Annotated in this window: 39 protein-coding genes, 3 tRNA genes and 1 CRISPR repeat array; of the genes, 19 read left to right on the forward strand and 23 right to left on the reverse strand. The window is 73.5% G+C overall.

All coding sequences use genetic code 11. From position 1 onward, the window contains the following. The first annotated feature begins 72 nt into the window (after positions 1–72). Positions 73–334: direct repeats of the CRISPR family, unit length 23 nt; unit sequence AGGGGCGCGGGGAACTGCGCGAG. 38 nt (positions 335–372) lie between these two features. After that, positions 373–1749 carry a sensor histidine kinase gene (locus ACGF3I_RS33065; protein ID WP_393138627.1) on the reverse strand — a complete coding sequence of 459 codons (1377 nt, stop codon included), beginning with the start codon at positions 1747–1749 and terminating at the stop codon, positions 373–375. Beyond that, entirely contained in the window at positions 1746–2435 is a 690-nt protein-coding gene (locus ACGF3I_RS33070) for a response regulator transcription factor (RefSeq protein WP_393138629.1), read from the reverse strand. The genes ACGF3I_RS33065 and ACGF3I_RS33070 overlap by 4 nt, the downstream gene beginning before the upstream one ends. 99 nt (positions 2436–2534) lie before the next feature. On the opposite strand from ACGF3I_RS33070, the gene ACGF3I_RS33075 reads away from it, so the two are divergent. Continuing rightward, positions 2535–3101 (forward strand): hypothetical protein, encoded by a 567-nt coding sequence (locus tag ACGF3I_RS33075; RefSeq protein ID WP_393138631.1) that lies wholly within the window; start codon positions 2535–2537, stop codon positions 3099–3101. A gap of 15 nt (positions 3102–3116) precedes the next feature. Here the strand turns inward: ACGF3I_RS33075 and ACGF3I_RS33080 are convergent, their stop codons facing one another. Together ACGF3I_RS33080 and ACGF3I_RS33085 are read right to left on the reverse strand one after the other, a co-directional pair. After that, entirely contained in the window at positions 3117–3974 is an 858-nt protein-coding gene (locus ACGF3I_RS33080; protein WP_393138633.1) for a spermidine synthase, read from the reverse strand. A gap of 51 nt (positions 3975–4025) precedes the next feature. Then, the gene (locus tag ACGF3I_RS33085; protein ID WP_393138635.1) at positions 4026–4547 is read right to left on the reverse strand and encodes a hypothetical protein; all 522 of its coding nucleotides are present in this window, start codon (positions 4545–4547) and stop codon (positions 4026–4028) included. Positions 4548–4779: 232 nt separating this feature from the next. Between ACGF3I_RS33085 and ACGF3I_RS33090 the strand changes: the two genes are divergently transcribed. Further along, a complete protein-coding gene (locus ACGF3I_RS33090; protein WP_393138637.1) occupies positions 4780–6288 on the forward strand; it encodes a hypothetical protein in 1509 nt (502 codons plus the stop codon). 627 nt (positions 6289–6915) lie between these two features. Here ACGF3I_RS33090 and ACGF3I_RS33095 read toward each other — a convergent pair. Continuing rightward, positions 6916–7521: a histidine phosphatase family protein gene (locus ACGF3I_RS33095; protein WP_393138639.1), complete on the reverse strand. Its 606-nt coding sequence runs from the start codon at positions 7519–7521 to the stop codon at positions 6916–6918. A gap of 206 nt (positions 7522–7727) precedes the next feature. On the opposite strand from ACGF3I_RS33095, the gene ACGF3I_RS33100 reads away from it, so the two are divergent. The 7 genes from ACGF3I_RS33100 (at position 7728) to ACGF3I_RS33130 (ending at position 14054) form a co-directional block, all read left to right on the forward strand. Beyond that, complete coding sequence (locus ACGF3I_RS33100; protein WP_393138641.1) at positions 7728–8615, forward strand: phosphatase PAP2 family protein; 888 nt, start codon at positions 7728–7730, stop codon at positions 8613–8615. Beyond that, positions 8536–9684 (forward strand): hypothetical protein, encoded by a 1149-nt coding sequence (locus ACGF3I_RS33105; protein ID WP_393138643.1) that lies wholly within the window; start codon positions 8536–8538, stop codon positions 9682–9684. The genes ACGF3I_RS33100 and ACGF3I_RS33105 overlap by 80 nt, the downstream gene beginning before the upstream one ends. Then, a complete protein-coding gene (locus ACGF3I_RS33110) occupies positions 9675–11264 on the forward strand; it encodes a hypothetical protein (protein ID WP_393138645.1) in 1590 nt (529 codons plus the stop codon). Before ACGF3I_RS33105 ends, ACGF3I_RS33110 begins: the two co-directional genes overlap by 10 nt. After that, positions 11261–12592 carry an AAA domain-containing protein gene (locus ACGF3I_RS33115; RefSeq protein ID WP_393138647.1) on the forward strand — a complete coding sequence of 444 codons (1332 nt, stop codon included), beginning with the start codon at positions 11261–11263 and terminating at the stop codon, positions 12590–12592. Before ACGF3I_RS33110 ends, ACGF3I_RS33115 begins: the two co-directional genes overlap by 4 nt. A 145-nt stretch (positions 12593–12737) precedes the next feature. Beyond that, complete coding sequence (locus ACGF3I_RS33120) at positions 12738–13085, forward strand: hypothetical protein (protein WP_393138648.1); 348 nt, start codon at positions 12738–12740, stop codon at positions 13083–13085. A 188-nt stretch (positions 13086–13273) separates the two neighbouring features. Then, complete coding sequence (locus tag ACGF3I_RS33125) at positions 13274–13990, forward strand: bifunctional DNA primase/polymerase (RefSeq protein WP_393138650.1); 717 nt, start codon at positions 13274–13276, stop codon at positions 13988–13990. Further along, a tRNA-Lys gene (locus ACGF3I_RS33130) sits at positions 13981–14054 on the forward strand. The genes ACGF3I_RS33125 and ACGF3I_RS33130 overlap by 10 nt, the downstream gene beginning before the upstream one ends. Before the next feature lie 70 nt (positions 14055–14124). Here the strand turns inward: ACGF3I_RS33130 and ACGF3I_RS33135 are convergent. Next, on the reverse strand, positions 14125–15396 hold the full coding sequence (locus ACGF3I_RS33135; protein WP_393138652.1) for a M6 family metalloprotease domain-containing protein: 1272 nt from the start codon (positions 15394–15396) through the stop codon (positions 14125–14127). A 702-nt stretch (positions 15397–16098) separates the two neighbouring features. Here ACGF3I_RS33135 and ACGF3I_RS33140 point away from each other — a divergent pair. After that, positions 16099–17877: a putative bifunctional diguanylate cyclase/phosphodiesterase gene (locus ACGF3I_RS33140; protein WP_393138696.1), complete on the forward strand. Its 1779-nt coding sequence runs from the start codon at positions 16099–16101 to the stop codon at positions 17875–17877. 85 nt (positions 17878–17962) lie between these two features. On the opposite strand, the gene ACGF3I_RS33145 is transcribed toward ACGF3I_RS33140, so the two are convergent. Next, entirely contained in the window at positions 17963–19663 is a 1701-nt protein-coding gene (locus tag ACGF3I_RS33145) for a glycosyl hydrolase family 18 protein (RefSeq protein ID WP_393138654.1), read from the reverse strand. Positions 19664–19965: 302 nt separating this feature from the next. After that, the gene (locus ACGF3I_RS33150; RefSeq protein WP_393138698.1) at positions 19966–21051 is read right to left on the reverse strand and encodes an LLM class flavin-dependent oxidoreductase; all 1086 of its coding nucleotides are present in this window, start codon (positions 21049–21051) and stop codon (positions 19966–19968) included. A gap of 190 nt (positions 21052–21241) precedes the next feature. Here ACGF3I_RS33150 and ACGF3I_RS33155 point away from each other — a divergent pair, with 190 nt between their 5' ends. The 8 genes from ACGF3I_RS33155 (at position 21242) to ACGF3I_RS33190 (ending at position 28616) form a co-directional block, all read left to right on the forward strand. Beyond that, positions 21242–22642, forward strand: coding sequence for an amidase (locus ACGF3I_RS33155; protein WP_393138656.1), 1401 nt, complete (start codon positions 21242–21244; stop codon positions 22640–22642). Positions 22643–22717: 75 nt separating this feature from the next. Then, complete coding sequence (gene ehuB, locus ACGF3I_RS33160; protein ID WP_393138658.1) at positions 22718–23596, forward strand: ectoine/hydroxyectoine ABC transporter substrate-binding protein EhuB; 879 nt, start codon at positions 22718–22720, stop codon at positions 23594–23596. Then, positions 23593–24252 carry an ectoine/hydroxyectoine ABC transporter permease subunit EhuC gene (ehuC, locus tag ACGF3I_RS33165; protein ID WP_393138660.1) on the forward strand — a complete coding sequence of 220 codons (660 nt, stop codon included), beginning with the start codon at positions 23593–23595 and terminating at the stop codon, positions 24250–24252. The genes ehuB and ehuC overlap by 4 nt, the downstream gene beginning before the upstream one ends. Beyond that, positions 24249–24899 carry an ectoine/hydroxyectoine ABC transporter permease subunit EhuD gene (gene ehuD / locus ACGF3I_RS33170; protein ID WP_393138662.1) on the forward strand — a complete coding sequence of 217 codons (651 nt, stop codon included), beginning with the start codon at positions 24249–24251 and terminating at the stop codon, positions 24897–24899. Before ehuC ends, ehuD begins: the two co-directional genes overlap by 4 nt. Before the next feature lie 13 nt (positions 24900–24912). Beyond that, complete coding sequence (locus tag ACGF3I_RS33175; protein ID WP_393138700.1) at positions 24913–25671, forward strand: amino acid ABC transporter ATP-binding protein; 759 nt, start codon at positions 24913–24915, stop codon at positions 25669–25671. Positions 25672–25898: 227 nt separating this feature from the next. Then, positions 25899–26657 carry an IclR family transcriptional regulator gene (locus ACGF3I_RS33180; protein WP_393138664.1) on the forward strand — a complete coding sequence of 253 codons (759 nt, stop codon included), beginning with the start codon at positions 25899–25901 and terminating at the stop codon, positions 26655–26657. Between the two features lie 75 nt (positions 26658–26732). Next, positions 26733–26806: transfer RNA gene (locus tag ACGF3I_RS33185), tRNA-Lys, on the forward strand. A gap of 226 nt (positions 26807–27032) precedes the next feature. Continuing rightward, positions 27033–28616 carry an MFS transporter gene (locus ACGF3I_RS33190; protein ID WP_393138666.1) on the forward strand — a complete coding sequence of 528 codons (1584 nt, stop codon included), beginning with the start codon at positions 27033–27035 and terminating at the stop codon, positions 28614–28616. Between the two features lie 134 nt (positions 28617–28750). Here ACGF3I_RS33190 and ACGF3I_RS33195 read toward each other — a convergent pair whose 3' ends face one another. From ACGF3I_RS33195 to ACGF3I_RS33215, 5 genes are all read right to left on the reverse strand, one after another. Continuing rightward, complete coding sequence (locus tag ACGF3I_RS33195) at positions 28751–29665, reverse strand: SGNH/GDSL hydrolase family protein (RefSeq protein ID WP_393138668.1); 915 nt, start codon at positions 29663–29665, stop codon at positions 28751–28753. Between the two features lie 82 nt (positions 29666–29747). Continuing rightward, positions 29748–31379, reverse strand: coding sequence for an AMP-binding protein (locus ACGF3I_RS33200; RefSeq protein ID WP_393138670.1), 1632 nt, complete (start codon positions 31377–31379; stop codon positions 29748–29750). A gap of 26 nt (positions 31380–31405) precedes the next feature. Then, on the reverse strand, positions 31406–32005 hold the full coding sequence (locus ACGF3I_RS33205) for a lytic polysaccharide monooxygenase (RefSeq protein ID WP_393138672.1): 600 nt from the start codon (positions 32003–32005) through the stop codon (positions 31406–31408). 147 nt (positions 32006–32152) lie between these two features. Next, entirely contained in the window at positions 32153–33325 is a 1173-nt protein-coding gene (locus tag ACGF3I_RS33210; protein ID WP_393138674.1) for an SPFH domain-containing protein, read from the reverse strand. Between the two features lie 17 nt (positions 33326–33342). Then, the gene (locus ACGF3I_RS33215) at positions 33343–34707 is read right to left on the reverse strand and encodes a peptidoglycan-binding protein (protein ID WP_393138676.1); all 1365 of its coding nucleotides are present in this window, start codon (positions 34705–34707) and stop codon (positions 33343–33345) included. A gap of 195 nt (positions 34708–34902) precedes the next feature. Here ACGF3I_RS33215 and ACGF3I_RS33220 point away from each other — a divergent pair. Continuing rightward, positions 34903–34976: transfer RNA gene (locus tag ACGF3I_RS33220), tRNA-Lys, on the forward strand. A 65-nt stretch (positions 34977–35041) separates the two neighbouring features. Here ACGF3I_RS33220 and ACGF3I_RS33225 read toward each other — a convergent pair. The 10 genes from ACGF3I_RS33225 to ACGF3I_RS33270 all read right to left on the reverse strand — a co-directional run bounded on the left by ACGF3I_RS33225 (position 35042) and on the right by ACGF3I_RS33270 (position 44528). Next, positions 35042–36025 carry a glycoside hydrolase family 6 protein gene (locus ACGF3I_RS33225; RefSeq protein ID WP_393138702.1) on the reverse strand — a complete coding sequence of 328 codons (984 nt, stop codon included), beginning with the start codon at positions 36023–36025 and terminating at the stop codon, positions 35042–35044. Between the two features lie 338 nt (positions 36026–36363). Continuing rightward, positions 36364–37047 (reverse strand): class F sortase, encoded by a 684-nt coding sequence (locus ACGF3I_RS33230; RefSeq protein ID WP_393138678.1) that lies wholly within the window; start codon positions 37045–37047, stop codon positions 36364–36366. A gap of 1 nt (position 37048) precedes the next feature. Continuing rightward, the gene (locus ACGF3I_RS33235) at positions 37049–37624 is read right to left on the reverse strand and encodes a hypothetical protein (protein ID WP_393138680.1); all 576 of its coding nucleotides are present in this window, start codon (positions 37622–37624) and stop codon (positions 37049–37051) included. Between the two features lie 101 nt (positions 37625–37725). Beyond that, on the reverse strand, positions 37726–38505 hold the full coding sequence (locus tag ACGF3I_RS33240) for an HAD-IIA family hydrolase (protein ID WP_393138682.1): 780 nt from the start codon (positions 38503–38505) through the stop codon (positions 37726–37728). 148 nt (positions 38506–38653) lie between these two features. Continuing rightward, positions 38654–39730, reverse strand: a complete 1077-nt coding sequence (locus tag ACGF3I_RS33245; RefSeq protein ID WP_393138684.1) for a 2-aminoethylphosphonate ABC transporter substrate-binding protein — start codon at positions 39728–39730, stop codon at positions 38654–38656. 79 nt (positions 39731–39809) lie between these two features. Next, entirely contained in the window at positions 39810–40607 is a 798-nt protein-coding gene (locus ACGF3I_RS33250; protein ID WP_393138686.1) for an ABC transporter permease, read from the reverse strand. Next, positions 40594–41409, reverse strand: coding sequence for a 2-aminoethylphosphonate ABC transporter permease subunit (locus tag ACGF3I_RS33255; RefSeq protein ID WP_393138688.1), 816 nt, complete (start codon positions 41407–41409; stop codon positions 40594–40596). Before ACGF3I_RS33255 ends, ACGF3I_RS33250 begins: the two co-directional genes overlap by 14 nt. Positions 41410–41611: 202 nt before the next feature. Then, on the reverse strand, positions 41612–42691 hold the full coding sequence (locus ACGF3I_RS33260) for an ABC transporter ATP-binding protein (protein WP_393138690.1): 1080 nt from the start codon (positions 42689–42691) through the stop codon (positions 41612–41614). Beyond that, positions 42688–43383: an HAD family hydrolase gene (locus ACGF3I_RS33265; protein ID WP_393138692.1), complete on the reverse strand. Its 696-nt coding sequence runs from the start codon at positions 43381–43383 to the stop codon at positions 42688–42690. Before ACGF3I_RS33265 ends, ACGF3I_RS33260 begins: the two co-directional genes overlap by 4 nt. Positions 43384–43397: 14 nt before the next feature. Further along, positions 43398–44528, reverse strand: a complete 1131-nt coding sequence (locus tag ACGF3I_RS33270) for a TIGR03364 family FAD-dependent oxidoreductase (RefSeq protein ID WP_393138694.1) — start codon at positions 44526–44528, stop codon at positions 43398–43400. Positions 44529–44968 lie beyond the last annotated feature (440 nt).

The following is a 44968-nucleotide window of genomic DNA, read 5'->3' on the forward strand; positions in this document are numbered from 1 at the left end:
GCCTGAACGGCGCTCGTCCTCAAACGCCGGACGGGCTGAGGTGGCCTGGTGCTGCCCAGCACCAGGCAGTTAAGGGGCGCGGGGAACTGCGCGAGGCAGGCTGGGCCACGCGTGCGGGCCAGCACCGGCCCTGCCAAGGGGCGCGGGGAACTGCGCGAGAAGCGACCACGACCCGCACACGACAGGGGGTTGAGGGGCGCGGGGAACTGCGCGAGGCAGGCCGCACACGCCATGCGGGCCCGCACCAGTCCTGCCAGGGGCGCGGGGAACTGCGCGAGGAGCGAGCACGGCCCGCAGACGGCCGAGGGGTTGGGGGCGCGGGGAACTGCGCAAACCCCGGGCACCCCGGGCACCCCGGGCACCCCGGGCACCCTACGCCGGGGCCGGGCGGCGCAGACGGTGGCTTCGGCGGGGTGGGGGGGTGCGGCGGCCCAGGCCGATCCAGAGGCGTACCTCCGTGCCGCCCAGCACGGAGTGCCCGATACGAACGTCCCCGCCCGTCGACTCGGCCACCCGCCGGACGATGTCGAGCCCGAGCCCCGTCGACCCGGCCCGCCCCCCACTGTTCCCCCGCACCATCGCCGCCCGCGGATCGGCGATCCCCGGCCCCGCGTCGGAGACCAGGACGATCACCGCCTCCTCGCCGTTGTGGACGTCCACCGAGAACGCCGTGCCCTCCGGGGTGTGCCGGAACACGTTGCCGAGCAGCGCGTCGAGCGCCGCCACGAGGTCGGCCCGGGCGACCGGGATGCGGACCGGGCGGTCCACCCCGGCGAGGCGCACCTCGCGGCCCTCGTCCTCGGCGAGCGCCGACCAGAACGCCATCCGGTCCAGGATCACCTCGCAGGCGTCACACCCCGCGCCCGGCCCGTCGGGCTGGGTCTTGGGCTTGGCCTCGCGGGCGGTGCGGATGATCGTGTCGACCTCGCGCTCCAGCTGTTCGACCGCGGCCCGGGTCTGGTCGGCCGCGGGGCCCTCTCCGAGGGAGGCGGCGTTCAGGCGCAGGACGGTGAGCGGGGTGCGCAGGCGGTGGGAGAGGTCGGCCGCCAACTCCCGCTCGTTGGCGAGGAGTTGGACTACCTGGTCGGCCATGGAGTTGAACGCCACGGCGGCCTGGCGCAGTTCGGTGGGGCCTTCCTCGGGGACCCGCGCCCCGAGCTTGCCCTCGCCGAGGTCCTGCGCCGCGCCCGCGAGCCGCTGGGCCGGGCGGACCATGCGGACGCCCAGCCGGTCGGCGACCGCGACGGAGCCGATGATCAGGCCGATGCCCACGCCCGCGAGGACCAGCCAGGCCGTCGCGACCCCGTTGGTCACCTCGGCCTCCGGCACGAAGACCTCGACGATCGCGATCTGGCCGGAGCTCAGCGCGGTCGGCTGGAGGAGGACGGAGCCGCCCGACACGTCGGTGGTCGAGGCCTTGATGACCTTGCGGGTGGTCGCCAGGTCCTCGTCGGGGGCGCGCTGTCGGCCGATCTCGACGGGGGCGCTGCCCGTGACCGCCGGGTCCGCGGGGACGTGTACGGCCATCCGGTTCTCGGCGCCCGACTGCGTGGAGGCGACGGCCCGTTCCAGGGCGTCGCGGTCGGTGGTGATGGACAGCGTCGGGCCGATCGCCGCGGCCTGGCGCTCGGCGTTGGAGAACGCCCGGTCGCGGGCCATCTCCTTGATGACCATGCCGAGCGGCACCGCGAAGGCGACCACGACCATGACCGTGACGGCCAGACAGACCTTGACCAGTGCCCACCTCATCGCGGCGGCTCCAGCTTCACGCCGACGCCGCGCAGGGTGTGCAGATAGCGGGGCCGGGCCGCGGTCTCGCCCAGCTTCCGGCGCAGCCACGACAGATGGACGTCGATGGTCTGGTCGTCACCGTAGGACTGCTGCCACACCTCGGCGAGCAGCTCCTTGCGGGCCACGACCACTCCGGGCCGCCCGGCGAGGAAGGCGAGCAGGTCGAACTCCCGCCGGGTCAGGTCGAGTTGGACGCCGTCGAGTTCGGCCTGGCGGCGCAGCGGATCGATGCTGAGGCCGCCGACGGTGAGCACCCGCGAGGGCGGTTCGGCCCCGGTGGCGGCGCGCGCCCGGCGCAGTACGGCGGCCATCCGCGCGGAGAGGTGCTCCACGGAGAACGGCTTGGTCAGATAGTCGTCGGCGCCGTCGTTGAGCAGCCGTACGATCTCGCTCTCGTCGTCCCGCGCGGTCGCGATGATCACCGGCACGTCGGTGATGCCGCGCAGCATCTTCAGCGCCTCCGACCCGTCCAGGTCGGGCAGGCCGAGGTCGAGGATGACCACGTCGAAGCGGAAATGGGCGACTTCGCGCAGCGCCTCAAGTGCCGTGCCGACGCTCCGTACCGTGTGGGAGGCCTCGGTGAGGTGGCGGATGAGGGCGGAGCGGACAAACTGGTCGTCCTCGACCACGAGCACACTTGCCATGGCCCGCACCGTACGCCATCCGTGGGGACCCGGTCCCCCGCGGGAGTGGACTCGGCGGTGGGGGGACACGGGTGGGGCGCGTGGTGCAGTATGGCCCGGATGCACAGAGGACTCGTACACGGTTTGGCCTGGTCGCTCGCCACCGGAGCGGCCGTGACGCTCTCCTGGTGGGGCGTCCACACGGTGATGGCCGGCACGGCGTACGACCCGCCCCTCGCGCTGCCGATCAGCGGCGACGCGCACCTCGGCCCGGGCTCTTCGCCGGACACGTCATCGACCCGGCGCCCCGGAGGGACGCCCGCCGCGCCGTCCGCCCCGGCCTCGCCGACGCCGTCGAAGGACGCCGGGAGCCCCAGGCCGTCGGGCAGCAGGACGCCCGCCGCGGGCCAGGGGGGCGCCAAGTCGGCCCCGCCGTCCGGGAGTTCGGACAATGCGGCCAACTCGGGCGCCGTACAGGGGTACAACGTCTCGGGCGGCCGGGTCGTCTTCGACCTCGGGGACACCTCCGCCCAGCTGGTCTCGGCGACGCCCGCCTCGGGCTGGCGGATGGAGCGCTGGATCCAGACGCAGTGGATACGGGTCACCTTCACCCGGGGCAGCGAGACCGTGTCGGTGTTCTGCACCTGGAACGGCCATCCGCCCGCCGTGGAGATCAACAACACCTGAGGCCCGGACGGCCCTTCAGTGAAAGGCCCCGGCCGGTGGCGCCGGGGACGGTTTGGCGCTCGCGTCGCTCACCGCGAGGGCCCCGCCCGTGAAGTCGGCCAGCTCCCGCCCGTGCTGGACGCGTCCGGGGTGCGGGTCGCCCGCGATCCGCCGGGTCAGCTCGGCGACCGGCAGCGCCACCGCGGAGCAGACCAGGACCGCGTTGCCGAACCGCTTGCCGCGCAGCACCGTCGGGTCGGCGGCCAGCGCGAGTTCGGGGAAGACGGCGGCGGCCGTGGCGATCTGGCCCCGCAGATGCGCGAGCGGCGGCCCGTCGGCGAGGTTCGCCGCGTACGTCCCGCCCGGCTTCAGCACCCGGCGTACGTCCGCGAGGAACTCGGTGCTGGTCAGATGGGCCGGGGTGCGGGCGCCGCTGAAGACGTCCGCGATGACGAGGTCGGCCCAGGCGTCGGGCAGCTTGGCGAGCCCGGCCCGGGCGTCTCCGCCGCGCACCCGGATCCGGGCCCCCGGGTCGAGGGGCAGTTCGCGCCGGACAAGCTGGACGAGGGCGGCGTCGAGTTCGACGATCTGCTGGGTCGAGCGGGTGCGGGTGGCCGCGATGTAGCGGGCCAGGGTGAAGGCGCCGCCGCCCAGGTGCAGGACGTTCAGGGCCTGGCCGGGCGGGGCCGTGAGGTCGATGACGTGGCCGAGGCGGCGCTGGTACTCGAAGGTCAGCCGGTCCGGGGCGCCCGGATCCACATGGGACTGGGGCGCGCCGTCGAGCAGCAGCGTCCACCCGCCGGATCCGTCGCGGTCGGGTATGAGTTCGGCGAGGCCGCCGTCCACCGTCTGGACGACGGGTTCGGGCCCGCGCCGCCTGCTGCTCTTCGCCATCCCGCCATTATCGTTCGGCCGGACGGGTGCCGCCTTCCCGGCCGGGGCCGCTCAGCGCCCCTCGGCCCCGCCGGCCGCCAGGAACCCGTGGGCGGCCTCGCTGATGCCGTCGGCGGCCTCGATCATCCGGGCCGCCTCGCCGAGGGCCTCGCGCAGCAGGGCCGGATCGGTGACCTCGGTGGTGTTGGGCGGGAGCAGCCAGCCCGAGCCGGTGACGGGGGGTGCGACGGGCAGCCCCTCGATGCGCAGCCCGCGCCCGTTGGTCTCCGTACAGGCGCTGCCCGGCACGTCCCAGGCGGCGGCGGTGCCGGGGGGCACGAGGAAGCCGAGGGTGTCGCAGGCCCCGTCGTGCAGGACGGGGCCGACGGCGGTCGGGGCGGCGGCGCGGCGGATGATGTCGACGGCCTCCAGGCCCTGCCGGGCCGGCACGGTCACCAGGTCGCACGGCTCCTCGGCGCGGCACCCCTGCGGGGCCGGCGGGGCGCTCGCCTGTGGTGAGTGCGGATGGCGGACTGTCGTCGTCCGCGTACCGGAGACGGTGAGGTCCAGGTCGGTGTCGGTGTCGGTGTTCACGCGGTCCTCCAACAAGGCAAGCCCTCCACAGTCCCTGCGGTGTCTGGCGCTCTCCGCATGGTTCAACGCCCGTGCGCGTCAAGGGGAACGGCGGCACGCCGCCGCAAAGGATGGCAGTTCATGGCGGATCGCGGGTGAGATATCCCTTTTGTAGGTAAACGCAGCGTGAACGAGCCGTCACAGCAGGTACGTTCTTGCCCCGCATCACCCCGCCGGAGAGAGCTGTCCAGCCATGGCGCCGTCACCAGATCCCCAGCCGGAGCACCGGGTGAACGCGCCGACGCCGCGGGCGCCGGACCGGTCCGCCCGCGAACCCAACGCGGCCTTCCGGCAGTTGAGGGGCGCCCGCTCGCCCGGCGAGTTCGCGGCCGCGGTCCGCCGGGCCGCCCGCGAGATCGGCGAACAGGTCGCGTGCGACGCCCGCTACATCGGACGCGTGGAGAACGGCGAGATCCGCTGCCCCAACTACGCCTACGAAAGGGTCTTCCGGCACATGTTCCCGGGTTTGGACCTGGCCGATATGGGGTTCTCGGCACGGGAGACGGTACGGGGCCGGGCGGCCCGCCCCCGGCCCCCCGCCCCTCCGCTCCAGCTCACGCCCCGCCCCCCTGCCCCCGCTCCCGGCGCACCACCGGCCGCGCAGGACCGCACCCGCCCCGACCCGCCCGACCGCGACCGGCCCGCCGCCGGCCACGGCTCCCCCCACCACGATCACCATCACGATCACCACCAGAACGACGAGGAGAGCGACGTGCTGCGTCGCGCATTCATGACCGGCTCCACCGCCGCGGTGGCGGCCGTATCGCTGGGCCTCGGCCCGGCAGCCGCCCAGGCCGTCCAGCGCGTCGGCGAGGCCGAGGTGAGCGCCGTCGAGGAGGCGGTGCGCAGAATCCGGCTCCTGGACGACCGGCACGGCGCGGACGGCCTCTACCGGCGGGCCGCGCAGCCGCTGCGCACCGCCTACGCCCTGCTCGACGCGAGCGCGACACGGCGCTCCACACAGCAGCGGCTGCACATCGGCGCGGGCGAACTGGCCATCTCCGTAGGCTGGTTGGCGCACGACTCGGGCCGCTTCGGCGAGGCCAGGTCGCACTACGCGGAGGCCCTCGCGACGGCGCGGCTCGCGGGCGACCCCGGCCTTGAGGCGCACGCCTTCTGCAACATGTCCTTCCTGGCCCGGGACATGGGCCGGCCCCGCGAGGCGATGCGAGCGGCGCAGGCGGGCGAGCGCGCGGCCCGTCCGCTCGGCTCGCCCCGGCTGCTGTCCCTGCTCGCGCTGCGCGAGGCGGGCGGCTGGGCGGGGCTTGGCGACCGCTCGGCCTGCGAGGACTCACTGACCCGGGCCCACGCCCTGTTCGCCCGGGGCCCCTCGGACGCCGACCCCGAGTGGATGACCTTCTTCGTCGAGGCCGAACGGGAGATGCTCCAGGCGCAGTGCTGGTCGGCGCTCGGGGACTGGGGGCGGGCGGCGCGGCACGCACGGCGGGCGGCGACCGTGCAGGACCCGCACTTCACCCGCAACCTCGCGCTGTACCGGGCGGAACTCGCGGACGACCTGGCCCGGGCGGGGGCGCCGGGGGAGTCCGCGGCGGCGGGGCAGCAGGTTCTGGACCTGTTGCCGCAGGTCCAGTCGGCCCGGATCCAGGCGATGCTGGCGGACACGTCGCGCCTGTTGGCGCCGCATCGGGGGGCGCCGGAGGTGGGGGCGTTCTTGGAACGCCAAGCAGGGGTGGCGGTGTAACCCCCTCCCCCCAACCCCCTGGCCCCGCACGGCCCGACCCCGCTCACCCCGGCCCCGCGCGGCCCGGTCCCCGCTCGCTTGCGCAGTTCCCCGCGCCTCTGGCGGGACTGGGCGTGCCGGGGGTTTGCGCAGTTCCCCGCGCCCCTGAACCCCTCGGCCGCCTGCGGACCGTGCCCGCTTGCTCGCGCAGTTCCCCGCGCCCCTGGCAGGGCTGGTGCCGGTCCGCATGCGTATCCCAGCCTGCCTCGCGCAGTTCCCCGCGCCCCCAACCCGTCGGTCGTGTGCGGGTCGTGGTCGCTTCTCGCGCAGTTCCCCGCGCCCCTTAGCGGCATGGTGCGGGCCGGCACCGGCATCCTCAGCCCGTCCGGCGTTTGAGGACGAGCGCCGTTCAGGCGCGATGGGGGGGGTGCAGGGGGCGGAGCCCCCGCCGGGGTTCGAGGGGCGGAGCCCTTCAGCGGGTCTGGGGCGCAGCCCCAGGGGCCGAACCCTTCAACCCGCTGCACGGGCGGGCGGGTGGGCGAACCCCTCGGGGTCTGGGGCGGAGCCCCAGGGGCCGGGCCCATCCGACCCGCTGCACGGGCGGGCGGGTGGGCAAACCCCCCAGGGGGGCAACCAGCACCCCCCGGATCACCGCTCCAGATGCCCCGTATCGTTCCACCGCTCCAGGGCCGGCGCCCCATACGCCCACCCCAGCACCGACAACGACGTCGGATCGAGCCGGACCCGGGCCGCGAAGGACACGTCCTCCCCCAGCCACCGCGCAGCGATCACCCGCAGGATGTGCCCGTGCGCGAACACCAGCACATCGCGCCCGGCCGACCGCGCCCACCCCACCACCTCGTCCGCCCGCGCCGCGACCTGCGCCAGGGCCTCCCCGTCCGGCACCCCGTCCCGCCAGATGAACCAGCCCGGCCGCACCGCCTGGATCTCGGCCGGCGTCATCCCCTCGTACGCGCCGTAGTCGTACTCCATGAGCGCGTCCCACGGCTCGGCCCGCTCCGCGAAGCCCGCGAGTTCGCAGGTCTCGGCGGCCCGTACCAGCGGGCTGGTGCGGACCTCGACGCCGGGCAGCCCGCCCCACGGCCCCCGGTGCAGCCGCTCGCCGAGGAGCTTGGCCCCGCGCCGCCCCTCCTCCAGGAGGGGGATGTCGGTGCGGCCGGTGTGCTTGCCCGCGAGCGACCACTCGGTCTGCCCGTGCCGGGCCAGCAGGATGCGCGGTGCGGCGGCTGCCATGGGTGTTCTCTCCCGATCCGTACGACTTGTTCCGTTCCCATCATCGCGCAGGCCCCCGGAGCAACCGGAAGCCCCGACCTGGGCGTCTGACCCCAATACCGGGGTGCTGCGCGAAAGGGATCACTTACACCGTACGGTTGAACGCACGTCGAAAACCCGGAGGCCCCCCGAGGGCAGCCCGAGTACCAGTTGGGGGAACCTGCCGGATGCAGCCGCCGCAGCACGCCACGCGACCGCGCTGGTGGACCGAACTTCCGCTGATCGCGCTCGTGTACGGGGCCTACACGGCAGGACGTCTGATCGTACGGGGCGACGAGTCGCGCGCCGTCGACCACGGCCTGTCCCTCCTGCGCATCGAGAAGGCGCTGCACCTGAACGCCGAGCACCCGCTGAACCGGCTGTTCACGCACACCCCGGCGCTCGGCATACCCGCCGACTTCCTCTACGCCTCGCTCCACTACCTCATAACCCCGGCCGTCCTGATCTGGCTCTTCCACCGCCGCCCGACCCACTACCGGGCCGCCCGCGGCTGGCTGATGACCTCCACCCTGCTCGGCCTGATCGGCTTCACGTTCCTGCCGACCTGCCCGCCCCGGCTGCTCGCCCCGGTGTACGGCTTCACCGACACGATGGCCCAGTACAGCTCGTACGGCTGGTGGGGCGGCGAGGCCAGCGCGCCCCGTGGCATGGGCGGCATGACGAACCAGTTCGCCGCGATGCCCAGCCTGCACGTCGGGTGGGCCCTGTGGTGCGGGGTGATGCTGTGGCGCCTCGGCGGCAGCCGCCTCACGAAGACCGCCGCCGTCGCGTACCCGCTGACCATCACGTTCGTGGTGATGGGCACCGCCAACCACTACCTCCTGGACGCCGTCGCGGGCGCCGCGGTGATGGGTCTCGGCCTGCTGCTCTCCAAGCCCGTACTGCGCCTCGCGCAGCGCGTGCGCTCCCGCTTCGCACCCGCCTCCTCGGCCACCGGCGCCCCGATTGTCAGTCCCGGATGCGAGACTTCGGCGGGTGAGCGCATCCCTGGGCAGCGGACCTCCTCCGGCACCCGAGCAGAAGCCGACGACAGCGCTGCGTCGACGGCTCGCTGAACTGCGCGGCCCGGCCGTCCCGGCCCGGCCGCTGGACGCACGGGCGCTCGCGGCCCTCGCCGCGAACCCGGGCTGCCGCAGACGCGCCCTGCTCGACGGCGCGGGGGTGGACAAGGGCGCCCTCGCCGAGGCGATCGGTTCGCCGTCGGCCGCCTTCGGCCAGTCCCAGTTCGCGTTCATGCGCGGCAACGCCTTCGAGGCGAAGGTGAAGGGCGACGGCGGCACCGAACTGCTGCGCCTGGTGCACGAGCGGATGGCCGCCGGCGCCGAGCCGCCCGGCGACGCCCTGACCCCCGACCTCGCGGCGGCCGGCCCCGAGGGCCGCGCGGCCCGCACCGCGCTCGCCCTGCGCGAGGCCACGGCGGCCGGCGCCTGGGCCCTGCTCGACCATCCGATGCTGGCCCTGGAGGTCGCGGGCTCCCCCGCCTACCTGGAGCCGGACGCGGTGGTGGTGCACCCCGACGGGCGGTGGACGGTCGTCGAGATCAAGTCCTTCCCCATGATCGACGCGGCGGCCGACCCGTCGAAGGTGGGCGCCGCCGCCCGCCAGTCCGCGGTGTACGTGCTGGCCCTCGAACGGGTCGCGGAGCGCACCGCGGGCGCGTCAGTGGACCACTCGGTCCTGCTCGTCTGCCCCAAGGACTTCTCCAACCTGCCGACCGCGTCCGTGGTCGACGTGCGCAAGCAACTGTCCGTCACCCGGCGGCAGTTGACGCGCCTGGCCCGGATCGAGGACATCGCGGACGAACTGCCCCCGGACACCACCTTCGACCTGGACGGCCAGTCCGGCGCGTCCCTGGCCGAGGCGGTCGAGGCGGTCCCCGCGGTGTACGCGCCGGAGTGCCTCGCCGCCTGCGAGCTGGCCTTCCACTGCCGGGGCCGGGCCCGCGACGAGGGCGCGGTCGGCGCGCTGGGCCGCTCCCTGCGGGGCGAGCTCGGCTCACTGGCGACGGTCGGCGAGGTCCTGGCGGCGGCGCGCGGCGAGGCGGGCGACCCGGCGGATCCGACGGTGGCGGCGGTGCGCCGCGCGGCCGCCCTGCGCGCGCAGGCGGTGACCCCGTGTCGCTGATCTCCACCCTGGCCCGTCTGGAGGCCGTCGAGTCGGGCCGCGCCCAGCCGCTGGCCACCGTCCGCCACCGCCATCTGAGCGAGCGGCCCCTGGTGTTCGTGCCGCTCACCACGGCGGGCGAGGCGGGCGCCCCGCTCGGCGCCCTGGTCGGCACCGAGCGGGACGCGCCGACCCTGCTCGTGGTCCCCCAGCCCCGCGACCGCGACCTGCGCTTCGCCTTCCTCGCGGACCTCGCCGAGGCCGTGCTGCCCCACCTCGACGCGTACGCGGCCGACATCGAACCGGCCGAACGCTCCGAGACGGATCCGGAGACGGGCAAGAAGGTCAAGGTCGAGGTCGAACTGTGCGCCGACGCACCGCAGTTGATCGTCCCCGGCCGGGCCGGCATCGACTTCGTCCGGCTGCTCGGCCGCTCCATGCGCTTTCGCCGCACCGCCGAGCAGGACCCCGACGCGCCGCATCCGGCGCCGCCCCGCGTCCCGCTGCTCGGCCGCTGGTTCACGCACTACGCCGAGCGCGCCCGCACACCGGGAGCGGCCCTGCTGCTCGCCGCGACGGACCTCCTGAACCGGCACTGGGCGACCGGCCAGTCCAGCCTGGAGGACCAGCACCTGGGCGCCCTGCTCGCCTGGATCGATCCGCCCGCCGGGGAGTCCGGGGCCGAGGCGGCGCTGCGCGCCGAGCTGGCGCGCGGGGCGGACGGCCAGCTCCTGTGCCCGCCGGCCGGCCCCGCCACCGACCCGGCGTTCGACAACCGGCTGCTCGCGCCCGCCGTTGAGCGCTACGACCGGGCCCGCCAGGCGCTGCACTCCGCCGAGGACGGCCCGATGGCGGACGAGCGGCTGGGGCAGCTGACCGCGGCGGAGCGGGAGATCAGGCGGCTGCTCGCGGCCCAGCTCATGCCCACCTGGTCGGCGGTGTGGCGCGCCCTCGACCTGCTGCGCGAGCTCCCCGAGGGCGAGCGCGCCGCCGCGCGCTGGACGAGCGACCGCTGGTCGTTCACCGGCCACCGGGACCGTGTCACGGCGGGTGAGCCGCCCCAGCCCCGCCGGGACGACGCGGTGACGGCCGCCACCAAGCTGCTGCGCCGCGAGCGCGCCCAGGCCGAGCTCGAAGCGGGCGAGGCGCTGGACGACCCGCTGGTGATGGCGGCCCGCAGGCTGTCGGGCGAGGCGTTCGCCGGCGAGGTCGTCGAGGTCACCCCGGCGTGGACGGAGACCAAGCGCCCGAGCCCGCGCCCGCTGCTCACCCTGCGCACGGACGACGCACCGCACCTGGCCGAGGGCGCGAAGGTCTTCCGCTCGCTCGACGGCAAGCCGCAGAAGGCCGAGTTCGTGGCGTACGAGCCCGGCGGGGCGCTCGTGCTGCGCGTCCTGGACAAGATGGGCCGCGCCAAGGACCCGGCACCGGGCTCGGTCCCGGAGAAGGGCGACCGGATCTGCTGGACGCTCTTCGAGCACGAGCAGCGCGGCGCCCCCAAGCTGCCCGACCCGGAGGCCACGCCCTGGACGCACGGCGGCCCGCCCGGCGCGGCCACCGCGGAACAGCCCGATCCGCCGACCCCCGAGGATCTCCTGTGACCGTCTTCGACCCCGGGGCGGCGGCCACCGCCGCGACCGACGCGATCCTGGCCGACACGCTGCACGGCACCTCGCGCGGTGTCGTGGTGGACTCGCCGCCGGGCGCCGGCAAGTCCACGCTCGTGGTGCGCGCGGCGCTCGAACTGGCCGCCGCGGGGCGCCCGTTGATGGTGGTCGCGCAGACCAACGCGCAGGTCGACGACCTCGTCGTACGCCTCGCCGAGAAGGCGCCCGACCTGCCGGTGGGCCGGCTGCACAGCAGCGACAGCGACCCGTACGACAAGGTGCTCGACTCGCTGGAGAACGTCCGCAAGTCCGCGAAGGCGGGCGACCTCGCGGGGCTCGACGTGGTGATCTCCACGGCCGCGAAGTGGGCGCATGTGAAGGACGTCGAGCCCTGGGGGCACGCGATCGTCGACGAGGCGTACCAGATGCGCTCCGACGCGCTCCTCGCGGTGGCCGGGCTCTTCGACCGGGCGCTGTTCGTGGGCGACCCGGGCCAGCTCGACCCGTTCGCCATCGCCGACGCCGACCAGTGGGCGGGGCTCTCCTACGACCCGTCGGCCAGCGCGGTCTCCACGCTGCTCGCGCACAACCCGCAGCTGCCGCAGCACCGGCTGCCCGTGTCGTGGCGGCTCCCGGCGTCGGCGGCGCCGCTGGTGTCGGACGCGTTCTACCCGTTCACCCCCTTCCGCAGCGGCACCGGCCACGGCGACCGGCGGCTCGCGTTCGGGGTGCCGTCCAACGGCTCGGCGCCGGACCGGGCGCTCGACGAGGCGGCCGAGTCGGGCTGGGCCCTGCTCGAACTGCCGGCCCGGCACACTCCGCGCACCGACCCGGAGGCGGTCCACGCGGTGGCCACCGTGGTCCGCCGCCTCCTGGACCGGGGCGGGGCCGCCACCAGCGAGCGCTCGCCCGATCCGGCCCCGCTCACCGCGGACCGGATCGCGGTCGGCACCGCGCACCGCGACCAGGCGGCGGCGGTCCGCGCGGCCCTGGCCGAGCTGGGCGTGAGCGGCGTCGCGGTGGACACCGCGAACCGGCTCCAGGGCCGCGAGTTCGACGTGACCGTCGTCCTGCACCCGCTGTCCGGCCGCCCGGACGCGACGGCCTTCCACCTGGAGACGGGCCGCCTGTGCGTCCTGGCCTCGCGCCACCGGCACGCGTGCGTCGTGGTGTGCCGCGCGGGCGTGAGCGACCTCCTGGACGACCACCCCTCGACGGAGCCGGTCCAGCTGGGCGTGACGGTGAAGTTCCCCGACGGGTGGGAGGCGATGATGGCGACCTGGGACCACCTCTCGCACCACCGGGTGCCCTGGACGCCGTGACGCCGCGAGCGGCACCTTGACGCCCCTTTGCCCCGACGCCGTCCCGGGCGCGGCCCCTCGGACGCCCCCTTGCGCCGGGGCGGGACAATGGACGGTGGCCGGGGCGCCCCGGGCCCGAGCGTCGACCTGCCCTGGGAGGACAGACATGCCGGAGCACGAGCGGAAAGAGGAGCGGCGGCGGTTGCGGCCGGCGCCGCTGCTCTTCGAGCCCTCCGAGGCCACCGCCGACCCGGAGCACTTCTTCGACCTGGAGTCCATCGACGACCCCCGCGCGCTCCTGAGCCGTTCGACGGAACTGGCCCTCGCCTTCCGCGCCGCCGCGGACCGGGCGGTGGAGTTCCAGGCCGTCGCGGCCGCCCAGCTCGCCGACCCCCGCCGCTTCGACCGGCTGACCCCCGCCGACGTGGCGGAGCGGGCCCAGTGGACCGAGGACTACGCGAAGAAGATGATCGAGTTCGGCCGCGACCTGCTGCGCGGCAGCGACGTGCCCTAGCCCCCGCCCCGGACCGGCGGGCCAGGACGCCGGGCGCACGCTCAGCGGCTCACCGACAGCCCTGCCAGGCGCCCGGACCACGCGCCCCGGGCATATGCCGGGGCGCAAGATACGCCCTGCCACCCGGCTCTGTCCCGGTTTCCGCCAAGCCGCCGGAGGCGATGGTGGCCGCCCGGTAGACGTAGAGCATGAGCAGTGACAACGGCAGGGGAATCGGCGTCCGGGACACGAGGACGCCCGGCGGTCCGCGTACGGCGTCCGGCGAGCGCGGCGGGCCGGCCGACGGCCGGGGCGACCTCGACATCTTCCGCTTCCTGCGGGACGAGGGCGAGCACCGGGTCGGGGAGGTGACCGCGGCGGGCGCCGCCTGGCTGTCGTCCGCGGCCACGCATCCGCGCAGCACCCTCGCCCTCTGGGAGGGCCGCCCCACCGCCCCCGGCGTGCTGCCCTGCGGCACGGTGTTCGACGTGGTGAACGTCCCGTCGATGTTCGGCCGCCGCATGCTGGACCGGCTGTGGGCCGAGGGGCCCGGCTCGGGCCCGGTCGCGATCCACCGCGGGCGCATGTTCCTGTTCGCCGCGCCCGGCACCGCCCAGCGCCTGCCCTCGCTCCTGGAGTGGGAGGAGTGGCACGGCGCCGGCGGCACGACCCCGCCGCTGCTGTGCCACGGCGCGGGCGACGCCGTGACCGTCCCGGCACTCGTCCGCCCGGACCGCGAGAACCCGGGCGCCGCCCGCTGGCTGGTGGCGCCCGACACCCGCCGCCCGTGGCTGCCGGGCCCCGACGTCCTGCTCTGGGCCTGCGTACGGGCCGCCAGGAACGAGGGCACCCGGACCCCGCGGATTTCGATTTTTCCTCGCGCGGATCAGGATGCTAATGTCTACGACGTCAGCAGGCGCCGCTAGCTCAGTTGGTTAGAGCAGCTGACTCTTAATCAGCGGGTCCGGGGTTCGAGTCCCTGGCGGCGCACAGACGGAAGAAGCCCCTCGCGCGAGCGGGGGGCTTCTTCGTGTCCCGGTGCGGGCGGCCGGGGCCGGACTCAGTGCGAGACCTTGACCGTCCAGGCACCCGACTTGGAGCGGGACTCGGCCTCGATCCGGATGCCCTCGCCGGGCACCGTGAACGTCTCGCCGAGCCCGATCGGCGCGTCCGCGAGTGCCGGGTAGACCGACTTCTCCCAGCAGCCCTCGGTGTCCGGGTGCGCGTCGAGCACCTCGATGGGACCGCCGCCGGAGGCGGATCCGCTGCGGACCTTGTAGACGAGCAGGCCCTGCTCGCAGCTGGCCCGGTCCAGCCCCTGCGAGTCCCGCACCTCGATCGCGACGGCCCGGTCCTCGCCGGTGCGCAGCACCGCAAGACGCCTGGCGGCGAGGCCGGCCCTGGCGGGGGACGCGGACAGCGGCTCCAGGGTGAAGCGGCTGGTTCCGTCGCCCGTCACGCAGGTGACCTCCTGCCGGTCGAGCCAGCCGAGCTTCCACTTCTGCCAGCCGAACAGGTCCGGTGCCGTACCGAACTGACTGCCCATCACGTCCCAGTCGCCGACATAGGTGTCCCAGTCGCCGTTCTTGCCGTCCTGCGGCCGGTGGTAGAGATCGGGCAGGTCGAAGACGTGACCGGTCTCGTGGGCCAGCACGTTGCGGTCCGGCGGATGGTGCTCGAAGACGGTCACGGCCCGGTTGATGTCCCGCCCGTCGGCGCGCACCGGCCGGTCGAAGTTGACGACCTTCGTCGCGTCGGAGTCGACGCCGGGCGCGTCGGGGTCGGCGACCAGATAGACGATGTCGTACTTCGAGAAGTCCGTGGTGGGATCCGCCGCGCGGATGGCGTCCTTCAGATAGCGGCCGCGCTGGGCGGGGTCCCAGTCGCGCTGTATGCGGTAGGAGGTCGACGCGGCCGGCATGCGCACCCAGCGCCGCTGCGGCTCGGCGTTCAGGCGGAACTTGCCGTACGAGGCCTGCTCGAAGAAGCGACTGGTGGCGGGAAAGTAGTCCGCGGCCAGATCCTCGGGGGCGGTGGCGGGCTTCGAGTCCGGGAAGGACAGGAAGACCATGACCGCGCTGAGGGTGCGTACGGGCCGGGGGTAGGCCGGGTTCCAGGTGTCGACGCCGAGCGAGTGGTGGGCGTCGGTCCTGGGCAGGGCGCACGGCACCGCGGAGTTCGCCGCCACGGCGGGCCCGGACACCAGGGAGATGGCGGCGAGCGCCGTGAGGGAGGTGAGCGCCGCCACGGCACTGCGCAGCCGGACACGCTCCACTCCCCCGGGTGTCTGCTGACGCTGCACGTCGACCTCCGGGAGCGGGATGCGGGACATCCCACCCACTCTGTGCACATTTATGGCAATATGCCCCGTTTGACTGCCCCGGACGAGTGAGGGGGCCGACACCCCGGTGACTTACGCAAAGTCACGACCGATCACCGAGGGGACGAGCCCGGCCACACCCGCGCAGAAACGATCGGTCAACGATCGGCACGGAACGCCGGGTGCTCTTGATCACGAGGGGGAAGCTGGATCGCGCTGCGCGCCAGCCTCTATGATCGGCACACTTTCCAGCGTGGATCCGGCCTCTTGGGGCCGTCGTCCACTCCGGCCGAAGACCCCGAACCACTCCGTCCTACCTCTGCAAACTTCGATGCACTGCGGGAGCCAGCGGTGAGCGGAACCTCCGAAGGACCGGGTCAGGCACCCGGGACCATCCGGCCGCCCGTCACAGAGCGTCATACGGACCGCATCGCGGGCGCCCTGGCGGAACGCCCGGCGGCACGCACCACAAGCACCTCGTCCCAGCACCCCCCGCCGGAGCGCCCCTCCTCCGAGCACGCCTCCCCCGAGCGCCCCGCGTTCGAGCGCCCCGCCGACCAGCGCGCCCTCACAGCCGACACCTCCGCGCCGGACGCCCCCGCGCCTGGCACCTCCGCGCCGGACGCCCCCGCGCCCCACGCCTGTGAGCACGACGGCGCCGCCCCGCGGCACACCGGATCGCTCGCCGCCCGGGCCGCCGAACTCCTCGCCGCGCTGCGGGCCGAGCGGGCCGGCCCCGCCCCGCGGCACGGCGTCGGACGGCCGGCCTCCGAACTGCGCGACTACCGGGCCGCGTTCAACGCCGCCCACCTCGCGATGGCGATCGTCGACCGCGAGGGCGCCGTCGTCGTCGCCAACGACGCGTTCGCCGACCTCCTCGGCACCGACCCGGCCGCGCTGCACGAACAGGACGCCGCCGACCTCGTCGACCTCGCCGCCGACCACCGCACCTGGCACGCCTACCGCGAAGTGCTGCGCGGCGCCCGCAGCCGGTTCCGCTGCACCCGCCGCCTCAAGCACCCCGACGGGCACTCGCTCTGGGCCGAGGTCACCGTCGCGCCCGTACCCGACAGCGCCGGCGTGCTGCTCTCGATCGCGGACATCAGCGACCGGCGCGAACTCCAGGCCCGGCTGCGCCACCTCCAGATGCACGATCCGGTGACCCGCCTGCCCAACCGCACCCTCTTCTTCGAGCGCCTCAACTCGGCGCTGGAGGCGTCCCTCTACGACGACGGCGGCACCGGGCGCATCGGCATCTGCTACCTGGACCTCGACGGGTTCAAGGCCGTCAACGACACCCTGGGCCACCGGGTCGGCGACCGGCTGCTCAGCGCGGTGGCGAGCCGGCTCAGCGAGTGCGCCGACCAGTGCGGCTACGCCCGCGGCGGCGGGCACCTGGTGGCGCGGCTCGGCGGCGACGAGTTCGCGGTCCTGGTCGAGGACTCCACCGGCACCGAGCAGCTGGCCGACCTCGCCCGCTCGGTCCTGCACGCCCTCCAGCGGCCCTTCGACCTCGCGGGCCAGCGCCTGTCGGTGTCGGCCTCGATCGGGGTGGTGGAGCGGGCCAGCGCCGGGACCACCGCCACCGGTCTGATGCAGGCCGCCGACACCACGCTGTACTGGGCCAAGGCCGACGGCAAGGCGCGCTGGACGCTCTTCGACCCGGAGCGCAACGCCCACCGCATGACCCGGCAGGCGCTGTCCTCCACGCTGCGCCCGGCGGTCGAGCGCGACGAGTTCACGCTGGAGTACCAGCCGCTGGTGGGCATGGCCGACGGGGTCGTGCACGGCGTCGAGGCGCTGGTCCGCTGGAACCACCCGCAATTCGGGACGCTACCGCCGAATCGGTTCATCGGAATTGCCGAAGAGGACGGCTCGGTCGTGCAGTTGGGGCGCTGGGTCCTGCGCACCGCGTGCCACCAGGCCCGCCGCTGGCAGATCGAGCACCCCGACGTCCCGCCGCTGTTCGTCAGCGTCAACGTCGCCGTGCGCCAGGTGTGGGACTCCGATCTGGTGGCGGACGTGGCGGAGATCCTCGCGGAGACCGAACTCGCCCCGCATCTGCTCCAGTTGGAGCTGACGGAGTCCGCGGTGATGGGCTCGGCCGGCCGCCCGCTCCAGGCCCTCCAGGCCCTGTCCGACATGGGCGTGCACATCGCGATCGACGACTTCGGCACGGGCTACTCCAACCTCGCCTACCTCAGCCGGCTGCCGGTCTCCGTCCTCAAGCTGGACGGCTCGTTCGTGCGCGGCTTCCAGTACGACGAGGGCGGCGCCCACCCCAACCCGGCGGACGAGACCATCGTCGAGGCGATGGTGCAGCTCGCCCACCGGCTCGGGCTCACCGTCACCGCCGAATGCGTGGAGAGTTCCGAACAGGCCGCCCGGCTCGCCCGGATCGGCTGTGACACCGGTCAGGGCTGGCTGTACTCGCGTGCGGTCGCCCCCGACCGCATCGCCGAGATGATCGCGCACAGCCCGCAGAAGGTCTGAGGCGGCCCGCACGACGGCCGCCCCGCTCCTCCACGGGGGAAGGAGCGGGGCGGCCGTCGGTGCGCAGGGGTACGGGATCGGGTGGTCAGCAGGCGCCGAGGTCCACCCAGACGCCCCACTGGCCGGTGGTGCCGGGCTGCTCGCCCTTCGTCCACCACTGGGCCTTCCAGGTGTGGCCGCCGTAGGAGACCTGGTTGCCGCCGGTGTAGGTGGCGGCGCTGTCCCACGCGGCGGCGGTGCAGCCACCGGGGGTCGGGGACGGGCTGTTGGTGGCGGTCGGCGTCGGCGACGGGGAGTTGGTGGCCGTCGGCGTCGGGTCCGGGGTCGAGGAGGGCGAGGAGCCGACCGCGTCCGCGATCTGGTTGAGCAGGGTGGTCTTGTCGTCGAGGCCGAGCAGGCTGTACATCATGGCGCCGGCGAGACCGCGCTGGTGGGCGTAGTCGGCGCGGGCCTGGATGGACTGCTTGTCGAGGCCGGTGAAGAACTCGCCGTCCTTGTAGAAGTACGAGGCCTTGGCGTCGGCGTCCCAGAACGTGGTCGCCGGGTTGTCGACGATCCCGCCGAGCTCCTTGTAGAGCGCGGTGCCCGCGACCTGGCTGGTGGGCCGGGCGCCCGAGGGGCCGGTCGCACTCTGGCCGAGCCCGTTGTTGGTCGCCGGAACGCCCTTCCAGCCGCGGTAGTAGAACTCGTACCCGAGCGTGATCTTGTTGGCGGGGAAGCCGCCCGCGATGCCGTAGGCCGCGTTGCCGTCGATCCAGGAGTCGATCGCGTTGGAGATCGAGTACTTCTGGGTGCCGGGCTTGATCACGTCGGTGGGGTCGTTGGCGGGCGAGACCAGCGGGGACTGGTGGTAGGCCGGTCCCGTCGCGTTCCAGGCGCCGTGCATGTCGTACGTCATGATGTTCGCGTAGTCGAGGTACGCGCCGATCTTGTCCGTCTCGATGTTCTTGATCTTGTCCTGGCCGGCCGGCATCGCCGCCGTCAGGAGGTAGTGCTTGCCGCCGTGCGCGCTGCCGTACGCGTCGAGCTGCTTGCGGAACTCGGCCAGCAGGGCGGTGTAGTTGGCCTTGTCCTCGGCGCCGTAGTGGTTGCCGAGGTGGCCGTCGGGCGAGCCCGGGTACTCCCAGTCGATGTCGACGCCGTCGAAGATCCCGGCCGCCGCGCCCGCCCCGCCGTACCCGCCCTCGACCGGCAGGTTGCCGGCGATGTACTGGTCGATGCAGGAGGACACGAACTTCTTGCGGCTGGCGTCGGTCAGGGCGGCGTCGTGGAAGTACTTCGAGTACGTCCAGCCGCCGATCGAGATGTTGATCTTCAGCTTGGGGTACTTCGCCTTCAGTTCCTTGAACTGGTTGAAGACGCCCACGATCGGCTGGTTCCAGGTGTCGGCCACGCCGCTGACGCTGTCGGCGGCCGAGAACGACTTCTGGTAGTCGGCGAACGAATCGCCCGCGCCGTCACCGGCGTTGGGGTTGTTGTCGTCGCCCGCCGCCTTGTTCGCCTCGAAACAGGTGAGGTCGGTGGGGTGGATGTTGCCGAACGAGTAGTTGATGACGTCCAGCTTGCCCGCTATGCCCCGGGTGTCGAGGTGCTTGGGGTAGAAGGCGTTGCCGTACACGCTCCACTGGTCGTAGTACGCGATCTTCACGCCGCCCGTCGAGGGGGCGGCGGCGCTCGGGGCGGTGGTCGCGGCGGATGCGGTGCCGAGGCCCGCGAAGGCGGCCAGGGCGCCGGCGGCGAGCACGGCGGTGCTCAGGGCTGCGACTAGGGGTCTGCGGCGTTGCAAGACGGCCTCCGGGGGGTGGGGCACGGGGGGTGCGGGGAAGGGCGGTTGAGGAAGTGATAGCGATCCGATCCCGGCCACGTCAATGGTCTGAACCAAATTGAGGACTAGACCAATTCGCGCTCTGCCGCCCTAGTCAGCCCCCTGCCGCCCCCGCGACCCCCGCCCGGAACCAGCCATCCCGCCCCGGGCCGCCCACTGAACCACTGGCCCCGGGGAGCCCACCTTTTACCTCCGGCCCCAACCCTGCCCTGGGCCTCGGGGGCCTCACCCCGCGCCCCTGGCCGGGCCGGGGGCGGAGCCCCCTAGAGGATCGGGAGGCCGTAGGCGTCGGCGATCAGGGCGTAGGAGCGGAGGCGGGCCTGCGGGCTGTGCGCGTTGGCGGTGAGCATCAACTCGTCCGCCCCCGTCCGCTTCTGGAGGTCGTCGAGCCCGACCCGCACTTCCTCCGCCGTCCCGTGGATCACGTTGGCCAGCCAGCTGTCGACGAACTCCCGCTCCATCGCGCTGAACGCGTACGCCTCCGCCTCCTCGGGCGTCGGCACGAGCCCGGGCCGCCCCGTGCGCAGCCGGACCATCGAGAGCGCGTTGGTCAGCGCCTGCCGCCCCGCCTCGCGCGCGTCCTCCGCGGCCAGCGCCGAGACGCCGATCAGGGCGTAGGGCGCGTCGAGCACGGCGGAGGGCCGGAAGGACTCCCGGTACAGGTCGAGCGCCGGGACGGTGTTCGCCGCCGAGAAGTGGTGGGCGAAGGCGAAGGGCAGCCCGAGGGTGCCGGCGAGACGGGCGCTGAAGCCGGAGGAGCCGAGCAGCCAGATCGGCGGGCGGGCGGACGGGCCCTGCACGGGGCCCGGCACCGCGTGGATGCGGGCGTAGGGGTGGCCGTCGGGGAAGTCGTCGTCGAGGAACCGGGTCAGCTCGGCGAGCTGCTGCGGGAAGTCCTCCGCCCCCTCGTTGAGCCTGTCGGAGCGGCGCAGCGCCGCCGCCGTCGCGCCGTCCGTGCCGGGTGCGCGGCCGAGCCCGAGGTCGATGCGGCCCGGCGCCATCGCCTCCAGCGTGCCGAACTGCTCGGCGATCACCAGCGGCGCGTGGTTGGGCAGCATCACGCCGCCCGAGCCGAGCCGGATGCGCGAGGTGTGGGCGGCCAGATGGGCCAGGATCACCGCGGGCGCGGACGAGGCGACGCCCGGCATGGAGTGGTGCTCGGCGACCCAGTGCCGGTGGAAGCCGCGGCTCTCGGCGAGCCGCGCGATCTCCACACTGGTGCGCAGGGCACGGTTCGCGGTGTAGCCGTTGCCCACCGTCACCAGGTCGAGTACCGACAGGGGTACGGGGGCGGTCCCGGCCGCCGTTCCTCGAATCGCGTCCACGTCCACCGCTCCACGCCTCCAGATCGTCCTCGGGCCGCCGTCGTCGGCACGACCCGCGCGCCGTCCGTGCGCGCCCTGTCACCAACAGGAGGCGGTCTCCGTTTTATTCCGAAGCGTCCCGGGCCCGCCCGGGGCGGCTTAGGAAGCCGGTCAGGAACCAGGGCGGAGCCGACGCCCCACGTGACGCGGTACGAAGTTGGGTACGACACCCCCCATGACCGAGCCGAGCGAACTCACGAAACTGACGGCACGTCAATTACTGGCCGGATACCGGGCGGGCACCTTCTCGCCGCTCGACGCGACCCGCGCGGTGCTGGCCCGCATCGAGGAGATCCAGCCCACCCTGAACGCGTTCGTCCGCATCGACACCGAACCGGCCCTCGCCCAGGCCCGGGCCGCCACCAAGCGCTGGCGCACGGGCGAGCCGCAGGGCCTTCTCGACGGGGTGCCGGTGTCCGTCAAGGACACCCTGCTCCAGGCCGGCGGCCCCACCTACAAGGGCTCCAACACCACATCGGACAAGGGGAGTTGGAGCGAGGATGCCCCCGCCGTCGCCCGGCTCCGCGAGCACGGCGCGGTCCTGGTCGGCAAGACGACGACCCCCGAGTTCGGCTGGAAGGGCGTCACCGATTCACCGCGCACCGGCGTCACCCGCAACCCCCACGACCCCGGGCGCACCTCGGGCGGATCGAGCGGTGGCAGCGCGGTGGCGGTCGCGGCCGGGGCGGGGCCCCTCTCGCTCGGCACGGACGGCGGCGGCTCGATCCGCATACCGGCCTCGTTCTGCGGGGTGCTCGGGCTCAAGGCGACGTACGGCCGGGTCCCGCTGTACCCCGCGAGCTCCTTCGGCTCGCTGTCGCACGTCGGCCCCATCGCGCGCGACGCGGCGGACGCGGCCCTGCTCCTCGATGTGATCAGCGGCGCGGACCCGCGCGACCCCACCGCCCTGGAACCCCCCGCCCACGCCTACTCCGCCGCCCTCGCCGAGGACGCGGCGGCCGGCGTCAAGGGTCTGCGCATCGCCTACTCGCCCTCGTTCGGGGGCCAGGTAGCGGTGCGTCCCGAGGTGGCCGCCGCGGTGCGCGGCGCGGTGACCCGGCTCGCGGAGCTCGGCGCGTACGTGGAGGAGGCGGATCCCGACTTCGCCGATCCGATCGGGGTCTTCCACATCCTGTGGAACACGGGAGCGGCCCGCCTGGTCGAGCAACTGGGCGCGGAACAAAGGGAGTTGCTCGACCCGGGGCTGCGGCGCACCGCCGCGCGAGGCGCCCGGCTCTCGGCCATCGACCTGGTGGCCGCCGGGGAGGCCCGGGTCGAGCTCGGCCGCCGGATGGCCCGCTTCCACCAGCGCTACGACCTGCTCGCGACGCCGACCCTGCCGATCACCGCGTTCGAGGCGGGCCGCGAGGCACCGGCGGACTCGGGGCCGCAGCGTTGGGCCGGCTGGACACCGTTCACCTATCCGTTCAACCTGACCCAGCAGCCGGCCGTCACGGTCCCCGTCGGGGCCGACCCGGAGGGGCTGCCGATCGGGCTCCAGCTGATCGCCGCGCGCTACGGCGAGCGGGCCGTACTGCGGGCGGCGGCGGCCTTCCCCGCGTCCGAGCCCCGGTAGGCGCGGCGGACGGGGCCGGGACCGGCTCGGAAAATAAAGGGCATGGGCTGATCGAAGTCGGGTAGCCGCGCCGCCATGGCACGAGCAACCTCAGGCCCCAGACCCTCGATACCCAGGCGAACGCTGCTCACCGGCGCCGCCGCGGTCGCCCTCACCGGCGCGGCCGCCTGCTCCCGCGTACCCGAGGGGGACGCACTGGCCCGGCTCAAGTCCCGGGGGACGGTGCGGCTCGGTATCGCCGGTGAAGTCCCGTACGGGTATGTGAACGACCAGGGGGAATTCACCGGCGAGGCCCCGGAGATCGCCAAGGTCATCTTCAAGCGGCTGGGCATCGGCCGCGTCCAGCCCGTGGCCACCGACTTCTCCTCCCTGATCCCGGGCCTCAACTCCCAGCAGTTCGACGTGGTGTCGGCCGGGATGTACATCAACAAGGAGCGCTGCGCGCAGGTCCTCTTCGCGGATCCCGAGTACCAGATGCTCGACGCGTTCATCGTCCGCAAGGGCAACCCGAAGAACCTGCACACCTACGAGGACGTGGTCCGTGCCAAGGCGCGGTTCTCGACCGGCACCGGCTACGCCCAGATCGGCCACGCCACCGCCGCCGGCCTTCCCGAGAAGAGCGTCGTCATCCTCCAGGACCAGGTGGCGGGCCTGAACGCGGTCGAGTCGGGGCGCGTCGACGTGTTCGCCGGCACCGCGCTCACCGTGCGCGAGGTCGCCAAGAAGAGCGGCCGGGCCGAGGCGGCCCAGGCCTTTTCTCCCGTCGTCGACGGGAAGAAGCAGATCGACGGCGGCGGTTTCGCCTTCCGGCCCACCGACGGCGCCCTGCGCGACGCGTTCAACGCCGAGATCCACCGCATGAAGCAGAGCGGTGAACTCTTCCGGATCATGAAGCCGTTCGGTTTCACCCGGGACGAGATGACCACCCTGACCGCCAAGGAGCTGTGCCGATGACGGCGGGACTGTGGCAGCACTGGGTGCTTCCGGGCATCTGGATCACCATCCAACTGACCCTCTACTGCGCCGCGTTGGCCACCGTCGTCGCCTTCGGAGTCGGCCTGGCCCGCACCCACCGCTCGCGCCTGGTGCGCTTCCTGGCGGCCGCGTACACCGAGGTCTTCCGCGGCACGTCGGCCCTGGTGCTGATGTTCTGGCTGTTCTTCGTGCTGCCGCCGCTGGCCGGCTGGCAGCTGGTGCCGATGTGGGCCGCGGTCCTCGCCCTCGGCCTGTCCTACGGGGCGTACGGCGCGGAGATCGTGCGCGGCGCGCTCAATTCGGTGGCCCCCGCCCAGCGCGAGGCGGGCATCGCGCTCAGCTTCACGCCCTGGCAGCGCGTGCGGCTCGTCCTGCTGCCGCAGGCGGTGCCGGAGATGATCCCGCCGTTCTGCAACCTGCTGGTCGAGCTGCTCAAGGGCACCGCCCTGGTGTCCCTGCTCGGGGTGGGCGACGTGTCGTTCGCGGCGTACCTGGTGCGCCTGGCGACCCAGGACAGCGCGCGGATCTACTCGGTCACGCTCCTCATCTACTTCGTCCTCGCCTTCGCGATCACCCGCGGCATGAAGGCACTCGAACGCCGCACCAAGGCGAACCTCGGGGTGAGCACCAAATGAACTGGGACTGGTCCGCCGTCGGGGACTTCATGCCGCGCTTCTGGGACGGCGTGCTCACCACGCTGGAGATCCTCGCGCTCGGCTCGCTCATCTCCTTCACCCTCGGCCTGGTGTGGGCGCTCGCCTTCCGGGCACCGACGCGCTTCGTGCGCTGGCCGGTCCACCTGGTCACGGAGTTCATCCGCACCACCCCCCTCCTGGTGCAGCTGTTCTTCCTGTTCTTCGTGCTGCCGGAGTGGGGCGTGAAGTTCTCCGCGCTGACCACTGGCATCCTCGCGATCGGCCTGCACTACTCGACATACACCGCCCAGGTCTACCGCGCCGGCATCGACGCCGTGCCGAAGGGCCAGTGGGAGGCGGCCACCGCGCTCAGCCTGCCCGCGCACCGCACCTGGTTCGCGGTGATCCTGCCGCAGGCGGTGCGCCGCATCGTGCCGGCGCTCGGCAACTACGTCATCTCCATGCTGAAGGACACTCCGCTGCTGGCCGGGATCAGCGTCCTGGAGATGCTCCAACAGTCCCGCCTGGCGGGGGCGAGCACCTTCCAGTACACCGAGCCGCTGACCGTCGTCGGCATCGCCTTCATCCTCATCGCCTATCCGGCTTCGCTGTTCGTACGAGCCCTGGAGCGCCGCCTTGTCCGCTGACACCCAGATCGAGATGCCCGTGAAGAAGAAGAGCGGCGCCGAACTGATCCGCTTCGAGAACGTGACCAAGCGCTTCGGCGACAACACCGTCCTCGACGACCTCTGCTTCACCGCCCGCAAGGGCAAGCACGTCACCCTGATCGGCCCGTCGGGTTCGGGAAAGACCACCATCCTGCGCCTGCTCATGACGCTGGAGACGCCGGATTCGGGGACCATCCAGGTCAACGGGAACCGGCTGTTCCCCGCGGACGAGAAGGAACGCAGAGAGGCCCGCAAGAAGATCGGCATGGTCTTCCAGCAGTTCAACCTGTTCCCCAACATGAGCGTCCTGCGCAACATCTCCGAGGCGCCGGTCCGGGTGCTCGGGCTCTCGGCGGACGAGGCCGAGGTGCGGGCCCGCGAACTGCTGGACCTGGTGGGCCTCGACGAGAAGCGCGACGCCAAGCCCTCCCAGCTCTCCGGCGGACAGCAGCAGCGGGTGGCGATCGCCCGGGCGCTGGCGATGCGGCCCGAGGTGCTCCTCCTGGACGAGGTGACCTCCGCGCTCGACCCGGAGCTGGTCGCCGGCGTCCTCGACCTGCTGCGCGACATCGCCCGCAGCACCGACATCACGATGCTCTGCGTCACGCACGAGATGAGCTTCGCCCGGGACATCTCGGACGAGGTGATGATGTTCGACGCCGGCAAGGTCATCGAATCCGGGCCGCCCGAGCAGATCTTCGGCGCTCCCGAACACGAACGCACCCGGGAGTTCCTCGGCGCGATCGCCTGACCACCCACCGTGCACGGCGCTGACCTCCGGCTCCGGCCGCCTCGGCGCCCGCACGATCGTGCCTCTGGCATATGCCACGGTGGCGCGCCCCAGGACAGAGCCCTGGAGCGCGCCACCCATCTCGTCAACAGCCCCACCACGAAAGGGTCTTGGCGGCTATCGTGGAACGGCAGACCTGCCACCTCCGCTCCAGACGAGTTCCGCCGGACAGGCCCTAGGGGGACAATGTGGCGCTGAAACCGGAGCCGACCGCGCCGTTCCATTCGGTGCACTACGTCCTGCGGGTCCTCGAGGCGATCTCGCGGCACGGCGGGGGCGTGACCGACGCCCAGATCGCCCGCGAGGCGGGTCTGCCCGCCGCCCACCTCACCTCCATGCTCCTCATGCTGCGGCGCGAGGGCTATGTCGAGCAGGTGGCCGACGGGGCGTACGCGATCGGCGACTCGATGGTCCTGCTGGGCTCGGGCGCCGCCCGCGAGCAGGCCCTGGAGGCCAAGCTCCAGGACACCCTCATGTCACTGCGCGACTCGGTGGGCGCGGCCGTCTACATCAGCCGCTACATCGACGGCGAGGTCAAGATCACCCAGTACGCGGACGGGCCGCGCGCCCCCAAGGTCAACGAGTGGGTCGACTTCAAGTCCGCGGCGCACGCGAGCGCGGTCGGCAAGTGCCTGCTCACCCAGCTCGACCAGAACGGCCGCCGCGACCACCTCTCCCGCCACAAGATCGCCCGGCTCACCTCGCGGACGATCACCAGCGAGCGCGTCCTGTTCTCCAAGCTCGACAGCCAGCCCGCCACCGTGCCGGTGCTCGACCTCCAGGAGTACGCGGTCGGCACGGTCTGCGCGGCGGTTCCGCTGACCGCGGGCTCGGCGGTGGGATGCCTGGCCCTCTCGATGCCGATCGAGCACGCCCACCGCCTGCGCGCCGCGGCCGACACCCTCAACCGCGGGGCCGCGCCCATGGCGCTCTCGCTCGCCATCTGAGGCCCGGCCCGGGGCTCCCGCGGCGGATGGTCATGAGCACCCTGGAGGACCGGGTAGTATTTTCTCTGTCAGCAGGCGCCGCTAGCTCAGTTGGTTAGAGCAGCTGACTCTTAATCAGCGGGTCCGGGGTTCGAGTCCCTGGCGGCGCACAGACGGAGAAAGCCCCTCGCAGCAGCGGGGGGCTTTTTCGTGCGCCCGCGCGCACCCCGCCCGCGCGCATCCCGCCCGCACCTGCGCGCCCGCACCAGGCCGCCGGTTCCGCGCCGGCCCGCCCGAGCCCCCTCCCCTTCCCCGGATCACCCGTCCCCACATCCATACGGCCGTCTTACACGTAAGTACTAGACAACCGTTTAAGACGCTCGTACATTACTTCCCATGACGCACTCGACGAGCACCACAGCGAGCACCACCGGCGGGCCCGGACTCCGCGCAGGGCGCAAGGAATGGACGGCCTTCGTCGTCCTCCTGCTGCCCCTCCTCCTCGTCTCGATGGACGTCTCCGTCCTGTACTTCGCGCTCCCCTCCATCAGCCGCGAGCTCGACCCGTCGGCCACCCAGCAGCTGTGGATCATCGACGTCTACGCCTTCGCCCTGGCCGGCCTGCTGATCACGATGGGCTCGCTCGGCGACCGGATCGGCCGGCGCAGGCTGCTGATGTTCGGCGCCGCCGCCTTCGGCCTCGCCTCGGTGACCGCCGCGTACGCCACCAGTGCCGACATGCTCATCGCCGCGCGGGCCCTGCTCGGCGTCGGCGGAGCCACCCTGATGCCCTCGACGATGGGCCTGGTCCGCAACATGTTCCGCGACGACAAGCAGCGCGGGCAGGCCATCGGCATCTGGTCCGGCGCCATGGCCGGCGGGATCGCGCTCGGTTCCGTGCTCAGCGGGATCATGCTGGAGCACCTGTGGTGGGGCTCGGTGTTCCTGATCAACGTGCCCGCGATGCTGCTGCTCCTGGTGCTCGTGCCCGTCCTGGTACCGGAGTTCAAGGACCCGGAGCCCGGCAGGTTCGACCTGTTGAGCGTGCCCCTGTCGATGGGTGCGGTGCTGCCGATGGTGTACGGGCTCAAGGAGCTGGCCGCCAACGGGTTCTCCACCACCAGCGCGGCCTGTGTCGCGGCGGGCCTGGTGCTCGGCGTCGTCTTCGTCCGCCGTCAGCTCACCCGGCGCGACGCGATGATCAGCCGCACGCTGTTCCTGCCCGGCCGCGGCTTCGGCGCCGCGATCTCGCTCAACACGATCGCCGCGTTCGCCATGATGGGCTCGGCGTACTTCACCACCCAGTACCTCCAGTCGGTGCTCGACATGAGCAGCCTGCGGGCCGCCCTGTGGAGCGTCGCCCCCTCGCTCGCCATCGGCGGCGCCGCCCCGGCCGCGACCGCCATCGCCCAGAAGGTGAACCGGGCCTACGTCATCGCCGCGGGCTTCCTCGTGGGCGGCGCCGGATACGCGCTCCTCGCCCTGCTCGGCACCGACTCGCTCTGGCTCCTGCTGGCCGGTACGGCGATCATCGGCATGGGGATCGTCACGGTCATGGCGCTGGTCTCCGACATGGCGCTGGCTTCGGCCCCCGCCGAGAAGGCCGGTTCGGCGGCCTCGCTCCTGGAGACGGGGCAGGAGTTCGGCGGGGCGCTCGGGATGGCGGTGCTGGGCTCGATCGGCACCGCGGTCTACCGAGCGGACATGCCGGCCTCGGCTCCGCCGGCCGCCCGCGAAACCCTGGGCGCGGCCGTCGCCGGCGCCGACCGGGCCCTGGCCACGGTGGCCCAGGAGGCCTTCGTGCACGGCATGCAGTACGCGGCGGCCGGCGGCACGCTGCTCCTGCTGATCGCGGCGGTCGTCGCGGCCCGCCTCCTGAGGGGCCCGGCCGAGGCGGCTCGGGCGGCGGCAGCGGCGCAGGACGAGGACTCCGCGGAGGCGGGGCCGGTCCGGGCCGCCGCGCAGCCGGCGGTGAGGTGACACGAGAGGTACGGGGGCGCGCCGCGCACGCCGAAGGGCCGGTCATCCATCCTGGGATGCCGGCCCTTCGGCGTGCGCGGTCCGTACGTGCGTGCCTGCGTGGTTACTTGCCTGCCTACGCGGCGAGGGGAGCGTCAACCACCCAGCGCGCGCAGCACCGTTGAGGCCTGGTGGTCGGCGCCGAGGCGGTTGGGGTGGAAGGGGACGGCGAGTCCGGGCGGGTCGGTGGACAGCGGCAGCAGACCCTCGACCCACCGCTTGCCGGGCGGCTCGCAGATGTCGTGCCCGACGCTGCCGCGGTACGTGTCGACGAACGTGGCCCCGCCGTCGCGGGCGGCGGAGGCGAGCATGGCGTTCAGCTCCCGGAGCCGGGCGCCGAACCAGACGAGGTCCTCGTCGAGGATCGGCACCGTCGGGTAGCAGCCGTGTTCGGCGCCGACGCCGGCGAGGTAGTCGACCACCAGGACGGTCGCCCGGGGCGAACGCCGGTGGATCCCGTCGAGGACCGCCGTGATCCGCGACCGGGCCGCGGCGATCCGCTGCGACATCAGATCCTCGCCACCGGCCCCCGCGAACCGGGTACGGCACGGACGGGCCAGCGGACCGGGCAGCGGGTTGACGCAGCCGACGACGGCGCCGGCGAGGCCGATGTCATTGCCCCCGATGCCGACGGTGACGAGGTCGGTGTCCGGGGTGAGCCGGTCGAACTGGGCCGGGTTCACCCCGGCGGCGAGCAGGGGTACGTGGCCGACGTGCTGCGGGCTGGTCATCTCGGCGGTGGTCGCGCCACCACACGTGGCGTCCCGGAAGGTGCGCACACCGAGCTTGGCGGCGACCTGCTTGGGATAGTTCCAGGTGCTCTGGGCGCAGCCGGTGGGGGCGTAGGTGTGATCGATACCGATCAGGGTGACGTCGGCGGACCAGGAGTCGCCGAGGGAGACGTATTCGCGGTAGTGGGCGCCGGGGGGCGGGGCGGCGCCTGCGGTGGGGATGGCCAGGAGGGTGCTGGTCGCCGTCAGCAGTGCGGCGAGGAGGAGGCGGCAGTTCACACCCCCACCCTTGAGGTTCCGGGTGGGTCCGCGCGGCATCCCGCCCCGAATTCACCCGTTCCGTCCACACGGGTGCCCGGGATCAGCCCGGGCGGAGGGCGCTCACGTCCTGCGGGGTCAGGAGGCGGTAGGGGGCCGTGGGGGTGGGCCGGTGCCAGACGGGGCCGGGCGACCAGAAGCCCTGTTCCCGCAGCACTCCGCGCCGCACCTTGTTGGTGGCCGTGACCGGCAACCGCTCCACCACCCGCACGAACCGCGGCGCCATCTTGGTCCCCAAGTCCCGCTGGGAGGTGAGGAATTCGAGGAAGGCGGCCGGGTCGAAGGACACGCCCTCGCGCAGCGAGAGCGCCGCCATCACCTGGTCCCCCGTCACCGGGTCGGGGACGGCGTACACCGCCACCCCCGTCACGCACTCCCACCGCGCGAGGATGTCCTCGATCATGGCGGCCGCCAGGTTCTCGCTGTCCACCCGGATCCGGTCGTCCGTACGCGCCGCGAAGTAGAGGAAGCCGTCCGCGTCGCGGAAGAAGAGGTCACCCGTCCAGTACCACCCGCCCCGGCGGCGCTCCGCGTCGGCGGGCGGGTTGCGCCAGTAGCCCTCGAAGGGGTTCGGCGCCCGGTTCACCAACTCCCCTATCGCGGCGCCGCCGTTGAGCAGGCGCCCCGCCGGATCGAAGCGCGCCCGCTCGCACTCGCGGCCCGTCTCCGGGTCGACCACCGCGAGGTCACCGCCCGGCGCGGCCCTGCCGATCGCGCCCCGCGGGGTGCCCGGGGTGCGCTGGATGGCGGCCCCGCCCTCGGAGGATCCGTACCCCTCGGTGAGCCGTACCCCGAACCGCTCGGCGAACCGGTCCGCGTCGGCGGCCCCCGCCTCGGTCCCGAACCCGGCCCGCAGCCGGTGGTCCCGGTCGTCGGGGCGGGCGGGCGTGGCGAGGAGGTACTGCACGGCCCGGCCCACATAGGTGAAGTACGTGGCCCCGTGGGCCCGTACGTCGTCGAGGAAGCCCGAGGCCGAGAACCGGTCCCGCAGCGCCACGGCCGCCCCGGTGGCCAGCGCCGGGGCCCAGTTGGCGATCACCGCGTTGCCGTGGAAGAGCGGCATGCAGATGTAGTGGACGTCCTCCGGGCCGAGCCGGAAGTGCGCGGCCAGGGACTCGCCCGCCGCCGCGAGCCGCCCCTGGGTGCAGATCGCGGCCTTGGGCGCGCCCGTGGAGCCGGAGGTGAAGTACAGCAGGAGCCGCCTCGACGGGTCGACCGGCCCGACCGTCGCCTCGCCCGGCTCCGCGCCCGCGTACGGCGCGAGCAGCGTCTCGTACTCCTCGGTCCCGGTGACCAGGACCCGTACGCCCGGCAGGTCGAGGCCGTCGAGCAGGGGACGGCGGGCGGGCCCGGTCACCAGGACGCGACATTCCGTGTGCAGGATGTCGCGGGCCAGTTCGGGCCCGCGGCGGGTGGGGTTGATGCCCGCGACGGCGGCCCCGGCGAGGGCCGCCGCGCTGAGCCAGAGCGGGAATTCCGGAGTGTTGTCGAGCAGGACCCCGAGGTGCGGCTCGACACCTCGGGGCAGCAGCTCGGCGAGGAGTGCGGCGCGGGCGGCGGCGCCCGCGGCGACCTGGTGGTGGGTGAGCTCCAGATCGCCGTACCGCAGTCCGGTCCGGTGGTCGTTCCACTGGCGCCGTACGTAATCCGACACGGTCGGCACACGCTTCGTCATGGCGCCGCACGGTAGTTGACGTACCGTCAGAACTGAACGTCCGAGCAGGCGTAGAAGGCGTTCCCGGTGTCCGCGACCGTCCACACCGCGAGGACCATCTGGTGCCCGGTGCGGCCGGCGGGGATCGTCCCCTGGTGCGAGAGCGTGGCCGGGGGCTGCTTCCCGCCGTACGGGACCACCAGGAAGGGCTGGGTGTCGAGGGCGGCGCGGGTGAGCTTCTGCGTGGGGTTCCAGCCCTGCTTGGTGAGGTAGTAGCGGAAGTCGGTCGTCGCGTGGCGGGCGGTGAACTGCCAGCGGAAGGTGTAGGTCTGACCGCCCGTCAGTTTTGTGGTCGGCCAGCCGGTGCCGCCGCGCGGCGCGTCCAGCTCGGCGAACCTGCTGTTGCCGCCGGCGCAGATCGCGCCGTCGGGGGGCCCGCCGGCCGGAAAGCCCTTGGGCCCCTCGACGGACTGGGGCTCCCACTGGATGTCACCGCACCCGGTGACCGTTCCGTTGGCGCAGAGCTTCTGGCGGCTGATCGGCTGGTCGGTGTAGCCGTGGCTGCTCGCACTGCCGGTCGCGAGCAGGGACGCGCCGAGCGCGGCGAGTCCCACCACAACGGCACCGAGCCGCTGCTTCTTTCGCATGCTGTCACTCCTGAAAGAACGTGGGGAGTTCAGGGATGGAGCTGCACGCGTGCGGTTGTTCATGTTCCGGTCTAGACCAAGTAACAGATTATTGACGGGAGTTGGGCGTGTCCAGGCCAAGAACCCCACCAGATTCCCCGGGGCCCCTCAGGCGCCCTCCCCCGCGCCCCGGCCGGTGTAGAACGCCACCGTCAGGTCCTTCACCAGGACCTTGCGCTCGTACGCGTCGAGCTCCACGAGACCCCGCGAGGTCAGCCGCTGCACGGTGTCGTCCACCGCGTCGACCACCGAGGTGAGCACCGCGTCCCGGTGCCGGGCGTCGATGGCCGCGACCCGCTGGCGCCGCATCGCCGCCGCGACCTCGGGGGCGTACTCGATACGGGTCGGCTGCGCCGAGTACAGCTCGATGCCGACGGGCTCCGCCTCCGCCTTGAGCATGCGGGTCAGCGCGTCGCCGACGGCCTCCGCGTTGCGCAGGGTGGGCGCGTCCTCGTGGAAGGCGTCGGCGGGGAGCTGGGACAGGACGCGCGCCATGGCCGCCTCGACCTGTTCGCGCAGGTAGCGCTCGTGGTCGGCGACGGCGAGGGTGGCCCGCGCGGTGTCGCGCACCCGCCACACCACCAGGACCACGACCCTGAGCGCGGTGCCGTTGGCGTCCACCGCGCCCATCGGCTCGCTGCGCCAGTGCCGCAGCCGCAGATCGACCCGGCGGCGCAGCAGCAGCGGGCTCGTCCACACCAGGCCGGTGCGCCGCACGCTGCCCCGGTAGTCGCCGAACAGCGAGAGCACCCAGGCATGGCCGACGTGGCCGCGACCGAGCCCGCCGAACGCGAGCACCGCGACGACGACGCACAGCGTGAGCAGCCCCCACTGTTCGAGCCGTACGCCGTGGTAGGCGTGGACCGGAAGGCGCAGCAGCGCGGTGACCGCCCGGGGCAGCGCGCCGGCCCACCACGCCACCGCCCCGCACCCCGCGAGGGCGAGGACGCCGACGGCGACGGCGACCGGGCCCGCGACCATCGGCCCCGGCCGCTCCGAGATCCCCGGGTCGACGGGCGTGGCGGGCCTGGCCGGGACGGCGACGGCCGTGCGCACACCGGCCTGCTTGGGCGGACGGGCCACCGGGCGCGGCGGCGCCGGTCCGACGGCGGCGACCACCGGGTTCGGGCCGGTGTCGTCGCGGAACAGCAGGTGGACGGGGATCTCCGCGGTGTTCTCACTGCGGATCACGGCCACCCTGCGCCCGGTGTCGGGCGTCGCGGCGGCGGGGCCGCGCGGGGGTTCGGCGCCCTGGGGGGCGGGTGGGGTGGGTGGGTGCATGCTCGTGTCTCCCTCCGTCATGCGAAGAGCCGCCGCCAGGTCTCGGGGCCGGGGTAGCCGTCGGCCTCGGCACCCGACCAGCCCTGGGCCCGCTGGAACGCCTCGACGTTGCGCCGGTCCGCCTCGCCCCAGCGCGGCCCGGGGCCCGAGGTGTAGTAGCGGCCGAAGCCCCTGGCCACGAGCCGGCGGCCGAGCTGGGTGACGTACGCGTTGTCCTGGCCCACCCGGAAGAAACTGCGGCCGGGGTAGGCGGGCAGGCCGGCCGGGGTGCCCGCCTGACCGGTCGCCGGCCCCGGGGTGGGCGCCGGCGCCGGGGCCGCGGGGGCGATGTCCTTGCCGCCGCCCTGGACGAGCAGCGCCCAGGTCGCCGCACCCGGGATCCCGTCGGCGTCCGCCCCGGTCCAGCCCTGGGCCTGCTGGAAGGCGCGGGTGGCGTTGAGGTCGGCCGAGCCCCAGCGCGGGCCGGGGCCCTCGGTGTAGAAGCGGGCTCCACCGCGCTTGACCAGCATCTGTCCGAGCCGGGTGACATGGGCGTTGTCGGCGCCCGGGCCGAACATCGAGGCTCCGGGGAACGCGGCCGACGGATTCTGGGCACCCGCGTCGGTGGCCGTGCCGGTCTCCCCGCCGCCGGTCCCGGTGGCCAGGCCCTTGTACCGGTAGGGCACGTAGTTCGCCGAGTTCTTCCAGTACGCGTACGGGGTGGCCTGCTTGCGGGTGCCGGGCGGGGTCTGTTCGTAGGCCGTGTAGTAGCTCTTGGTGTGGTCGGTCCAGCCGCCGAAGATCACGACGTGCGAACCCTTGGTGGGGTTGCTCGGGTTGTGGAAGAGCAGGATGTCGCCGGGCTGGAGCTCGTCACGCGTTATCCGCACCGCGAACTGGGCCAGGCTGCCGGTCCACTCGTTGGTGCCGAGGTCCCACGCCATCGACACGAACCCCGAGCAGTCCTGCCGGTAGCCGTCGGTCCAGAACGCGTCCATGTTGTACGGGACGGGCGCGGCCACCCAGGCCTTGGCCCGGTTGATGATCTCGGCGCGGGTGATGGGCCGCAGGTGGGCGGGCGCGCCCTGGGCGGGTCGGCCGGGCGCGCCGTGCAGCCCGCTCTGGCCGCCCTGTTCGGTGGGCGGGCCGGGGTCGGCGGCCCGGTTCGTGCCGGGGCCCTCGGCCTGCGGGGCGGGGGCCGCCGCGGCCACCGCGCCCCCGCCGAGCACCACCGAGGCGGCGGTGGCCGCCACCAGCGCGCGCCGGGCGCCGCCGGCCGCGGGGTGTCCGCCGTCGCGCACCGGGAGCAGCCGGGTGCGCCGCCGGTCCGCGCAGCCGGGGCAGGCACAGGCGCCCTTGGGCTCGAAGTCCTCGAACACCGGCCCCGGTGCGCTGGATCCCATCGGCGCTCGTTTCGGTTCTTCCATCCGCTGCCCCTCCCGCTCGTCTTTTTTTCGCGTTTCGGTCCGGACAGAGGTGTCCCAGCTGTCCCTACATGCGGCATTTTGACGGAACGAAACGGATAAAACGAACATCTGACAGCGTGGCGCTGGTCAAAACCACCCTCAGGAGTCCGGTAAAGTTTTCCGTGTCAGCAGGCGCCGCTAGCTCAGTTGGTTAGAGCAGCTGACTCTTAATCAGCGGGTCCGGGGTTCGAGTCCCTGGCGGCGCACGCACCACCGAGGCCCCCTCGCCCAGCGAGGGGGCCTCGGTCGTTTCCCGTGGCGGATCCGCGCCTCAGCGCGAGTTGTCCGCGAGCGCCAGGGCGTATTCGGGCCACCAGGTGCCCGCCGGGGGCCCACCCCGGCACGGGCCGTCCGACTCCCCCGGCCGCTTGGCCCAGACGTACGCGTCGACCGCGCCCCCTCCGGTGTCCGCCGTCGGGCGCTCGCCGAGGGCGCGGCCCGGCGGGTTGCACCAGTTCTCGGCCGGGTCGCCCCCGGTGTAGGGGCCGTTGCCGTTGCGGCTGGTGTCGATCACGAAGTGCTTGCCGCCGACCTTGGCCGAGAGCCGCTCGCCGAAGGCCCGGCTCGCCCGCGTGGTCTGGAAGTTGGACACGTTGACGGCGAATCCGTCGGCGGCCTCGATGCCCGCCCGCCGCAGCGGTTCGTCCAGGGCGTCCGGGGAACGCCAGCCCGCGTTGCCCGCGTCCACGTACACCTTGACGGCGGGCTGGCGCTTGAGCCGTTCGACGGCGCCCTTCAACAGGGCGTACCGCGCCTCGTGGAACGGCTCGGGCGTACAGCCGTCGACCAGGTGCAGCACCGCGTCCGGCTCCAGGACGACGGTGGCGGGGCGCTCGCCGATGCCCCGGGCGACCTGCTCGACCCAGCGGCGGTAGGCGTCGCCGTCGGGGGCGCCGCCGCGCGAGAACTGGCCGCAGTCGCGGTGCGGGATGTTGTAGAGGACGAGCAGCGCCGTGCGCCCGGCGCCGGCCGCGGCCCCCGTGTAGCCGCGCACGGCGGCCTCGGGGTCGCCGCCGGCGATCCACTCGCCCACCGGCTGCTCGGCGATCTTCCGGATGAGCGCGGCCTTCGCGTGGTCCCCCGCTCTGGTGTACGCGGCCAGCTGACGGGCCGCGCTGGTGTCGGGGTCGACCCAGAACGGGCCGTGCCCGGCCGCCGGCCGCGCCGCGCCGGGGCCGTCCGGGCGCCCGCTCGCGCCCGGGTCCGCGCCGCCACCGGATCCGCCGCACCCCGCGACGAGCAGCGCCGCGGCCAGGGCCGGGGCCCAACTCCCGTACCGGCGCGCCTTCGTGGGGCGTCCCGGGCGGAGCGGGCAGTCGGCGCTCAACTGCTCAGCAGCACAAGGCGAGTTGGCGGTTTTTCGACCTGGGCCCGCGGTCCCGGGCGGTCCTAGAGTGGTGGGGTCGGCCCCATGCCCGGACGCCTCACGACCATGCCCGCCGGAACCTCCCGCGGCGCCGGGCTTCTCCCGCAGCCCGCGCGCCGGCGGTCGAGGACCGGCCCGGCCGGCGGTTACGGGGGGAGCGGGCCGTCGGCCGGGCCAGGTACCGCGCGGCCGTCCGCGCTCCGGTGCCGGCCGCCCGCGCGGCGCGCTCAGGGGTCCGACGGCTTCGAAGGGGCCGCGTCCCTCGCGTCGGTCAGATAGGCCGAGACGACCACGTTCGCGGTGTACGCCTTGGTCGTGCGGTCGTAGGTGCCGCCGCAGGTGATCAGGCGCAGCTCGGCGCGACCGCGCCGGCGCGGCCCGTACGCCTTCGCCGCGTCGAAGTGGGTGCGGGGGAAGACCTGTACGTCGTCGATGGTGAACTCGGCGACCGTGCCGTCGGCCCCGGTCACCTCGACGTGCTGGCCGGGACGGGCCGCGCTCAGGCCGTAGAACACGGCAGGCTTGCTCCGGGTGTCCACGTGCCCGACGAGCAGGGCCGTACCCGCCTCGCCCGGCCGGCTGCCGCCGCCGAACCAGCCGACCGTGCCGGCCTGGGCGTAGGGCGGCGGGTCGACCGCTCCGTCACCGTCCAGACCGCGCGGCACGACCGGTGCCGCTATGCCCAGGGCCGGGATCTCCACCCGGCGCGGTTCGGCGCCTTTGAGCGGGTCGTGGGCCGGCGGCAGCGGCACGCCGAGCGGCCGGCCCACGGCGGCTATGTCACCGGTGGTGGGCGCGGACGTGCTGCCGGTGCCGCCGGTCGCGTCCCGGCCCCACAGCCACAGGCCGAGCAGCAGCACGGCCCAGGCGAGGCCGGTCACCAGCCGCCCACTGCCCCGTGCCGAGGACATGTCAGCCGCCGTTGCGCCGGCGCCGGACGCTGCGGGACGCCACGGCGACCGCCGCCACCGCCGCGAGCCCGAGCCCGATCACCGCGTGCCGGGTGCCGGGGCCCTGTTCCTTGGCCTCGGCGGCCTCCTGGGCCGCGAGCGTCGCCGTGCCGCCGCCGCCCGCGTGCACGGGCCGGTACGGAGTGGGGCGCCCGTGGTCGTGGTCGTGATCGTGGTGGTCGCCGCCGTGCACGACGGTGAGGCGGCCGCTGGCCTTGCCCGAGCTGTCCTTGCAGTTGACCCAGATGTCGTAGTCCCGGTCCTGCGCGTCCGAACGGATGCGGGCCTGGGCGTAGAGACCGCCGTCGGCGGCGGGCTTGAAGTGGGCCTCGGAGACGAACGCGTCGGACGTGCCGATCGCCTCACGGCCGCGGCACACGCTGACCCGCAGGTCGACCTCCGCGCCGGGAGCGGTGGTGCCGGGGGTGACCCGCACCGATCCGTGCGGCTCGGACTCGGCCACCGCGGGGGACGCGGGCAGCACGGTCAGGGTGGCGGCCGCCACGGCCGCACAGAATGTGATGGGACGGATGCGCATCGTGAACCTCCTGCACCGAGATTCACGTGCGGGGCCGCATTCCGCATCCCGAGGGCGTGGCGACTGGGCCGGATGGGCCAAGCCGCCCGCCCCCGTACGGCTCAGACCAGCTTCACCAGGTCGGCGATCGAGTCCACGATCTTGGAGGGCCGGAACGGGTAGGACTCGACGTCGGCGGGCCGGGTCAGACCGGTCAGGACCAGGAAGGTCTGCATGCCCGCCTCCAGACCCGCGAGGACGTCGGTGTCCATCCGGTCGCCGATCATGGCGCTGGTCTCGGAGTGGGCGCCGATCGCGTTGAGGCCGGTGCGCATCATCAGCGGGTTGGGCTTGCCCGCGAAGTACGGCTTCTTGCCGGTCGCCTTGGTGATCAGGGCGGCGACCGCGCCGGTGGCGGGCAGCGGGCCCTCCTGGCTCGGGCCGGTCTCGTCCGGGTTGGTGCAGATGAAGCGGGCCCCGGCGTTGATCAGCCGGATCGCCTTGGTGAGCGCCTCGAAGCTGTAGGTACGGGTCTCGCCGAGGACCACGTAGTCCGGCTCGTGGTCGGTCAGGACGTACCCGATGTCGTGCAGGGCCGTGGTCAGGCCCGCCTCGCCGATGACGTACGCGGTGCCGCCGGGCCGCTGGTCGTCGAGGAACTTCGCGGTGGCGAGGGCCGAGGTCCAGATGTTGTCGACCGGCACGTCGAGACCCATCCGCAGCAGGCGGGCGTGCAGGTCGCGCGGGGTGTAGATGGAGTTGTTGGTCAGGACGAGGAAGGGCCGGCCCGACTCCTTCAGCGTCTTGAGGAACGCGTCCGCACCGGGGATGGGGGTGCCCTCGTGGATGAGGACACCGTCCATGTCGGTGAGCCAGGATTCGATCGGCTTGCGCTCTGCCATGGGTGCGGACTCCTGCGTTCTGCGCGGTCTTCTCGCGCTGATGAGCTATCAGCTGGGGCGCCGGCGCACCGCACTGTGCGTTGCCGGCGCCCCCAGCCTAGTCAGAACCGCCGGTTCTCGACCCGGTCGATCGCGGTACGGACACGGCTCAGCTGCTGGTGGCGCTCTTCCAGGCGTCCACGTACGCGGGCAGGTTCTTGGCGATGTCCATCCAGTCGGGCTGGAAGACGTCGACGCCCCGCATCAGTCCGGCGAGCGCGACCGCGTTGGCGTCGGTGGCCTTGATGTCGGTGCGGGCCGCGAACCCGCCGCCGATCTCGCTGACCGCCTTCTGGGCGTCCTCGCTCAGCATGAAGTCGAGGAGCTTCTTGCCGTTGGCGGTGTGCGGGGCGCCCGTGACCAGGCCGGCCGCGTACGGCAGGCCGAAGGAGGACGGCTTGGTGCCGCTCGCGGTGCCGGGGAACCAGATCCCGAGGTTGGGCATGGTCTTGGCCTGCGCGAAGTTCATCTGGACGTCCCCGTTGGCGGCGAGCAGCTCGCCCTTGTCGACCTTGGGCGCGAGCTTGCCGGTGGAGGCGGACGGGCCGACGTTGTTGGCCTGGAGCTTGTGCAGGTACTCCATCGCGGCCTCCTTGCCGCCGAAGTCGTGCATCGCCTTGATGACGAGGGCGGTGCCGTCGCCCGCGACGCCCGGCGTGGAGTACTGGATCTTGTTCTTGTACTGGGGGCCGAGGAGGTCGTCCCAGTTCTTCGGGGCCTCCTTGAGGACCTTCTTGTTGTAGACGAACCCGAAGTAGTTGTTGACGACGGCGGTCCAGGCACCGTCGGGCGACTTGGCGCCCCCGTCGACCTTGTCGGCGCCGGCCGGTACGTACCGCTGGAGCAGCCCCTTGCCCTGGGCCTGCTGGATGAAGGGCGGCAGGGTGACCAGCACGTCCGCCTGGGTGTTGGACTTCTCGCGGACGGCGCGCTGCACCATCTCGCCCGAGCCGCCCTCGACGTACTCGACCTTGATGCCGGTCTTCGTCTCGAAGTCCTTGAAGACCTTGTCGTACCAGCCGTCGCCCTTCTCGCCCTTGAGGCCGTCGGCGCTGTAGACGGTGACGGTCCTGGCGTTCGCGTCGGCCGACGAGTTGCCGCCGCAGCCGGTGAGGGCGGCGGCGAGGACGAGGGCGCCGGTGACGGCGGCGGCCGGCTTCCGTGCGGGGAGGGTGTTCTTGAGCATGAGGGTCCGACTCCTGGGGTTCGGGGCGGGGCAGATCGCGGCGAGGGGGTGCCGGGGATCGGGCGAGGGGTGCTGCGGATCAGCGGAAGGAGGCTCTGGTGCGGATGCGGGAGACGGCGAGCAGGACGAGCAGCGTCGTACCCATGAGCACCACGGCGACGGCCGCGCCGGTGAACAGGGACCCGCGGTCGGTGGCCGCGAAGATCTGCACCGGAAGCGGGGTCCAGTCCGGCGGGTAGAGCATCATCGTGGCGCTCAACTCGCCCATGGACAGGGCGAAGCAGAGCCCCGCGGCCGCGGTCAGGGACGGGAGCAGCAGCGGCAGCCGCACCCGCCACAGCACGGTCAGGGGCCGGGCCCCCAGACTCGCGGCGGCCTGTTCGTACATCGGGTCGAGGCGCCGCACGGCCGCCGAGACCGACTGGTGGGCGAAGGCCATGACCAGGACGGTGTGGGCCAGGATCACGATCCAGCGCGTCCCGTTGAGCAGCACCGGCGGCCGGGAGAACGCGACGAGCACCGCGAGTCCGACGACGACCGACGGCACGGCGACGGGCAGCACGAACAGCGTGTCCATGAGCCGGCGTCCGCGCCGCTCCAGGGCGGCCCCGGCGAGCGCCGCCCACGCGCCGACGGTCAGCGCGAGGACGCTCGCCACGAGAGCGGTGACCAGGCTCGTGGTCAGCGCCCGCAGCGAGTCCCCGGTGGTGGCGGCCCCGTAGTGGGAGGCGGTGAAGCCGGACGGGAAGGCCCCCGACCAGCTGGTGGCGAACGAGGCCGCCACGATGACGAGGAGCGGCAGGGCGAAGACGGGCAGGAACAGGACGAGGAAGACGGCCCAGGTGGCACGGCGGGCGGTCCGGCTATGCACCAACACGACGGCTCACCACCCGGTAGAGGCCGTAAAGGCCCACGGACATCGCGACGTTGACGACGGCGACGGCACAGGCGCCCGGATAGTCGGACTCCAGGATCGCCTTGCTGTAGACGAGCATGGGCAGGGTGGTGACCCCCTTGGCGCCGGTGAACAGCACGATGCCGAACTCGTTGAGGCACATCACCAGCACCAGCGAACCGCCGGCCGCGAGCGCGGGCAGGGCCTCGGGGAGGATCACCCGCCGCACGACCCTGGCCGGTCGCGCGCCCAGCGAGGAGGCCACTTCCAGCTGGGCGGTGTCCAGTTGGGAGAACGCGGCGAGCAGCGGGCGCATCACGAACGGCGTGAAGTACGTGATCTCCGCGAGCAGGACGCCCCAGGGCGTCGTCAGGAACTGGAAGGGCCCGCCGGCCGCCCCGGTGACGTCCGTCCACAGCCCGTTGGCCAGGCCGGTGGAGCCGTAGACGAACAGTAGGGCGAGCGTGATCAGGAAGGACGGGAAGGAGAGGAAGACGTCGATGAACTTCGCGACGGCCTTCCCGCCGGGGAACGGCACGAAGGCGATGACCAGCGCGAGCACGAACCCGAGCGCGAGGCATCCCGCGGTCGCTCCGGCCGCGAGCCACACGGTGGTGCCGAGCGCGTCGCGGAACGCCGCGGAGGCGAACACGTCGGCGTAGGGCTGGACGGAGGTGCCCCCGGAGTCGGGCGAAACCGACTGCCGCACGACGAGGGCGAGGGGGTAGAGGAAGACGGCGGCGAGGACGAGGACGGGGGGCAACGCCCATACGGCGCGCGGCACTTGACGCTCCCGCCGTGCGCCCTGGGCCGCGCCGCCGTGACGCCCGACGGACGGCTCGGGCGGTGCGGAGGACTCGGGCGGTGCGGGCGCCGCGGGCGGTGCGGAGGACGCGGGCGGTGCGGCGTCCCGGGTCGGGAGGGCTGCGTCCGGGAGGGCTGCGAGGGGCGCGCCCCTGTCCACGGCGCCCCTGCGCACAGCGTCTCTATTCACCGCTCACCCCCGCGGCCAGCAGCACCGCGTCCTCGGCGGCGAAGTGCAGGGCGACCTCGTCGCCCGGGGCGGGGGTGACCCGCAGCTCGCGGACGTCCGCCTTCACCCGGTGTCCGGCGACCTCCACGTACACCCGGTGCGTCGAGCCGCGCCACTGCACCTCCGCCACCGTGCCGCGCAGTTCGTTGGGCCCGCTCCCGAGGCCGACCAGGTGCGGCCGTACGCACAGGGTGGCGGTGGCACCCCGGGCGGCCCCGGCCGTGGCGACCGCGAGCTCGGCGCCGCCGAACAGGACCGAGCCGTCGCCCACCCGCACGGGCAGCAGATTGGCGTTGCCGACGAACGAGGCGGTGAAGGGGGTGCGGGGTCGCCGGTAGAGGTCCTGCGGGGTGCCGCAGTCCCGCAGCCGAGCCGCGTCCATCACGGCGATGCGGTCGGCCAGGGTGAGCGCCTCGACCTGGTCGTGGGTGACGTACAGGATCGTGACGTCGGGCAACTCGCGGTGCAGGCGGGCGAGTTCGGCCAGCATGTCGGAGCGCAGCCGGGCGTCGAGCGCGGAGAGCGGCTCGTCGAGGAGCAGGACGCCGGGACGGATGGCGAGCGCGCGGGCGATGGCGACGCGCTGCTGCTGGCCGCCGGACAGCTCGCGCGGATGGCGCCGGGCGAAGCCCTCCATGCCGGTCATCGCGAGGGCCTCGGCGACCCGTCCGGGGATCTCGGCCCTGGGCACCTTGTGGGCCCGCAGGCCGAACGCGACGTTGTCCGCGACCCGCAGGTGCGGGAAGAGCGCGTACTGCTGGACGACCATGCCGATGCCGCGCCGGTGGGGCGGCAGCCCGGTCACGTCGCGCTCGCCGATGAGCACCCGCCCCCGGACCGGCCGGACGAACCCGGCGACCGCCCGCAGCGCGGTGGTCTTGCCGGACCCGGAGGGACCGAGCAGGGCCATGACCTCGCCTGGCTCGACGGTGAGGTCGAGCGAGTCGAGGACCACGTTTCCGTCGTAGGCGACGGTGACGCCGTCGAACCGGACGCCGCCGCGGGATCCGCCGGGCGGGGCGCCGCCGCTCATGCGTCCTGCTCCAACTCGCCTATCAGAGACGGCAGTTCGGCGACGGATCCGAGCACATGGGTGGCTCCGGCGCCGGCCAGCGCCTCCTCGTCGTGGGCCCCGGTGAGCACCCCCGCGACGAGCGAGGCACCGGAGCGCACCCCGCTCAGCATGTCGTACGTCGTGTCCCCGGCCACCGCGATGTCGTGCACCCGGTCCACGGCGCCGGTCCGCAGGAGGGCGCTGAGCACCATGTCGGGGTAGGGGCGGCCCCGGCCGCCCGCGTCGGCGGGGCACAGGGTGAGCGGGACGAGGTCCCGCCAGCCGAGGGCGTCGAGGATCGCGTCCTGGGTGACGCGGGCGAACCCGGTGGACAGGACGACGGTCCGCCCCTGCGAGGCGAGCGTTTCGACGGCCTCGCGGGCGCCCTCGACCGGCGCGACGAGTCCCTCGCCGACGAGCGCGCCGTACGCCTCCTCGAAGGCGGCGTTGGCGCGGCGTGCCCTGCCCTCGTCACCGAAGAGGTGCCGGAAGACGGAGATCTTGGACTCGCCCATGGTGGCGCGGACGTGGTCGAGCATGGTGGCGTGCTCGGCGGAGCCCGGCTCGACGCCGAGGCGGTCGGCGGCGGCGCCGAAGGCCCGCTCGACCAGCCCGCCGTCGGCGACGGTGGTGCCCGCCATGTCGAGCACGATCAGCCCGTACGTTGTCATCGAGGTCAACTCCCTTACCAGCCCAGCTCGTTCGCGGTCTGTTCGGCGATGGCGGGCGAGCACGTCATGCCGCGTCCGCCGGGTCCGGTCACCAGCCACACGCCGTCCCGCACCTGCTGCCGGTGCACGACGCGCGAGGTGTCGGTGCACTGGGCGTAGACCCCGGCCCAGCGCCGCTGGATCCGGGGCAGCGGACGCCCGAGGAAGGACTCGACGACCCGGGTCAGGTGCTCGTACGGCTCCTCCAGCACATCGAAGGCGAAGGGGTGCTCGTACTCGTGCGTGTCGCCGATGGTGAGCCCGCCGTCCGCGCGCTGCACCATGAGCAGCTGCATCCTGTGCGCCGCGGCGGCCGGTTCCTGGGCCTGCCCCGCGTTCAGGGCGTCGAGGGCCTCGCTCGCGTACGCCGGGTAGTAGCGGAAGCTGTCGGCGTCGGCGACGGAGGTGGTGAGCGGTTCGCCCAGCGGCGCGGTCTGCATCATCTGCAGCCGTACGCGGCGCACGGGCAACCGCGGCGCGAGTTCGCGCACGAGTCCGCCCAGCCAGGCGCCGGTGCAGAGCACGACGGCGTCGCCGCGGTGGACGTCCCCGTGGTCGTCGCGGACGCCGGCCCCGTGGGGGCCCTCCAGGACCTCGCGCACCTCGCGTCCGCCGAGGTAGGTGTACGAGCCTGATGCCAACAGGGCCTGCTTCAGCGCGAGTTGGGCGGTACGGGGCTCCACGGCCGCGTCGCGCTCGCACCACAGGGCGGCGTCGAAGCTCCCGCGCAGGGCGGGGTTGAGGGCGCGGGCCTCGCCTGCGGTGACCAGCTTGTAGCCGCGGGCCGCGGCGTCTTCGCGGGCCAGCGCGGCCTCGGCGACGGCGCGTTCGAGCTCGGTGCGCAGGGGGGTGAGCGAGCCGTTGGGGCGGAAGCCGAGCCCCGGGACGCGCTCGCCGATCCCCTCCCACAGCTCGCGGGCCCGCAGCGCGGTCGCCAGCTCCTCGCCGCCGGCCCGGCCGCTGACCCATATCTGGCCGAAGTTGCGGAGCGAGGCTCCGCGCGCCTCACTCTCGCGCTCGATGTGTACGACCTCGTGGCCGCGTTCCACTGCGTGCCAGGCGTGCAGGGTTCCCAGCACGCCGGCTCCTACGACGATGACTCTCACGGGGGTAACGCTGTGGGGGGTGGGTTTCGGGGGGTGGGCTGGGGGGCGGCGGGGGGGTGAACGGGCCTGCAAGTTTGGCCTAGACCCGTTACGGGTCCGTTATCTGGCGCGGGGGGCGCCTCCGGGGGGGTTGCCCACCCGCCCGCCCGTGCAGGGGGCCGGAGGGTGCCTGGCCCTGGGGCTCCGCCCCAGACCCCGGCGCGCTTGCCCACCCACCCGCCCGTGCAGCGGGTTGACCCGGCTGAGCCCTGGGGCTCCGCCCCAGACCCCCAGGGGGCTTGCCCACCCACCCGCCCGTACAGGGGGTCGGAGGGTGCCGGGCCCTGGGGCTGCGCCCCAGACCCCCTGAGGGGCTCCGCCCCTCGGACCCCGGCGGGGGCTGCGCCCCCTGCACCCCCCTATCGCGCCTGAACGGCGCTCGTCCTCAAACGCCGGACGGG

The organism is Streptomyces sp. NPDC048111 (assembly GCF_043202815.1).
Classification (GTDB): Bacteria; Actinomycetota; Actinomycetes; order Streptomycetales; family Streptomycetaceae; genus Streptomyces.

Coding starts and splice junctions, on each gene's coding strand:
- ACGF3I_RS33230 (WP_393138678.1), bottom strand. CDS start 37,047: ATGTCCTCGGCACGGGGCAGTGGGCGGCTGGTGACCGGCCTCGCCTGG.
- ACGF3I_RS33135 (WP_393138652.1), bottom strand. CDS start 15,396: ATGTCCCGCATCCCGCTCCCGGAGGTCGACGTGCAGCGTCAGCAGACA.
- ACGF3I_RS33095 (WP_393138639.1), bottom strand. CDS start 7,521: ATGGCAGCCGCCGCACCGCGCATCCTGCTGGCCCGGCACGGGCAGACC.
- ACGF3I_RS33200 (WP_393138670.1), bottom strand. CDS start 31,379: ATGACGAAGCGTGTGCCGACCGTGTCGGATTACGTACGGCGCCAGTGG.
- ACGF3I_RS33065 (WP_393138627.1), bottom strand. CDS start 1,749: ATGAGGTGGGCACTGGTCAAGGTCTGTCTGGCCGTCACGGTCATGGTC.
- ACGF3I_RS33125 (WP_393138650.1), top strand. CDS start 13,274: ATGAGCAGTGACAACGGCAGGGGAATCGGCGTCCGGGACACGAGGACG.
- ACGF3I_RS33260 (WP_393138690.1), bottom strand. CDS start 42,691: ATGAGCGGCGGCGCCCCGCCCGGCGGATCCCGCGGCGGCGTCCGGTTC.
- ACGF3I_RS33210 (WP_393138674.1), bottom strand. CDS start 33,325: ATGCACCCACCCACCCCACCCGCCCCCCAGGGCGCCGAACCCCCGCGC.
- ACGF3I_RS33215 (WP_393138676.1), bottom strand. CDS start 34,707: ATGGGATCCAGCGCACCGGGGCCGGTGTTCGAGGACTTCGAGCCCAAG.
- ACGF3I_RS33120 (WP_393138648.1), top strand. CDS start 12,738: ATGCCGGAGCACGAGCGGAAAGAGGAGCGGCGGCGGTTGCGGCCGGCG.
- ACGF3I_RS33190 (WP_393138666.1), top strand. CDS start 27,033: ATGACGCACTCGACGAGCACCACAGCGAGCACCACCGGCGGGCCCGGA.
- ACGF3I_RS33100 (WP_393138641.1), top strand. CDS start 7,728: ATGCAGCCGCCGCAGCACGCCACGCGACCGCGCTGGTGGACCGAACTT.
- ehuD (WP_393138662.1), top strand. CDS start 24,249: ATGAACTGGGACTGGTCCGCCGTCGGGGACTTCATGCCGCGCTTCTGG.
- ACGF3I_RS33205 (WP_393138672.1), bottom strand. CDS start 32,005: ATGCGAAAGAAGCAGCGGCTCGGTGCCGTTGTGGTGGGACTCGCCGCG.
- ACGF3I_RS33070 (WP_393138629.1), bottom strand. CDS start 2,435: ATGGCAAGTGTGCTCGTGGTCGAGGACGACCAGTTTGTCCGCTCCGCC.
- ACGF3I_RS33080 (WP_393138633.1), bottom strand. CDS start 3,974: ATGGCGAAGAGCAGCAGGCGGCGCGGGCCCGAACCCGTCGTCCAGACG.
- ehuB (WP_393138658.1), top strand. CDS start 22,718: ATGGCACGAGCAACCTCAGGCCCCAGACCCTCGATACCCAGGCGAACG.
- ACGF3I_RS33090 (WP_393138637.1), top strand. CDS start 4,780: ATGGCGCCGTCACCAGATCCCCAGCCGGAGCACCGGGTGAACGCGCCG.
- ACGF3I_RS33235 (WP_393138680.1), bottom strand. CDS start 37,624: ATGCGCATCCGTCCCATCACATTCTGTGCGGCCGTGGCGGCCGCCACC.
- ehuC (WP_393138660.1), top strand. CDS start 23,593: ATGACGGCGGGACTGTGGCAGCACTGGGTGCTTCCGGGCATCTGGATC.
- ACGF3I_RS33175 (WP_393138700.1), top strand. CDS start 24,913: ATGCCCGTGAAGAAGAAGAGCGGCGCCGAACTGATCCGCTTCGAGAAC.
- ACGF3I_RS33240 (WP_393138682.1), bottom strand. CDS start 38,505: ATGGCAGAGCGCAAGCCGATCGAATCCTGGCTCACCGACATGGACGGT.
- ACGF3I_RS33075 (WP_393138631.1), top strand. CDS start 2,535: ATGCACAGAGGACTCGTACACGGTTTGGCCTGGTCGCTCGCCACCGGA.
- ACGF3I_RS33155 (WP_393138656.1), top strand. CDS start 21,242: ATGACCGAGCCGAGCGAACTCACGAAACTGACGGCACGTCAATTACTG.
- ACGF3I_RS33245 (WP_393138684.1), bottom strand. CDS start 39,730: ATGCTCAAGAACACCCTCCCCGCACGGAAGCCGGCCGCCGCCGTCACC.
- ACGF3I_RS33265 (WP_393138692.1), bottom strand. CDS start 43,383: ATGACAACGTACGGGCTGATCGTGCTCGACATGGCGGGCACCACCGTC.